Below are 56,517 nucleotides of genomic sequence, written 5' to 3' on the forward strand. Positions count from 1 at the left end.
AAGTTAAGCTCTTTAGCGCCAATGGTAGTTGGGGGCTGTCCCCCTGCGAGAGTAGGACGTTGCTAGGCACACTAAAAACACAGCTGTTTATTCAGTTGTGTTTTTTTCGTATATTCAGAAATGGAATCTATTGCTTACTTATTTGGTTGTATCTTTTAATGATTATCGTATTTGTTGAGTACATTCTTATAATTTTATTTCTTTAGGGCACCATAGTGAATAATAACAAACGAGGTGATTAATCGAATGGAAAATAAGACTTACAAACAGAAGGAAATTATCAAATTAAGAGAACTAATTAAAAATATCGATACAGCAATGTTCACAACAAATTCTGAAGATGGTTTAGTTTCACGCCCAATGAAAACACAGGAAGTTGAATTTGATGGAGATCTATGGTTTTTCACAAAAAAAGAGACAGATAAGTATCGTGAGATTCTCCAAAATTCAGATGTCAATGTAACTTATGCAGGGAAATCTTATGTATCAGTACGTGGAAAGGCTGAAATTGTAGAGGACATAAATAAAAAGAAAGAATTATGGAACGCTGCTTATGAAAAGTTAATGGAAACAAGTTATGATGATCCAAATGTTATACTATTGAAAGTAAAAGTGGAAACTGCTGAATATTGGGAAACTGGGAATATGGTCAAACAGATGATTTATTTTTATCAAAAGATAACTGGTAATAATTCTTATAATGAGAAGATGAATGAGACCATTTCATTGAATTAATTTTGAATATTCTAATTTTAAAAGCCGCTATATTTAAATAAGGCGGCTTTTTTCTGATAGAAAAGTAATTATTAAGAAGGGTATTGTTAAAATTATATATTTTTGATAAAATTAACATTGTCAGAAAGAAGGTCCGGTAGTTCAGCTGGTTAGAATGCCTGCCTGTCACGCAGGAGGTCGCGGGTTCGAGTCCCGTCCGGACCGCCATTTATCTTAAATGTTCATGCAAACACAGCTAAGAGGCTGTGTTATTTTTTTGTGTTTAGAGAAATACAGCTCGTTCACTTTGAACATTTTTGTAGGTTTAGGTAAACTATAATTAATGTGAAGCTGAGAGGACGAAGACAAATGGAAATAATGGTTGCTTCATTAGAAGAAACGAACCAATTGGCATTAAAGTTAGCTAAATTATTACAAGCACAAGATACGATTACGTTAGAAGGAGATCTTGGTGCGGGTAAAACCACGTTTACGCAATTTTTAGCAAAAGGATTAGGGATTAAACGGACTGTGAATAGCCCAACATTTACAATTTTAAAGCAATATGAGGGACGCATACCCTTTAATCATTTAGATGTCTATCGTTTAGCAGATAGTGATGAAGATCTTGGATGGGATGAAATTTTTTATGGAGATGCTGTATCTGTCGTAGAATGGGCACACTTAATAGAACAAGATCTACCTGCTGAGCGTTTGGCAATTGAGATTCAACGTGTTGATGAAAATACAAGACGATTTTTATTGAAACCAATTGGTCAGCATTATGAACAATTGTGTGAGGAGTTAATAAAATGATTTGGTTAGGTATAGATACTGCAAATTCGCCTTTGGCTGTTGCTATCGTTAAAGATGGACAAATACTTACAGCTGAAGTAACGAATATTAAAGTTAATCATTCTGCTGGTGTAATGCCAGCGATTGAACATATTTTTAAGAAGGTCAGCATTTCTCCGAAAGAGATAGATGCAATTGCTGTTAGTCAAGGACCTGGTTCATATACAGGTGTTCGTATTGGTGTTACCATTGCAAAAACTTTATCATGGACATTGCAAAAGCCTTTAGTAGGAGTCTCAAGTTTACAAGTTCTTGCAGCAAATGCTGCAATGTTCCAAGGTATTATTTGTTCTCTAATCGATGCTAGACGTCAAAATGTTTATGCTGCTGCATATGATTCCACGATGGGACTTGCTCCGATTGTGGAGGATGGTCATTACAGTATGCTTGGATTATTAGAACAGCTTAAAGAAATAGGAAAGCCGGTTCTTTTTGTAGGACATGATGTTGATAATTTTTGGGGGTTGATCCAACAAGAGTTAGGAAATAGTGCAATAAGAGCACCTTATGCTCTCGACTTACCGAGTGCAGCACAGCTTATTCATCTTGCGGAACAACAAGAGTTACCATCGATTGATGCTACACATACCTTCGTGCCAAAATATTGCCGCTTAGCAGAAGCAGAGGCAAATTGGTTGAAAGAACAGAAAGGCAAACAATAGGTGAGTGGATGATTACGTATCGACAAATGACTATTGATGATGTAGAGGCAGTACATCGTATTGAGGAGTCCGTCTTTGCTACACCTTGGACAATGGATGCCTTTTATCATGAAATGACAACAAATACACAAGCCTCATATGTCGTTGCTGTGGATGAAACAAATTCAATCGTAGGTTTTTGTGGAATGTGGATTGTTTTAGATGAAAGTCAAATTACGAATGTCGCTGTTCTACCTGCTGGTAGAGGAAAAGGCACTGGTGAAGGTTTAATGCGCGAAGCAATTCGAATTGCAAAGGAACATGGCGTCGTCTTAATGAGTTTGGAAGTCCGTGTAACTAATATTGTCGCGCAGAATTTATACCGGAAACTTGGATTTCAAGAAGGCGGTATTCGTAAAGGTTACTATACTGATAATCAAGAGGATGCTCTTGTCATGTGGGTGAATTTATAATGGAAAAAGATTTATATATATTAGGTATTGAAAGTAGTTGTGATGAAACCGCTGCTTCAATTGTAAAGAATGGTCATGAGATTGTTTCCAATGTGGTAGCATCTCAAATAGAAAGTCATAAACGTTTTGGTGGAGTTGTTCCTGAAATTGCTTCCCGCCATCATGTTGAACAAGTAACAATTGTAATTGAAGAAGCACTTCTACAAGCAAATATGAAACCTGAAGATTTGGATGCAGTTTGTGTGACAGAAGGGCCTGGGCTCGTAGGTGCATTATTAATAGGTATTAATGCTGCGAAGGCTTTTGCTTTTGCTAACAATTTACCGTTAGTTGGGGTGCATCATATAGCAGGTCATATTTATGCTAATGCATTAATCCAACCTATGGAATTCCCATTGTTAGCGTTAGTCGTATCTGGCGGTCATACAGAGCTTGTTCTTATGAAGAATGATGGTTGTTTTGAGTTAATTGGAGAAACACGTGATGATGCTGCTGGTGAAGCTTATGATAAAGTAGCGCGTGTGTTAAATATTCCATATCCAGGTGGACCTAAAATCGATCAACTAGCTCACGAGAGTGATGGAGCAGTAGATTTTCCTCGCGTTTGGTTAGACCACGATTCATATGATTTTAGTTTTAGTGGATTAAAATCTGCTGTTATTAATTATAAGCATAATGCAGATCAGCGTGGAGAAGAGATTAACCCGATGCATGTAGCAAAAGGTTTTCAAGATAGTGTTGTAGAGGTATTAACTGCAAAAACATTACGAGCAGCGCGTGAATTTAATGTTAAGCAAGTTATCGCAGCTGGTGGTGTCTCTGCAAACAAAGGTTTGCGGACAGCATTGGAAGAAGCCTTTGAAAAAGAAGGTATTCCTTTCTATGTACCACCATTAAAATTGTGCACAGATAATGCGGCAATGATCGCAGCTGCTGGTTCATCTATGTTTAAAGCAGGGAAACGAAGTGATCTTACTCTAAATGGACGTCCAGGTTTAGAATTAGTCTCATGGAATAAATAAGTTTATTAAAAGTTGAGGTTATCGCTATAAGTCGATAACCTTTTTCTTTGCAAAAATAATAAGAAAATTCTAAAATAGTCCACAGTTTGTTGATAAGTTGTGGATAAAATGTGTGTTTTCTATATATAGTAGTAAGTTTTTCACAATTATCTGTGCGTAACTTATATAAAATCTGTGGATAATGTGGAAAAGTATTTTCAAACATTGAAATATAAAGGTTTATAATGTGTATAAATTTGTGGAGAAAAAAATGATGAATATTTAGTATTGACCAATATATAGACAATATATACAGCAATTCGACAAATAATTCATGATAAAATTTTCTTGATCTTTTATTTGAGACGTTGAAGTTGATCTGTTATCTTAAAAAATAACGATAAAAGGCTACTAAATGTATTAGCACATGGACATTTAGTAGCCTTTTTAAATATTGAATTATACAAATTCCTCAAGTTGCTCATTTAGTTCTAGCCACTCTAATTCAATTTCTTCACGTTGTTCTTTAATTGTTTCTAACTCAGTTTGTAATATCATTACTTTTTCATGGTTTTGGAAAATTTCTGGATCACAAAGTTGCTCTTCTATAGTTTTAATTTGAAGATCCAAGTCACTTAGTGAGACTTCAATTTCTTCAATACGTCTTCTTATTTTGCGTTCCTTTTTCTTTGCTTCTTTATCGATTTGGTTATTCTTTTGTTTTTTTACGACAGTATCTTGAATTTGGGGAATTGCTGCTAATTTTTCGGCTGCAATTTCTTCAAGTTCTTTTTTCTTTTCAATATAGTAATCGTAGTCGCCGAGATATTCAGTTGCTCCGTCATTTGATAGTTCAACAACCTTTGTGGCAATGCGGTTGATAAAGTAACGGTCATGAGATACAAAAAGTAATGTACCAGGATAGTCAATAAGGGCATTTTCTAAAACCTCTTTACTATCCAAGTCTAAATGGTTAGTCGGTTCATCTAGTATAAGTAAATTTGACTTTTGTAGCATTAGTTTTGCTAATGAAAGTCGTGCTTTTTCGCCACCGGATAAATCGTGAACAATCTTATCTACATCTTCACCTGAGAATAGGAAACGACCAAGGACAGTACGAATATCTTTTTCATTCATTAAAGGCCATTCATCCCAAAGCTCTTTTAAAACTGTTTTATTACTTGTTAGTTTGGCTAGTTCTTGATCATAGTAACCAATTTGAACATTGGTTCCATAGTGAATATCGCCAGCAAGTGCTTGTTTATCTTTTACAATTGTCTTCAGTAAAGTGGATTTTCCAACCCCATTTGGTCCAACGAGGGCGATACGATCTTGTCTGTATAAGCGCATTTGAATATTAGTTGAAATTGCATGATTGTCATATCCAATAGATAGGTCATTAATAGATAGGACATCATTTCCACTTTGTCGATTTATATCAAAAGTAAAAGTTGCAGATTTTTCATCGCCATCAGGTGCATCCATCCACTCTGTTTTTTCAAGAACTTTGCGTCGGCTTTGAGCTAACTTTGTTGTTGAGGCACGCGCAAGGTTTTTTTGGATAAAAGTCTCAAGCTTTGCCTTTTCTCCTTGTTGTTTTTCATAGAGCTTACGATCACGTTCATAGTTCTTTGCCTTTTCACTTAGATAATCACTATAATTACCAGTGAATTTTGTGACGTGATGACGAGAGACTTCATATACAATTGAAACAACTTGATCTAAGAAATATCGGTCATGAGATACAATAAGAATAGCGCCATCATAATTTTTTAAGAAGTTTTCTAACCAGCTTAATGTTTCGATATCTAGATGGTTTGTAGGTTCATCGAGAATTAATAATTCAGGCTTACTTATTAGTAACTTAGCGAGAGCAAGTCGCGTCCTTTGCCCACCTGATAAGGAAGAAATCTTCTGATCATAGCTGTCAGGATAGAATTGCATACCGTGAAGAATAGATCTTGTATCAGCTTCGTATTGGTAACCACCTTGCTCTTTAAAATCATGTTGGAGTTGGTCGTATTCAGCCATTATTTTAGAGTAGGAATCTGCGTCTTCAAAAATTGAAGGCTCAGCCATTTTCTGCTCTAATTTTCTAAGTTTTTGTTCTTGCTTTTTTAATGGTTCGAAAATTGTCATCATTTCTTCCCAAATAGTAAGGGGAGATTCAAGGCCTGCATGTTGATCTAAGTAACCTAGTCGAATATCTTTTGGCATAATAATATCGCCGGAATCATAAGAAAGCTTTCCGGCAATTATTTTTAATAGTGTGGATTTACCTGCACCATTACGACCAACTAGTGCTACGCGATCCCGGTGCTGCACTTCGAGTTTAACGCCGCTTAAAATCTCATCGGCAATATATGATTTATATAATTGATTGACCTGTAATACGATCATATTAGACACCTCAGTTCAATTCTAGTTTAATGGAAGATACATATGTGTGCAACGAGAATAGCTTTACAGATAGCCAATCCTCATGTACTATTGAATGGATTTCGAATTGATTGTAGGAGGAAAAATTGTGAAAGCTTCAAACAAAATACCACAAGCTACTACAAAAAGACTTCCTCTTTACTATCGCTTCATCCTAAACTTTGCTGAAGCAGGACAAGTAAGAATTTCTTCTAAAGAACTAAGTGAAGCAATGAAAATTGATTCGGCAACCATTCGTCGTGATTTTTCATACTTTGGGGCTCTCGGTAAAAAAGGATACGGATATGATGTTCAATATTTACTAGATGTTTTTAGACAGGTATTAGACCAAGATGAACGAATGAATGTAGCGATAATAGGGGTAGGGAATCTCGGTAGTGCTTTGCTAAAATATAACTTTCAGAAGAGCCATAATATGAAAATTGTTGTGGCATTTGATACGAGTGGTACACCGGAAGGGAAATATATTAATGATATTCCGGTTTATCCACCAGATCTATTAGAAGAGAAATTTGCAGAATATAATGTGGAATTACCAATTTTAACTGTACCAGCTCGTTCAGCACAATTTATGACAGATAGGTTAGTAGCAATAGGGGTGAAGGGAATATTGAATTTTACTCCAGTTAGATTAAGTGTGCCGGACTATGTTAGAGTACATACTATTGACCTTACAATTGAATTGCAAACTTTAAGCTATTTTATGCGTAATGATAAGTAGTGACGTAAAATATTCACAAATAGGGTACTAGTATAAATGGTAAAAAATATAATTTTGGGTTAAAATAAAGTCATATTATGAGGAGGTGTCTGTAATGGGAATTGGTGCTGGGAGCGCTATTATCATAGGGATTGTTGCCATACTAATTTTCGGACCGAAGAAACTACCAGAGCTTGGTAAAGCAATGGGATCTACTCTCCGTGAATTTAAAAACGCTACTAAAGGTTTAGCGGATGATGACGAAACAACAAAAAAAGTGTCTGAATCTGCAAAAACTGAAGATAAATAAGTTGGGATGTTAGTTGAATGAATAATACTGAACTAACTGTTGTTGAACATATAGAAGAGTTAAGAAAGCGGCTATATATTGTTGCCGTTTTCTTTGTGGTTGCTGTTATAGGTAGTTTCTTTTTAGCAGAGCCATTAATCCATTTCTTACAATATAGCAGTGAAGCAAAGAAACTACAGCTTCATGCATTTAAAATAACAGATCCTGTTAAAATCTATTTTCAAGTAATATTTATACTGGCTACTGTTATAACATCGCCTATTATCTTATATCAATTTTGGGCTTTTATCAGTCCGGGATTATATGCCAAAGAACGTAGGGCAACATTAAGATATATTCCTTACATTGTACTATTGTTTGTTGGTGGTGTACTGTTCTCATATGAAATTCTATTTCCATATATCATCAATTTTATGGAGAAGATGTCTTCAGAATTAGATGTACAACAAACAATTGGTATCAATGAATATTTCCAATTTTTAATACAGATTACTTTACCTTTCGGGATTGTTTTTGAGTTACCTGTGGTTGTACTATTTTTAACTCGTTTAGGAATTATTACACCACAAATGTTAAGTAAGGTACGTAAGTATGCTTACTTTATCTTGTTAGTTGTAGCTGACTTAATTACACCAACTGATGTTGTATCGCTATTTATCGTAGCGATTCCGTTATGTGTCTTATATGAGATTAGTATAATAATATCTCGTATAGGGTATCGAAAATATTTGAAAGCTGAACAACAACGTCAAATGGATCTTGCAATTAGTTCCATAGAAGAAAATCCTTCTATCAAATAGATAGAAGGATTTTCTTCTTTTCTGGAGAATTATCTAGATTATTGCATTTGTTGAAGTTGTTTTATGAATTCGTTGATCGGTTCTCTATAAAATTGAACGATAGTTATAAATCCATTTAACATCATGTGAGCAATAATAGATGTGATAATTCGTTTTGTCTTATGGTAAAGGAATGCGAATATAAAGCCAGATATTGCATATATTATGATGTGTGGAAAATCTAGGTGAATTATGGCAAAGACAATTGAACTAACTAGGGCAGCAACAAAGAAATTAGTAGTTTGTACGAGTGACCCAAATATAACGCGTCGGAATACAAACTCTTCAAGAACTGGCCCAAAAAAGACAATTGCAATGATTATAATCGGTGCAACATCAGTTATTGATAAAAGACTAGCAGTATTTTCAGAACCTTGTTTAATACCTAAATTACTCTCTATAATAGCACCAATAGACTGCCCAATCATTACCATAAAGAATCCTATAATTCCCCATAGAATAGATATAGGAAGGGAAGCTTTGTTACCTTTATAGATTTTCCAAAAGTTTGAGTCACGTGAAACTAATAGTATGGAAATGATAAGAGCAATACCCATACTAATAAAGGTGTACCAACCATTTGTAGTTAAAATAAGTTCATTTTTGCTCAATTCAGGATTACGACCTTGGATAAAGTGAAATAATGGTCGTATGAAAAAGAAACCAGATAGTTGCATTAAGATATAAACCAGTAAAATATATAACGCTGTTTTTTGGGATTTCAAAATCAGAACCCTCTCTAAATTGCTTAATTTACTTCATTTTAAAATATAAACGGATAAAAACAAAATTTTTTATGCTTCATACTTGCAAAAACAATTGTAATTCATTAATATAATAATTGTGTTAGCACTCAATAAGAAGGAGTGCTAATAATATATAAAATATATTTACTCATAATTCTAGGAGGTTGTTTCAATTGTTAAAACCATTAGGCGATCGTATCATTATCGAAGTTATCGAAGCTGAAGAAAAAACTGCATTCGGTATCGTGCTACCAGACTCTGCAAAAGAGAAACCTCAAGAAGGTAAAGTTGTTGCAGTTGGTACTGGATTCTTAACAGATGGTGGTAATGTAGTGCCACTTAACGTAAAAGAAGGCGACAACATCATCTTCTCTAAATACTCAGGTACAGAAGTAAAATACGAAGGTAAAGACTTCTTAATTCTTCGTGAATCAGACGTTCTAGCAGTCGTTGAATAATAAATTAATGATCAAATAAAAAATAGATAAATTATTAGGAGGTTTTTTAAAATGGCAAAAGATATTCGTTTTAGTGAAGACGCTCGTAGCGCTATGTTAAAAGGTGTAGATAAACTAGCTAACGCAGTAAAAGTAACATTAGGACCTAAAGGACGTAACGTTGTTCTTGAAAAAAAATTCGGTTCACCATTAATTACAAATGATGGTGTAACAATTGCCAAAGAAATCGAACTTGAAGATCCATACGAAAACATGGGTGCAAAACTTGTTTCAGAAGTAGCATCTAAAACAAACGAAATCGCTGGTGACGGTACTACTACTGCAACAGTTTTAGCTCAAGCAATGATTCGTGAAGGCTTGAAAAACGTTACAGCTGGTGCTAACCCAGTCGGCATTCGTAAAGGTATCGACAAAGCAGTTGCAGCAGCAATTACTGAATTAAAAACAATTTCTAAGCCAGTAGAAAACAAAGAAGCTATTGCACAAGTAGCTGCAATTTCTTCAGCTGACGATGAAGTCGGTGAACTAATCGCAGAAGCTATGGAACGTGTTGGCAACGACGGTGTTATCACAATTGAAGAATCAAAAGGTTTCACTACAGAATTAGATGTAGTTGAAGGTATGCAATTCGACCGTGGTTACCTATCTCACTACATGGTAACTGATACAGATAAAATGGAAGCTGTTTTAGATAATCCATATATCTTAATCACTGACAAAAAAATCTCTAACATTCAAGAAATCTTACCAGTGCTTGAACAAGTTGTTCAACAAAGCAAACCATTATTAATCATTGCTGAAGATGTAGAAGGTGAAGCACTAACTACATTAATCCTAAACAAACTTCGCGGTACATTCAACGTAGTAGCTGTTAAAGCTCCTGGATTTGGTGATCGTCGTAAAGCAATGTTAGAAGATATTGCAATCTTAACTGGTGGCCAAGTAATCACTGAAGAAATTGGTTTAGACTTGAAACAAACTTCAATTGAAATGCTTGGACACGCAGGCAAAGTTGTTGTAACAAAAGATCATACAACAATCGTCGAAGGTTCAGGCAGCGCAGATACAATCGAAGCTCGCGTTGCACAAATCCGTGCACAATATGAAGAATCTACTTCAGAATTCGATAAAGAAAAATTACAAGAACGTCTTGCAAAACTAGCTGGTGGCGTAGCAGTCATCAAAGTTGGTGCTGCAACTGAAACAGAATTAAAAGAACGTAAATTACGTATTGAAGATGCTCTAAACTCAACTCGTGCAGCAGTAGAAGAAGGTATTGTTGCTGGTGGTGGTACTGCACTAGTAAGTGTTTACAACAAAGTAGCTGAAGTTGGCGCTGTTGAAACTGGTGACGTAGCAACTGGTGTAAAAATCGTTCTACGTGCTCTAGAAGAACCAGTTCGTCAAATCGCAAACAACGCTGGCCTTGAAGGTTCAATCATCGTTGATCGCTTAAAACGTGAAGAAGTAGGTACTGGTTTCAACGCTGCAAATGGCGAATGGGTAAATATGATCGATGCTGGTATTGTTGACCCAACAAAAGTAACTCGTTCTGCTCTTCAAAATGCAGCATCTGTAGCAGCTCTATTATTAACTACAGAAGCAGTAGTAGCTGACATTCCAGAACCAACTCCAGCTCCAGCAATGCCTGATATGGGCGGCATGGGCGGTATGATGTAATACCAAAGTTTAGACGATATTCAATTCAGTTTGAATTGTTCTAAATTTAAGCCTTTCGTTCCTTCTATAAAAAGTAGTATTACTTATAGATGAATCGTAAATCAAAAGCCATCTCTCACAAAAAATTGAGAGGTGGCTTTTTTACACATCAATTAGGATGGCTTTAAACAGCTAAAAGTAAACGTAAATGCTGTGAGAATTACTAAATTGAATGTATCGAATATTAATATATTTCAAAAATAATAATAAATGTGTCGATGCTTAGCATAGAAATATAAGATATAATATAGACAGTATGTTAGAATGGGGGATTAGTAGATGGATGTTCTCGACCTTCTCGATCAATTAGATCAGATTGAAATATTGTTTGAACCGATTTTTAGTGCAGATGAGCATGTCATAGTTGCTTATGAAGTAATTGGCCAATTGAACAATGATACTCACAATTTCAATATTGTTGAATTTACATATGATGAAACAGTTCCAGCTGATATTCGTGCAGAAGTGGAACAAATTTTGATAAAAAAGGCGATAGAACTCGCGACTGATGCATTGAAAGAAACGAATCTCTATATACCATGTAATCCAAATTTGTTGATGTTGGACTTCGGTGAAGCCTATTTTAAAACGCTAACCGATTTAGTAGAGGAAAGTCTTTTACCACATATTTATTTACAAATTCCAATGCAAAAATTTAAAGGGGATATCAATCAATTTAGACATCCAATATACTATATTAAGACATACGGAGTAAAAACTGTCATGGCTGATATTGGACCTGACAGTAAATTGGATCAAATTTTACTTTTAGAACCTTCAGTATTGAAAATGGAAGTGAGTGGCCTTGATTATGACGCTTGGGGAACTCAAAATCATATGTTCACCACTATTCAGTCCATTGCAGTTAAAATGGGTGCAGCATTTATGTTTGATAATATTAAAACGAGCTATGAGTTGCATTATGCTTGGAAAAACGGAGCGCGCTATTTTAAAGGTGCCTATTTAGAAAAACCATCTAATCAATTTCTTAATCGTGACATTTTAAAGACACGTTTTAGAAGCGAATGTCAGCAATTTATTTCGACTGAGAAAAAGATTTTGGCTTTAAAATACGAAGAGATAAATAATCTTCAAAAGCACATTACAACGATGGTAAAGCAGATTAGTCCTACGAGTTTGAATATTGAAAGTCTTTATGAACTGGCTGAAAAATTAGAAAATTACGCCTTTCGATTGTACATTTGTAATGATGAAGGTTTTCAAATTTCACCTAATATCGTTAGACTAAACAATGAATGGAATATAGAAGAACAGGCAATAGGAAAAAATTGGAGTTGGCGTCCTTATTTTCTTCTGAATATTATAAAATTGCAAAATCATGCAAAAGGTGATTTATCCACTATATATAGCGATATTCAAACTGGTGAGCTAACTCGTACCTATTCAATGGCTTTAAATGAGCATGAATTTTTATTTGTGGATATTACGTATAGTTATTTAATGCAACATAATATTGTAAATTAAATCATTCCTAGTGTAAAAAAGTCTCTTATCGAAGTTTTATTCGATAAGGGCTTTTTATTTGGAAAAGAATATAAACAGGGCCATAAAATATTTTCGGTATATTCTCTGTTTTAGTATTAAATTTTCCTAAATGCAGAAGATAAGTTTGATTCTTATCATTTGTTGAAGGAGGTGTAATATCCATGGAAGTATTAAAAAGAATAGCTTTAGCTTTAGTAATTATTGGGGCTATCAACTGGGGTCTAATTGGGTTTTTTAGATATGATTTAGTATCAAACCTATTTGGAGGAGAAAGCGCCTTTTTATCAAGAGTCATTTTTGGTCTTGTAGGTTTAAGCGGTCTGGTTTGTATAAGTCTTTTATTTGCTCCTTTGGATAGTGAAGAACATACAGAATCAGAACGCCAATACGGAAGAAATTCTGAATTGTCCACTGAATTTGGTGAAGAAGCAGATTTTACAGATGTCAAAGATAAAGACGACAACAAATAGTAAGAATCCTAAAGCCATGCGAATGCATGGCTTTCTGTTTTAAGAATTTAAACGATAAATAGACCAAGCTAATGTGGTAGCTATAAGAGACCATATTAAGTAGGGGATTAGCAATAGAGCGGCAAGTCCTGAATATTGAGTGGTTGAATAAATAAGTAAAATATTAGTGATGACAACTACAAGTGTATCCAGAAAAGCTAAGTCGAGTTTTTTGGCGGTAAATTGGAAAAAGCTAAAGGCTTGATTGGCTAAATAATTGATAAGCCATAATAGGATAAACGAAATGCTTGTACTTTTTAATCCCATTTTATATTGAATAATAGCTAGTGACAATGCGATTAATGCATATAAAATGCCCCAAATCATTCCTATTGTTTTACCAGAGGGTGTCCAAGAGGGCTTTTTTAACGATGCATACCATGTACGATCAACAGGAAATAGAATTCCGGAAAGACTAAACAGTAAATACACGACAATAAAGACTAAAATAGCCGATAAAATTTTACCCACCTCCAAGATATTTGACTAGCTACTAATTATTTGTATGCATTGAAATGCATTTTATTAGTAAAGATTGGATTTATCTTTTGGAGGCATCATATATTTTTCGTTCATCTGTATAAACAGATTGTTAATGCAAATTATAAAGGGGAATCAAAGGATAAATGAGAGGAGCGTTATAATATGGACAACATACGAGAGGGTTTAATACCAGCAATACTTGGAACTGCTGTAACAACTACTGGAGTGGCATTGCGAAATAATAGAAGTATAACACCTTGGATTCGAGGATCCATCATAGGCTTTGGTTTAGCACATGTTGTGCTAGGGGCCATTGATTTAGTCGAGCATCGTAACTAAGATTCAAAAGTAAAGGATAGATGGAATAGGAGAGTAACATCCTATTCTCATCTATCCTTATTTATGTGGGGTAAGCCGATTAAAAATGCTACGTCGTGTAGCAAGTTGTCCTAGAAAGTTACATTCCTTTATCCGATTAAGTAAAGTATTCCAACTTTGCGTTTGGAAAAAATTCGTTCATATAACTGTATAAGTTGCTCTTCATCTCTTCTTCTTCATCTTTTTGATAAATGTACTTTCCAATACCATACTTTCCCCATTTATAACGTCTTTTTTCTTCGTCTAGTTCAAGTTTTGTCTTAGGATAATTTTTTTCAATTACTCTTTTGGCAGGTTTGGTAAAACGATGTTGGATAAATTCAAATGTTATATCATCACGTACTTCAAGAGGTAACTCATCATTAAGACGTTCAAACATATGATAGTAACCTTCTTGCCAACCATCATGAAGGTATATAGGTGCAACGATGAAACCGAGTGGATATCCTGCTCGAGCTACTTTACCAGCAGCATCGATACGTTTAGCTAGTGGAGAGGTTCCTGGCTCAAAGTTCTTGATAACATAATCAGCATTAATACTAAAACGAAATCTTGTATTTCCATTGTGTTTGGCATCTAGAAGATGATCTACATGATGAAATTTTGTTACAAACCTCAAACGTCCAAGCTCTGTTTGTCCAAAATGTTCTATGGCTCTTTTTAATGTATGAGTTAAATGATCGATTCCTACAATATCCGATGTACAAGCAGCCTCAAATCGAGTTATTTCTGGTGCACGCTCTTCTATATAATTGTCTGCAGCAGCAAGAATTTCATCTACATTTACATAGGTACGGATATAAGGTTTACTTCCCATAGTCGTTTGCAAATAACAATAATGACAGTGTCCCATACAACCGGTAGCAAACGGGATAGCATATTCTGCAGAAGGTTTTGAAGTATCGAATTTTAATGTTTTTCGTAAGCCAACTACTAATGTTGATTTGGCATTACGATATTTTTGAAAGTCGTTTTCTCCAGGCAGATTACGGACTTGGTTGTGTGATGTGGTATATCTTATTTCTATATTTAGTTTTGTGAATTTGTCAAAAAGTTCTTTTCCTAATGGATAGTCTAATGCGTTTGGTTCAAAGTAAACCAGTTTTGGCATAAAAGGATCATTCATATTATCACCATTTTCTTTTATTTCTTCAAGGAGGATTGAATGTGCTTTATGATTAAGTGTTACCTTTTGAGTTTGAATTATGTTTTCTTTCTATTGGAAAAATAAAATTTGTTAAGGACTTTGGAAAGTATAATTATCCTCTTTATGAGGAAAGGTAAGTTAGAAAGAATATGGAAGGAGTAGAGAAAATGAGCAATGAACAATTAAAAGAAAAGGTACTCAAACTAATTTCGCATCATAAAAATGGTGTTCTCTCAACAGTTGAAAATAATAAGCCCCATTCAAGGTATATGACATTTTATAATGATCATTTCACTTTGTTTACACCAACTAAATTGAATCAAGAAAAAATAGAAGAAATCGAAAACAACAACGCAGTTTCTGTACTGCTTGGTTATGAAGGAAATGGACTAAGTGATGAGTATGTAGAAATTTCTGGAGTAGCTGAGCTAAATAAATCTCAAGATTTAAAAACAAAGTTTTGGGAAGAATCATTTAAACAATGGTTTGAAGGTCCTGATGATCCGAACTATGTATTTATTCAGATACAACCGAAAATTATACGTTTATTAAATACTCAAGGTGTTCCATCTGAAGAATTGGTTTTATAGAAGTTAAACATGTCCATATATTATAAAAGGCTCTTCTAGTCATTCTTTAGATGAAAAGAAGAGCCTTATTCTTAATTACCATTCTACTGTAGAGCTTGAAATTCGTTTGACACCACGAAGTGAGGCAATGTCCTCTATAAGTTTATGCATGGCAAGATTCTTTTGTTTAGCTTCAATAATAACGTCTATATCTTGATCATTTAGTTTAGCCATTTCTAAAAAGGGTAAGACAAAATCAAATGAAACGAAATCTGCATGAGCACGATAAAACTGATCTGACTTAGGTGAAGAAAGGTGAACTTTTGGATTTTTATTTGTTCTATGCCAAGTATCATAGATCCTTTGCAAATAATGTGACAGGGTTATATCTCCTCTATTTGCCATATAGTGATGATAATCTAAAATCATAGGTATATGTTCCTTTTCACAAGTAGTAAGCGTTTCTTCAACATTATAGGTTTTATCATCATTTTCTAATGTCATTATCATTTTTATCTCTGATGGTAATTTCTTTATATTTTGATGGAATTGTCTTAAGGCGATGGATTTATCCCCATAAGCGCCTCCGATGTGTATGTTTATATTTCCGATATTTGTTATGCCCATAGCTTCGAGCATTTTATAATGATATTCCATATCTTTTATAGCATTATAGGTTACATCATCACGTGGACTAGTAAAAATCGTAAACTGATTGGGGTGGAAGCTAGGGGATAGTTTAAAATGATGTATCAGTTGTCCAATCTCTTTCCATTGGTCTTTTAAGGGGGTAATATAATCCCACATCACTTCTGGATGAGTAGCTAAAGGAACGAGTGCACTTGAAAATCGATATAAATTGATTTCATGAGCGATATTATAATGTAAAATTCTTTTTGTATGTGCTAAATTTTGGGTTGTAATAGATATTAATTTATCCAGTCGTTGGTCTTTTGGTAGAGCAGAATAACGGGCAAAAGTTAAAGTTTTTGATGGACTTGCATCCCATAATCCCAATGCGTTCGCTACATAACCAAAACGAATTTTCATATTTTAACTCCCTATACTAATGGAAAACCCCGATTGGGTATAATAAATGTACGCCATTCGGGGTTGTTCTTTGTTATTGTAGCTTATTATTTTGGACTAATTTAACAACACAACTTGCAAGTGCTTCTTTTTCGCTTTCAGAAGCAACTCCCCACATATCGGAAAGTACTCTTTGTTGTAAGTTTTTTGGATCAACATTATTCGCTAAATACTCTCCAATTTGTACAGCTGCTTGTTGGATTACATGATTAGGCATACCAGCATCTTCAGCTTTGTCTACATTTTGACCTAAAAATGATGTCCATTGTTGCCAATTCTCTAAAATAGGCATATAAATCCCTCCTTTATGCTTGTAGTATGTGCTTCATCCCGTACTATATGTACGAAATCTTTAAAGAATTTTTTAAAAGGAAAAGTCTCTAAAAATTGCAGACCTATAATTACGGTATACAATGTGGAAAATTCAAGATACTAATTCATGATCAATTGAACTTAACATCTTTTCGATCTTCTCTTCACCGGCTTTTACCCATCGACTTTTATCTCTTATATGCCCATCCTTATCAATAGGATCTTGAAATTGACTAAGTCCGCCTGTAACAGTTAATAATGAGTTCTCGTCATAATCTAAGCCAAGATTTACAACGTGTTTGATCACAAAAGGTCTCTCAAATTGTATATATGCTGAATAATGATCTAGTTCTCCATCAATTACTCTAAAGGGCATTCGAAGATAAACGGTTTCCCCATCTTCCCGATAGAGAATGGAATCGAATTTTCCTTCATGATATTCAAAATTAGAGCAGAAACTACATCCGAATGATTCGAAAACATCTCGAATATAGCCAAACTCAGTTTTTTTACCTTCAATACGTGATTCAAATAGTATCATAGTAATCACCTCTGTTAGAATTTACTATTACTATTCTTAACAAAATAATAAAAATCATTCTAAAAATTTTATAATGTTTTATAGAAGCTTATAGCTTTTGAATAAAAATGCCATCACCCTCAAGCCATTCGGCTAAAAAAACATCTTTATAATTAGAAATATTATGAGAGGAAAGTTGCTTTTTTAACCAAACTTCATTGTATCCGCTCATCTTTTAAAAGCTTTCCATCACGAATAATTGTAACAGGGGCATGTACAGATTTTTGGGGGGAATCTTTCACAGTGGAAGTGGAAGAGGAAAAAGTAAGGCGTTAGTTTTCGACAATTATGTCGATCCTTAACGCCAAATGTCTTAAAAGAATTTTTTTCGATCTCTTTCTTCTTTCAGTATTTCAACAGCTTCCCTAAAACGCAAGGAATGGACAATTTCTCTTTCTCTAAGGTATTTTAATCCATCGTTTAAATCAGGATCATCTGATAAATCGATAATCCATTGGTACGTTGCACGTGCTTTTTCTTCTGCAGCAATATCTTCATATAAATCAGCAATTGGATCTCCTTTTGCCTGAATATATGCAGTTGTAAATGGAACGCCAGAAGCGTTATTGTAGAAAAGTGCACTATCATGCGCAACGTAATGATCTCCTAGACCTGCAGCCTTTAATTGTTCAGGTGTTGCATCTTTTGTTAACTTATAAATCATAGTAGCGATCATTTCGAGATGTGCAAATTCTTCTGTGCCAATGTCATTTAAAAGACCAATTACTTTATCTGGAATAGTATAACGCTGGTTTAAGTATCTGAGTGCAGCTGCCAGTTCTCCATCAGCTCCACCATATTGCTCGACTAAAAATTTTGCTAAACGAGGATTACACTCCCTTACCTTAACAGGATATTGTAGCTTCTTTTCGTAATACCACATCCACTATTCCTCCTATCATCACTGATTCACAATCATAGAGCTACTATACTTGCCAAGGCCAAGGAGCATCTTTCCAATTCCAAGGGTAGTTTGAAAAACTTCTACCGAAATTCATCAGTGGGCCAAAGTGTTTTTCAAATTCAACTTTCATCTCCATACTTTTTAAAGACACATCATTAAATTGCTTAATCGCTTCAAAATCATTTGGATGGGTGTCTAAGTATAAATTTAATTCTAAAGCGACAAAATCATTGGCTTGAATTTCCTCAAGCATTTGATAATACTCAGGAGGTAATTTTTTTGTAGTCATATTAATTCCCCTTTTTTTCAGGATTCGGATAAGGGCTGAAAAGGTCTGGCCAAAGTGTTCCGCAGTGTAGTGCTTGTTTTGCGGTTGGATATTGTGGTAATCCAGGCGGTTGGAATTGGATATAGAGTTGTGGAGGAGTGGAGTAGCTTTTTATACGAATAGGCTCACAGGGATCGAAAGGGCTAATATAAGGCTTCCAGTATTTGAATTGTGTAAACATATAAACCTCCTTTCTGATGTTTTGGCATCAATGTATCTATATGAATACCTGTTTCGCAATATACATTTTTGTTCCAAGTTGTTGAATAATGTAAAAGAACTCTAATACATAATCGTTTATAAAGGAGACAAAATAAATAGTAAGAAGGGATGTGGTGAAAATGGAAGGAAACAAATATGCAAAGCTGGATGATAAAAAGGTAAAAGAATTAAAAGAGTTAGAAAAGAAATTTGGTTTTACATTAGTAGCATTTGATACTGCAAATAATCAGGGGCAACGAAAGTGAATTTTTTAGATTAGAGAAGGGGCTTTCCTCTTCTCTAATATCTGCTGTGAAGTATATATCCTGCGGTGGTCAAATCAAGATTCCATCATCCCCATTGCAATGGGCGTGTCTCAACTTTCATACACGCTCTTTTCTATTGATAAAATCATATTGAAGGACGTGAGAGGCATTGTTTACAGATTACTATGCAGATTTACATATTCATATCGGTCGAACATGGAAAGGAAAACCAGTAAAAATAACGGGAAGTAAAACATTAACACTTGAAAATATACTGGATGCAGCAACTTCTAAAAAAGGCTTAGATATTGTTGGTGTGATAGATTGTCATTCGCCTGAAGTGTTAGATGAAATGGCATTTCTAATAGAAGAAAATAAGCTAGTTGAGTTAGCTGGTGGCGGTTTACGATATCAAAAAACGACGCTAATACCAGGAGTTGAAATTGAAGTCAATGATAGCAACTGTTTAGGTCCGTTACACGTACTTGCATTTTTTAGATCGTGGCAAGCAATGCGAGAGTTTTCTAAATGGATGCAAAACTATGTAACGAACATTAACTTAAGTACGCAGCGAATAGCCTGTGATGCCATTACATTGCAACATAAAGTACATGCACTAAGCGGTCTATTTATACCAGCACATGTCTTTACACCATTTAAAAGTGCTTATGGCAAAGGTGTGAAAAAGAGTCTTGCAGAAGTATTTGATATGGATCAAATAGACGCAATTGAATTGGGACTTAGTTCGGATACGGATATGGTGAAGGGAATAAGTGAGTTGGACAAATATACCTTTGTTACAAATTCCGATGCACATTCACTTGGTAAGATGGCTCGGGAATATCAAAAAATCCGATTGCAAGAAGCGACATTTGATGAATTGCAAAAGGCTTTGCACGAAATAGATGGACGGAAGATTATTGCAAACTATGGACTCAATCCGCTTTTAGGAAAGTATCATGAAACTGCTTGTGCAGACTGTGGGCATCGAACAACTGAAACACCATGTTCAAACTGTGGAGGAAAGCATCTTGTAAAAGGTGTAGCAGTAAGGATTGAGGAACTTAAAGATACTAATGAGACATCGCGCATTCGTCCGCCATATATTCACCAAGTGCCATTGGACTTTATCCCTGGTGTTGGTCCTAAAACAATTCAAAAATTATTAAGTAATTTTGGAACTGAGATGGCTGTTTTACATGTAATAACTGAATCAGAATTAAAAGAAGTGGTCCCAACAAAAATTGCTACATTAATTGAACAAGGGAAAAATGGGAAATTATCTCTATCTAGTGGAGGCGGTGGCGCTTATGGTAAGGTCAAAGCAGAATAGTCGAAAAAGAGAATGTAAGGTTTTACGTTCTCTTTTTATGAGCATAAAATGAAAAGTATATATACAATATGTCATTCGGTAAAGAGGAAATCTATTCTTTTGTTATAATGCTATAATAGATATCATTGTGTAAGGTTGGTGATATCATTTGAATCGACTTTTGAAAAATGTGATGATTCTGCTTGGAATATTATTTTTTTTAAAATTCGGGCTGTCGATTGTTCGTTGTATCATTACATTATTAATGTACAAATATACTATAATTATTGTAATAATACTTATTACTTTTTGGCTAATATATAAAAATTTCCACTTAAAAAAGATGTAACGTATCACTTGGTTACATCTTTTTCTTTTACACTGTGATATCTTGATTTATAAAGAAAATATATTTTTCTTAAAAATAAATTGAGGTGGATAGTTTGAAAAAAATAGCATCATTTTTGTCTGGATGGATATTAATTTCTTCAATTATTGTTGGTCTTACATTACCAACAACTGCTGATGCCAAAGCAGGTAAGAAATTTACAGATCGTGTCACTAAATGTGTAGATGGCGATACTGCATATTTTAAAAAAGCTGGATATTCTAGATTTCTTTATGTAGATACTCCAGAGTCAACAAATAAAATTCAACCATATGGTAAAACAGCTTCCAAGTATACTTGTACAAAACTTAAAAAAGCAAAGAAAATTCAATTACAATATGATGGACCTAAAAAGGATAAATATGGCCGTACATTAGTTTGGGTTTGGGTAGACGGAAAGCTATTGCAAGAGTCTTTAGTAAAAAAGGGTTATGTTAAAAAGTTTTATGATTACGGAACATACTCTTATGAAAAAAGATTAAGAACATTACAAGCTCAGGCAAAGAAAAAGAAAGTAGGATTGTGGAGCGGTAAAAAAGAGATAACAGCTCCTAAAAAGACTACTACAAAAACAAATTTTAAGAATTGCACTGAATTGCGTCAATATTATCCAAACGGTGTTCCTAAATCTCATCCAGCATATCAAGAAAAAATGGATAGAGATCATGATGGATACGCTTGCGAAAGATAACTTATGGTAAGAAGAGGCTAAGATTAATCAGAAGGTTAATCTTAGTTTTTTTATTCTAAATACCTATTAAAACAAACTATTCCCTACAATTGTTCACATCAATAGTACCTTGTGATTATCGACAAATTATTGCAAAATAAGATGTATGGGTTATTTGACGAATTTTGTCTAAATATCCTATTATTTTTGGCTTAAAAGTATATTTGAAATTACAATAACTATTGGAAAATCGAAATACCTGAGTCAAGGTGCTTGTAGATAATCAGTTTTTATAAGTAGAAGTAGGAGGGTACCTTCATGCCTAAACCGGTGAAAACAAATCACAGATACATAAGTGGTTTAGACGGTCTGAGGGCTATATCGGTAATTGCAGTGATTTTATATCACCTACATGTTAGTGGAATTGTGGGTGGCTATTTAGGCGTTACCATTTTCTTTGTGTTATCAGGCTATTTAATCACAGATTTACTGTTGAATGAATATGAAAAGTACGGAAAAATCGATTTAAAAAGCTTCTGGATACGGAGGTTTAGAAGATTAATCCCTGCATTATTCATCATGTTAATACTAATTGGTTTTTGGATTACGTTATTCCAACGCTCTTTTTTAGTGGGATTGCGTTCCGAAATATTAGCAGCTGCATTTTATATTAGTAATTGGTTTTATGTTGTTCAGGAGCATTCATATTTTACAAAATTTTCTCCGCCATCACCCTTACAACATATGTGGTCATTAGCGGTAGAGGAACAGTTTTATATTATATGGCCACTTATTTTAATAGTTTCTTTATCCTTTATACGCAAAAAGGAGAAATTTGCTTTATGGATAATTGGTGGAGCTATTATATCGGCGATAATGATGGCAATTATGTATACTCCAGGAGAAGATCCTAGTCGTGTATATTACGGTACAGATACAAGAGCATTTTCACTATTAATAGGCGCAGCATTAGCATTTGTATGGCCAAGTGGAAAACTGAAAGAAAAAGTTACAGATGAAGCAAAGAAATTATTAAACTGGGCTGGGACAGGAAGTTTCTTAATTCTTCTTTTAATGTTTATATTCATGCATGAAGAAGGACCATTTTTATATTATGGGGGCATGTTATTTGCTTCTATCGTAACAGCTATTTTAATCGCAACCATTGTACACCCAGCAAGTCAGGTTGGAGATATATTGAGCTTTAAGCCGCTTTTATGGGTAGGGGTTCGATCTTATGGTATATATATATGGCATTTCCCACTAGTTGTTTTGATGGGTGCAGGTGTGGATGGGGTAGATGTTCCTTTGTGGAGAACGCTTTTCATCATTGGTTTGACGCTTCTTTTAGCTGAGCTTTCTTGGCGATTTGTTGAAGATCCAGTTCGAAAAGGAGAATGGAAGATTTGGTTACATAAATTTCAAACCCATGAATGGTCTTGGAACTGGAAAGAATGGGCATTACCCTATAGAATAGGCTCTGCCTTTGTAGGGTGTATTATTATCGTCTTTGCGATGGGAATGGTATTTACCCCCGCTCAAAAGCAAACAAATAGTGAAGCATTAGAGCAACATTTGAAAGACGAACAAAAAAAGTTAAGCGAAGAAAAAGATATAAAAGAAAAGACACTACCATCTTCAACAGCATTAGATAAGGAAAAAGTAACTAAAAATGTGGAAACTGCGCATGAAAAAAAGTCGATTGCAACAGCTGTAGCAGCTAAAAAAGAAACAACAGGTAAAGATATTAAGGCGATGACCGTCTCCCCATCCATAAGTGTGACGGCTATTGGAGATTCTGTTATGTTAAGTGCTGCATCCTCATTAAAGAAGCAAATTCCACAGATTGTCGTGGATGCAAAAGTTGGACGACAAGTATATGAAACGGTTAAAGTTGTTAATAATTTAAAGCGAAAAGGTAAGTTAGGCAAAGTAGTTTTGCTCGGATTAGGATCTAATGGAGATTTCAGCAAAACTCAACTAGAAGATTTATTGAAAGAAATTGGTAATGATCGCCATATCTATCTTGTGAATACACGAGTTCCACGTAACTGGCAAAACAGTGTCAATCGCAAAATCAATCGTGCAGTAAAAAGCCATAAAAACGTGAAGCTAATTGATTGGTATAGTATGACAAATAGACAGTATGATTTGTTTTATGACGATCAGATACATCCAAACCAAAAAGGTGCGAAGTATTATACAGCTTTAATCAGCAATAAAATCGCAACAGGAGAAAGATAATTCTTTCTAAAAAGGCTACGATATTAGTGGAATCCACATTATCGTAGCCTAAATTTTTGAAGGATTATCAAGAGTTTAGAAACACGGCTTACTCCACATGTTCATACAAGTTGACACTTTCAATATAATTAACAAACCTTCGTAAATCTCGTTCTTCCTCTTTACTAATCTCGCCAGCTTCGTACATCCTATGAATTTCAGCTCGTTCGGTTTCCGTAATCACTGTCCGTAATTCATTTTTTAACTCTTCATGTTTATTTGAAATTGTTGTAACTTCTTTATTTATTAGAGAAATGGCTCTTTCATATTCGAATGCAATCATATAATAAATTTCAGGATTTGGTGCCAATTTTGCCTGTTCTCTTAGAAATTCTAAAGCATGCTCGTATGCATTTTTCCTGATTACTTGTTTCATCCGAACATAAGAGACGAACTTTTCTTTATTCAACAGGTATTTTTTCCGCGCCATACGCCATTCTCGAATAATCCGGTATAATACAAACGAAAAACCTTTTTGCATATTGTGTTGGATAATGCGTTTTCTTTCTGAAAAAGTGGATTGAATGGCCGTATACATATCTTGATCTAAATGGTGTCCCTTGTATAGTTCTTCAATATATTGTTCCTCAACTACCAACGCTTGTAAACGAATTTTTGTAATCTCACTTTGGTATTTAGGCTTTCCGGTTTTGGCAGCACTAGTATCAATTTGTACTTGACGAAACATTTGCTGATATTCTCCAATCAGTTGGTAAGCTATATTACGATTATCATCATTCATTTCACGATGAATTCGATTAATAGATACAAGTAAAAGTTGCTTTTTTGCTTCATTGAAATTGTGCTGTTTTTCGATAACATCCCCAACTTCGCTTGAATCAATAAGGATAGGAAGGAAAATTGTTGCAACGATTAACGTAAATAAGATTACAGCCGAAGCTAGAAATAAAATCAATGAGCGCTCGGGGAAAAATGAGCCACTTTCCGTGATGAATGGCAATGATAATACACCAGCCATAGTAACAGCTCCCCGAACTCCTACGAAGCTACTAAGTAAGCTTTTTTTCAAAGTTGGCTGATCATCATTTCCTTTTTTAAATGAGTAAATAGCATTGAAATGAGACCAAAGGAAACGTATCCCTAGAATGACAATACCAATTGCAAGTGCGTATCCTATTAACTTCCAGTTATTGATACTTGTATTTTCAATCGATTCTTCCATGGAGGAAGGAATATTCAAACCAAGTAAAAGGAATACAATACCATTTAGGATGAATAAGACAATCGACCATGTATTTTCAGTTAGTAATTGTTCTTCTGCTAGTAATATCTCCGTCTTATCTTTAACTAAAGCTTGAGCAATACCAGCAACGACAACTGCAATAACACCTGAAGCATGGAAGACATCTTCTGCAACAAGATAGACGATAAATGGTGTTAACAATTGCAAAAGCGTATGGAAAATAACATCTCGAATACCAGCACGGCGTAATGAAAAACGGATTTGCGTTAGTATAGTACCGACAACTAAACCTAAAATTCCGCCAATTAAAAATGTGTAAGAGAAATTTAATAACGCTTCTTTAATAGAGAAATAGCCAGTGACGACAGCGACAACTGCATATTTAAATGCTACTAGTCCTGAGGCATCATTGATCAATGATTCCCCACGTACAACATTTAAAATTTTCTCAGGTATTTGAATGCGCTTTGCAATACCATTTACAGCAACGGGGTCTGTAGGAGAAAGTATGGCTGCTAGTGCAAATGCAGCAGCTAAAGGTATAGAAGGTATTAACCAATGTATAAAGTAACCACCGGCTAAAGTTGTAATTAGTACTAGAATAATGGCATTGCCCAAAATAGGCATCTTCATATTCCATAATTCTTCACGGGGAAAATTACGACCATCATTATATAAAAGTGGTGCGACAAACAGCAAAAGGAACCATTCTGTTTCAAGTTCTAATGTAATATTACTAAATAAAAGTGCTAATATAACTCCTATAGCAATTTGAATAAGAGCTGTAGGAATAAAAGGTAAGTAGTGCCCTATTATATTTGAAATAAGCAAACAACCTATTAGCAATAGAATAATCATCAATAAATCCATCTCATCATCCTCGCTATGTAAGTGGAACTTTTCCACTCCTTAATTAAAAATAATAAGATATTAAAATAATTTCTACAAACAATATCCATTTTTCTAAAAATCGTCATAAATCACTTAAACTGTTGTGACCAAAATCATGGCATCCATTGATATGAAAGATTATACTAAGATTTGTCAAGAATCGAATAATCTCGTGAATATAAAGGAGTTGGACAACTTGAAAACAGTTGTTGTAGTTGGCGGAGGCATTACTGGGCTTTGCACTATGCATTATTTACAAAAACAGAAAAGAGAAAAAAATTTAGATATAAATCTTGTGCTAATAGAGAAAAATGAATATCTAGGAGGCAAAATACATTCGGAGCATAACCATGGATTCATCATGGAAACAGGTGCTGATTCAATCGTTGCCCGCCATAAAAGTGTATTGCCTCTTGTCCAAGAAATTGGATTAGAAACTGACCTCGTTTATAATGGCACGGGTATATCATATATATATACGAATAATACATTACATGCTATCCCTGCTGATAGCGTATTTGGGATCCCTACAAGCATCGAATCATTAAATAGCAGTACACTAGTTTCACCAGAGGGAAAAAAAGAAGCATTAAAAGACTTAGATTTACCGAATGACCGTTTCACAAAGGATAGCTCGATTGGTGAATTTCTTGAATACTTTTTAGGAAAAGAGTTAGTCGAAAAGCAAATTGCTCCTGTTTTATCGGGTGTATATTCAGGTGATTTGTATAAGTTAACAATGGCATCTACATTACCATATTTACTAGATTATAAAGAACAATATGGCAGTATTATCAAAGGGTTTGGCGCAAACCGTGAGCAATTCCAAAAGTCATCAGACAAAAAGTTTATCTCTTTTAAAAATGGACTTTCACAATTGATTGATCGCTTAGAAGAAACGTTAACAGATGTAGAAATTATAAAAGGTCTAGCAACGACGAATATTACAAAAAGTGATGACCGATATATATGTTCGTTTGATAAACATGAAAATATTATCGCCGACTATATTGTATTAGCAACCCCACATGCAGTAACGAGTAAGATATTAAAAGACAAAAGAATTGATGAAGAACTAAATACCATTCATAATGCTTCTATTATTACCATTTATGTAGGATTTAATATTCCTGATGAAAAGCTACCAGCTGATGGTACGGGCTATATAGTATCAAAAAATAGTGATGTAAAATGCAATGCTTGTACTTGGACAAGTCGCAAGTGGAACCATACATCTAAATCGGGTAATTTACTTGTCCGTCTATTTTATAAAAGCTCAAATCCTATATTCAATAAGCTCAAACATTTAAACGAAGAAGAGTTAACTGCAATAGCATTGGAAGATATTAAGAAATCATTAAAATTAGATAGCGAACCAGCTGTTGTAAATGTGACAAAATGGAATGATTTAATGCCTGTCTATGGTATGGGACATGCAGAAACGGTAAAATCATTGACTACCCAATTAGAAGAAAAATATCCACATGTTATTTTAGCAGGATGCTCATATTATGGAGTAGGCATTGGAAATTGCATTAAAAACGGACAAGACACAGCAGAAAAAATTATCCAATCAATTTAATAATTCTAAGTTTCTATGACCAAGAGCTAATCTCTCTCTTGGTCTTTTTTTATTGTAATATTGGAACTCACTATGTAACATGGAAAGATAAGAAAAAAGAAAGAGGTTTATAAAATGATGAGAAAGTTGAGTTTAGTGCTCGGTATTTTATTACTCTTTACGGGATTAGTATTGACCTTTCAAAAACCAATAATGGTATTGTTGGTAGATAACATGTCTAAGGAAACAATCCAAAAGACCAATATTGAAAAAGCAAAGACAACACCACAGGCAACTTTCGATTTTGCAAAGGTGGAAAATATTCGTTTACAAGATGTACTTGATGCCCAAACGAAAAAGAAAGATGTACATGCAATTGGAGCAATTAGTGTACCGGATGTTCATATGCAATTACCAATCGTCTATGGAATTTCAAATATTAATTTAACGGTTGGTGCAGGAACGATGAAACAAGATCAAGTTATGGGACAAGGAAATTACTCTTTAGCTGGGCATAATATGAATAATGGTAAAACCTTATTTAGCCCATTAACAAAAGCACAAGAAGGTATGAAAGTTTATATTACAGATTTCAGAAATATATACGAATATCAAATTTCTGATATGTTTATCGTCAAGCCAACACAAGTAGAAGTGATTCAAGATCAAGGAGATGAAAAGCTAATCACACTTGTCACCTGTAACTATAATGGTGAAAAACGTATGATTATTCGCGGAAAACTCATTAAGAAAGAAACATATACTGATGATACGAGCTATTTTAAGTTAAAATAAATTTTTATAGCTTACTAAAAGTCTTTCCTTTTACAACCGTAAAATGAGTTGCAATTATAAAAAATACAAATGTAACTCATTTTTTCATATGTCCTTGACGAAAAGTATATTAAGGAGTATGATTCTTTTAATTATTCTAAAAATTAAATATTATTTCTTATCAAGAGAAGCTGAGGGACTGGCCCTATGAAGCTTCAGCAACCAGCCAATTGGTCAGGTGCTAATTCCAGTGGAGTAATCCTGTAGATAAGAAGGAGCAATCAATATGCATTCTAAAACCTTCTTATTTTTTGTTAAGAAGGTTTTTTATTTTAAATTTGATGAAATTCCCACATCGATTTTTCTCACAAGCTCAATGTGGAAAATAATACCGAGTGGTAGGACTACGGTGGAAAAGAAAGGAAGGACAGTATGGGACTTTTAGAAAAACTTCAATCGCAAGTTTTAACTGCAGATGGTGCAATGGGAACATTATTATATTCGTATGGAATCGACTATTGTTATGAGGAATTAAATGTTAAAAAGCCAGAAGTTATTGAGAATATCCATCAACAATATATCGATGCAGGTGCAGACATTATTCAAACGAATACTTATACAGCAAACGCTATTAAATTAGAACGATATGGTCTTGAAAATTCTGTGAAAGCCATAAATGAGAGTGCCATTCAGATTGCAAAAAAAGTTGCTTCAAAAGGGGAACAGTTTGTTTTAGGGACAATCGGTGGTATTCGGGGTATTCGAAAAAGTGATGCGACTTTAGACGAAATCATTCGGTCGTTGGATGAACAGGCAGGAATTCTACTAGCTGGTAATCCGGATGGACTTTTGCTTGAAACTTATTATGATTTTGATGAATTAAAGGCAGCAGTAAAGCATTTGCGCAGAATCACTGATGTTCCAATAATTTCGCAAGTATCGATGCATGAACCAGGTATTTTGCAAAATGGTTTACGATTAAATGATGCTCTTCACCAATTAGAAGCAATCGGCGCTGATATCGTAGGCGTTAACTGTCGCTTAGGTCCACACCATACTATCCAAGCCTTTGAAGATGTAGAACTCCCATCAAAAGCCTTTCTTTCGGCTTATCCTAACGCAAGCCTTTTAGATGTTGAAGATGGCAAAATAGTTTATGAATCTGAGGCAGAATACTTTGGCAGATCCGCAGTATTGCTAAGAGATCAGGGAGTAAGGTTGATTGGTGGATGTTGCGGAACAACACCAAAACATATAGAAGCGGTCAAACACCGTTTGGCAGATCTACCACCAATTCAGCATAAAGTAGTTAAGCATAAAGAAGTCATATTGATTAAAGAAGCTACAAAAGAAAGTTATAAGCCACTTCATGAGAAGGCGAAAAAGGAACGTTCTATTATAGTGGAACTTGATACACCAAGGCATTTGGAAATCGAAAAGTTTATAGAAGGTTCCAAGGCTTTATATGAAGCTGGAGCTGATGCTGTGACCATGGCAGATAATTCACTTGCCTCACCGCGAATTAGTAATATGGCGATGGGATCAATATTAAAGCTAAATAATAATATTCGCCCTCTTGCCCATATAACCTGTCGTGATCGGAATTTAATCGGTTTGCAATCACATTTAATGGGGTTAAATGCGTTGGGCATTCATGATATTTTAGCGGTTACAGGCGACCCATCCAAAGTAGGGGATTTTCCAGGCGCAACAAGTGTATATGATGTCTCTAGTATTGAACTTCTCCAACTTATAAAAAAATTGAATGAAGGTATTTCATTTTCTGGAAAGCCACTCCGGAAAAAAGCGAATTTTTCAGTAGCTGCAGCATTCAATCCTAATGTACGTGTAGTAGAGCGTGCAGTTGGTCGGTTAGAGAAAAAAATCGAAGCGGGTGCAGATTATTTCATCACACAACCTGTCTATAGTAAAGAAAAAATTATTGAAGTGTATGAAGCAACAAAACATTTAGAAACGCCTATATTCATTGGTATCATGCCACTTACAAGTGTAAGAAATTCGGAATTTCTGCATCATGAAGTGCCGGGTATTAAGCTTTCTGAAGAAGTATTAGAACGTATGAGAGCGACAGGTGAAGATAAGGAAGCCGCGAGATTTGAAGGAATTGCTATTGCAAAAGAGCTGATTGATACAGCGGCCGAATTGTTTAATGGAATCTATTTAATCACACCATTTATGCGTTATGATATGTCAATTGAGTTAATGAACTATATACGCGAATTAGATTTCAAGAGAGAGGATGAAAGCAACTATGTCAAAGCATCTCATTGAAGAACGACTTGAAAATCACATTTTAGTTTTAGATGGTGCCATGGGAACGATGTTGCAAAATGCAAATTTAACAGCGGAAGATTTTGGTGGAGAGGAATATGAAGGGTGTAACGAATATTTGAATATTACTCGACCAGATGTTGTTGAATCGATACATCGTGCTTATCTTGAAGCAGGTTCAGATGTTATTAGTACAAATACATTTGGCGGGACACCAGTTGTTTTAAATGAATATTCTTTAGGAAATAGAGCAGAGGAAATCAATAAAAGAGCAGTAGAAATTGCAAAAAAAGCGGCGGCCGAATTTTCAACTCCCGATTGGCCGCGCTTTGTAGCGGGCTCTATGGGCCCAACTACCAAAACACTTTCAGTAACGGGTGGTATTACTTTCGATGAGTTACAACATGATTTCTATGTACAAGCGAAAGGACTAATTGAAGGCGGAGCGGATGTTCTTCTACTTGAAACAAGTCAAGATATGTTAAATGTCAAAGCGGGCACTTTAGGGATTAAGCAAGCTTTTGAAGAGCTACATAAAAAGATTCCTGTGATGATATCAGGGACAATTGAACCTATGGGTACAACACTAGCTGGTCAAGGAATCGAAGCATTTTATATTTCAATTGAACATATTAATCCTTTATCAGTTGGATTAAACTGTGCAACAGGTCCTGAATTTATGACAGATCATTTGCGCTCTTTGTCTGAAATTGCAACAAGTTATGTTAGCTGTTATCCAAATGCTGGTCTCCCTGATGAAGAAGGACATTATCATGAAACCCCAGAATCCTTATCAAAAAAACTTGCAGGCTTTGCAGATAAAGGATGGTTAAATCTAGTCGGTGGTTGCTGTGGAACAACGCCAGATCATATTCGAGCAATACGAGAGGTTGTCAAAGACCAAAAACCACGCAAGAAGCCTGATCATGAGCATGGTCATGTAGTATCTGGTATTGATTCATTGGTTTATGACGATTCTATGCGTCCACTATTTGTTGGTGAACGGACAAATGTTATCGGTTCTCGTAAATTTAAGCGACTTATTGTAGAGGAAAAGTATGAAGAAGCATCAGAAATTGCTCGTGCTCAAGTGAAGAATGGCGCGCATGTTCTAGATATATGTTTAGCAAATCCAGATCGTGATGAATTGGAAGATATGAAGAACTTTATGCAAGAAGTTGTGAAAAAAGTTAAGGTACCTATTGTAATTGATTCAACTGATGAAAAGGTAATTGAAGAAGCACTAAAATACTCACAAGGAAAAGCAATTATCAATTCTATTAACTTAGAAGACGGGGAAGAACGTTTTGAAGCAGTATTACCAATCGTCAAAAAATATGGTGCTTCAATTGTTGTTGGCACAATTGATGAGAAAGGTATGGCGGTTGATCGACATCGTAAGTTAGAGATAGCTGAACGTTCTTATGATTTACTCGTTAACCAATGGGGAATAGCACCAGAAGATATTATTTTTGATCCACTTGTTTTTCCAGTTGGAACAGGTGATGAGCAGTATATAGGATCAGCTGTTGAGACAATTGAAGGGATTCGGTTAATTAAAGAAAAACTACCAAGAGCTCTAACAATTCTTGGTGTTAGTAATGTTTCATTTGGGTTACCGCCAGTTGGACGTGAAGTATTAAATGCTGTGTACCTTTATAACTGTACACAAGCAGGTCTTGACTATGCCATTGTTAATACAGAAAAGATTGAGCGTTATGCTTCTATCCCTGATAATGAAAAACAATTAGCAAATGATTTACTATTTAAAACAACAGATCAAACATTAGCGAAGTTTACAGATTTCTATCGTGATAAAAAGAAGGAAAAAACAGAAGCAGATATTCCTAAAACAGTTCCAGAACGTTTAGCTTATTATATAGTTGAAGGTACAAAAGAGGGGTTAATACCGGATTTACAAGCTGCTTTGAAACAATATGATACACCGTTAGATATTATTAATGGACCTCTTATGGATGGGATGGCTACTGTAGGTAAACTTTTCAACGATAACCAGCTTATTGTTGCGGAAGTACTGCAATCTGCAGGGGTTATGAAAGCGGCGGTATCATTCCTTGAAGACTTCATGGAGAAAAAAGAAGATGATACAGGGAAAGGCAAAGTAATCCTTGCAACTGTAAAAGGGGATGTACATGATATTGGGAAAAACCTAGTAGATATTATTTTAAGTAATAATGGCTTTAAAGTAATAGATTTAGGAATCAAGGTGACTCCTCAAGCGTTAATAGAGGCTATTCGTACCGAAAAACCCGATATAGTTGGCTTATCAGGCTTACTTGTAAAATCAGCTCAACAAATGGTTGTTACTGCACAAGATTTTAAAGAGGCACAGATTGAAACACCAATTATGGTTGGTGGGGCTGCATTATCTCGAAAGTTTACAGATACCAAGATTGCGAAGGAATACGGTGGTCCTGTGTTATATGCTAAAGATGCGATGCAAGGACTTGAAATAGCCAACCGATTGCAAAGTGATGATAAAGAAAATCTTTTACATGAAATATATGCAGCTCAAGAAAAAAGAATGGCACAAGAAGCAAAAAGAGGAGAGAGAACGGCCGTTGCTGTTGCTCCAAAACCTGTTAAAACAGTACGAAATGATGTACCTGTATTTGTACCTCAAGATTTAACAAGACATATATTAAGAGATTATTCCGTTGCGCATCTTCAACCATATGTGAATATGAGAACCTTAATCGGACATCATCTTGGATTAAAAGGTTTCAATGAAACGATGCTCGAAAAGGGTGATGAGCGAGCTATTGAACTATATGAATTAGTAACAGGATTTTTAAAATCAGGGATTTTAAGCCCATCTGGTATGTATCAATTCTTCCCAGCACAATCAGATGGAGATGACGTAATTATTTATGATCCTAATGATACTAAAAAAGAGATTGAACGTTTTACATTCCCACGTCAACAAAAGAAGCCATTCTTATGTTTGGCTGATTTCTTAAAATCGGTAGATAGTGGAGAAATGGATTATGTTGGATTTATGCAAGTAACAGCAGGACATGGTGTTCGTGAGGCGGCTACTCGTTTAAAGGATCAAGGAAAATTCTTAGAAAGTCATGCATTACAAGCCACAGCTTTAGAACTTGCGGAAGGATTTGCTGAACGGATACATCAAGAAATGCGTGACTTCTGGGGATTCCCTGATGGTACTGATTTTACAATGCGTGATCGCTTTGCAGCAAAATACCAAGGACAACGTTTCTCATTTGGCTATCCAGCTTGTCCTAATCTCGAAGATCAAGAAAAACTATTTAAATTGATCAAGCCAGAAGATATAGGTGTTACATTAACCGACGGTTACATGATGTCTCCAGAAGCATCTGTTAGTGCCATGGTTTTTGCACACCCAGATGCACGGTATTTTAATGTAGAATAAAATAGTCAAAAGCCCATCTTTAGCTGCGGACTAGATGGGCTTTTACATTTGATTATTTCCATATTTTTCGCATACTGGCTGTTGGAATTTGCAGCTCATCACGGTACTTACTAATAGTTCTTCTAGCTATTTGTATAGCGTATTCAGAATTTAAATACTCCGAGATTTTTTGATCGGAGTATGGTTTATATTTGTTTTCTCTTTGAATAATTTGTTTTAATAATGCTTTTACTTTTTCTTGAGAAATTTGACCGCCATCATTTTTAGAGATTTTAGAAGTGAACAATGATTTCATCTCAAATGTTCCGATAGGCGTTTGGATAAACTTATTTGATGTTGTACGACTTACGGTAGATTCATGCATATCAATTTCCTCTGCAACTTCTTTTAAAGTTAATGGTGCTAGATGGGCAATGCCATTTTTAAAGAAATCTAATTGTTTATTGATTAGTACATGCATTATTTTGATAATTGTATTTCGGCGCTGTTCAATACTGTTTACGAGCCACTGGTAATTCCTATGATGATTAAGGATATATTGTTTATCTTCACTATTTATAGTTGGTACATTTAAGTAATGCTTATTTAGATGGATTTGAGGAAGATAATAATCGTTTAAGTAGAATGTCAATTCATTTTCCTGAAATTCTACAATAATATCAGGTTGCACATATTCAATGCTATCAGAAATAGAAAAATTGCAAGGTCTTGGATTGAGTGTTTGGATTTGTTTGTTTAATTGTTGTATGACTTCTACGGAACATTTCATATTTTTAGCAATCATTTGCCACTTGTTTTCAGCAAGTAATGGCAAATGATTTTGAATTAATTCTTGTAAAATAAGATGGTTCGGATATCTATATTGACATTGCATTATTAGACATTCTTTTAAATTTCTTGCTCCAATTCCAATCGGTCCAATCTGTTGAAGAAGTTCAATCCCCTTTGTAATGAATTCTGCAGAATAAATTGCATTGCTATCTTCTATTATTAGGTAACCAAAATCATTCAAATTATTGATAATATACTTTAGTAATTTTTGTGTATCTCTATCTTTAAAATTTAAATTGACCATTTTCAACAAATAATCTCTTAGATTTTCTTCAATTGGTTTTGAAATATCGGATGTTGCCTGTTTTGCATATTTAGATGGTCTAAAAGGTGGAAGTTTCTCAATTTGTGGTGACGTTGGTTTTTCTTGAAGGTCAATCAATGGATTTTCTAATTCTTGCTGGCGTATAAATTGTTCTAAATCGTATGTTGAGTATTGGAGTAATTCTATAGATTGTCTTAGCTGAGTTGTCATATACAATTTAAGTTCTTGGCGTTGTTGAAGAAAAAGATTCAAAAAAATCCCTCCATAAAACTAAATGGCTAGAATAATCCCCAAAATTCTTAAAAAATCTACTCTGGGTATTAATTATTATACTCTATGTATCTATTCTAAATGATAAGGATAGGTGAAGAAAAATATTATTCAAAATATTTTTCCAATATTATCATTAAGTACATAATAATTAATTGCTTTTAGCACCGAGAACATGATAAATGTCATGTCTACCTCATGACATCTATATCTATTGTAAAACGATGAGTGAAAGTATGATGAGTCCAACAGGAAAAAAGGTTGGAGGGATCTCTTTGACAGATCGTGAAAAAACAAAACAGCTAAAAATGGCAGTTACACCTTTCGCAACTTCTGATACAAAAAAAAGTATCATACAAATAATAAATACAATTATTCCCTTACTCGCAATATTAACTGCTGCGTATTGGATTATTCCTTACACAATGTTAGGGGCAATTGGACTTAGTATCATCGCAGCAGGATTCGTAGTTCGTACATTTATCATTTTCCATGATTGCACACATGGTTCGTTCTTTAAGAATAAAAAAGCAAATGATTTCATGGGATTTATAACAGGAGTTCTTACGTTATTTTCATATGAAAAGTGGAAAAAAGAGCATATGATTCATCATGCTTCAAGTTCTAACTTGGATAAACGGGGAATCGGTGATATTTGGGTAATGACAGTTGATGAATATTTAGAAGCTTCTAAATGGAAAAGATTCTGTTACAGAGCTTACCGTAATCCACTTGTTATGTTTGGATTAGGACCTTTATATTTAGTGTTAATCGATAGCCGATTTAATCACAAAAACGCAAAGAAAAAGGAACGTTTAAATACTTATTTATCAAATATCTGCATCGCCGCAATTATTACTGGCATCATTTTACTGACAAATGTTCAATCGTTTTTAATCATTCATGGTACAACAATGTTTGTTGCTGGATCGCTTGGTATTTGGTTATTCTTTATCCAACATACATTTGAAGATTCTTATTTTGAAAATCAAAATGATTGGGACTATGTAAAGGCGGCAATAGAAGGAAGTTCTTATTACAAACTACCACTTGTTTTACAATGGATTACAGGTAATATTGGCTTCCATCATGTACATCATTTAGCACCACGTGTACCAAACTATAAATTACAAGAAGCTCATACAAAAACACCACCATTGCAACATGCAACGACCATCACTATTAAGACAAGTATGGAATCATTACGTTACAAATTGTATGATTCACCTAACAAACATTTTGTAACGTTTAAAGAAGTGAAAAAACGTGTCGTTTCTCATGATTACAAGTTAAGATCGCTAAAAATATCATAAAGAGCTGAGAGTCATTCCTAAATAGGGGTGGCTTTTATTTTAGAAAAATGAAAATCGAAAAAAGTCGAGGATAATCGATTATTTGCTATAATTAACGTAAAGAGAATCGGAAGTCATTTCAAAGGAAGTGGATAAGATGATTAATATAGTAATTGCTGAAGATCAAGGAATGCTGCTAGGAGCTTTGAAGTCATTGATTAATATGGAAGATGATATGGAAGTTGTTGGAGTAGGGCATAATGGTGTAGATGCATTAAAACTGGTTGATAAGTATCAGCCAGACATTGTCATTATGGATATTGAAATGCCTGAAAAAACAGGGTTAGATGCTGCAGAGGATTTGAAAGAAAAAGACGTCAAAGTCATTATTTTAACGACATTTGCTAGACCAGGTTATTTTGAACGAGCAAGAAAAGCGGGAGTTAGAGGCTACCTGCTAAAAGATAGTCCGATAGAGGAATTAGTAAATGCTATTCGAGTAATTATGGATGGTCGCAGAATTTATGCTCCAGAATTGATCGACATCGTTTATGAAGAAGAAACAGAAAATCCCCTCACTGATCGTGAAAGCGAAGTATTGGGACTTGTGGCAAAAGGAAAAACAACAAAAGAGATTGCAAGTGAACTATTTTTATCTCCTGGGACTGTTCGAAATTATATATCGACAATTTTAGATAAGCTAGAAGTAAGCAATCGAATCGAAGCTATAGCGAGATTTAAAGAAAAAGGCTGGAATAAATAAAAAGTAAAAATCCCGATTACATCCTTCTGGAGGTAATCGGGATTTTTAATACCTGTTCTTATTAAGGAAAATTTGCTTAACCCTTTAGCTTCATCTTCGTTTTGTTAAACGCCCAACTATAAAACCTGCTGCCGCTACGCCGAGTAAGGTATTTGTTTTTTTATTAAAAACTTGTTTGATCACAAGTTCAATATTTTGTGGACGTTCAGCTAATCGTCGCATGAAGTAGCCATACCAATCTTGTCCAAATGGAACGTATGTGCAGAAATTATAACCTTCTTTTACAAGTTGAAGTTGCATATCTTGGCGGAAACCGTATAACATTTGGAATTCGTATTTTTCGTTTGGTATATTATGGTCAGCGATAAATTTCTTTATATGATTAATAATATTGTGATCATGTGTTGCAATTGAAGTGAATTTACCATGTAATAAATGATATTCTAAAAGGTCTATGTAATTGCGGTCGATATCTTCTTTTTCTTGATAAGCAACGTCACTTGATTCTTTATAGGCCCCTTTAACAATGCGTAAACGAAAGTCTTTAAATTTTTTAATATCGTCTTTAGCACGAAGAAAATATGCTTGAATAACGGTCCCAATATTTTGATGATCTTTTGATAATTTTTCAAGTAAATTAAAAGAAGGTTGTAGACGTTCATAATTTTCCATATCGAAGTTCACGAAAATATTATATTGGTCTGCTAATGCAACGATCTCTTTTAAATTTCTATAGCAAAAGTCATAGTCAATATCTAAACCAAGTTGAGAAGGCTTTAAAGAAATATGCGCGTCTACATTGTTTTGGTGAATAGCTTCAATAACAGCTAAAATTTGTTCTTTTGCTGCTGTTGCTTCAGATTGGTCATGAACAAATTCCCCTAAGTTGTCCACTGTACAAGAGATACCATGTGAGTTTAACTCTTTAATACTGTCCATTACTTCTGCAATGTTAGTCCCAGCAACTACGCTAGCAGCACCTAATTTCAATCCATACTTCTTAGCATTGTTATTTAAAAATTGGTTTTCGGATAACGCGATAAAGAAATCTTTAAGTGACATATGCTATTCCCCTTTATGATGAAAGTATATTTTAATAGATTATATCACAGAATTTTGAAAAAATATTCCATAAAAAGATATCCTTGTAGTTGAGGATAAATATGTATATACTGCTATATTATTTTTGATAAAAGGCTTAAATGAAGAAATGTGTGGCAGTTAAGTTAGAACAAATAAGGCTCCATACGTTCTAAGGCTCATTTGTGTCGAAATTTGTTGGTTTTTATGACAAATAAGTTGCATTCATCCTATAAAATCTGTAACTTAGTACATAGGTACAAAATTAATATTATGACGCCAAAAAACGTTTTCCCTTCATGGAAGAGGGAAAACGTTTTTTTGCATATTTAGAATATAGCAAGCATTTGCTATCAATGATTATTTAATGGTCTAATAGATTCTCCATGCTTAAAATTTTTCTTTTAACATTTGCATACGATCATTAAACAATGTTGGATAGGATAAAAACCCCAATATAATGCTAGAAACTGCAGCAGAAGTTAGTAACATAAATAAGACCATTAATTGAAATTGAACAGCTTGAACAGGGTCAGCACCAGCTATTATTTGACCGCTCATCATGCCGGGTAGTTGCACTAACCCAATTGTTTTTTGACTTTCGATGGTTGGAATCATACTTGCTTTGAAAGATGAATCTATTTTGTAAGTATCCTATAATATGGATAATTATTATCTAAATATATAACGGAGGAACAATTTTGGAGATTATCTATTGGACTTCATTCAACCAAAAAGAGTGGGACATTTTCCTAGCAGCTACGGAAAATGGATTATGTTATGTAGGAACATCAAAAGAATCGATTGAGGCATGGCGTAAAAAGTATTATAAAACATTCGAATTAGTAGAAAACAGTGGAAAATTGATCAAATACCAAAAGCAATATGAAGAATATTTTTCAGGGAAAAGAACTATCTTTGATATGCCATTAGATTTACAAGGAACACCATTTCAAAAAGAAGTATGGAAAGGATTACTTCAGATTCCATACGGTAAGACAACTTGCTATTCAGACATTGCTAACCGTATTAAACGTCCAAAAGCGGTAAGAGCTGTTGGCGGAGCAATAGGCGCAAATCCAATCTTAATAGCGATTCCTTGTCATCGGATAATTGGGAAGAACGGAAAACTGACAGGTTTTAGCGCGGGTATTCCGTTAAAAAAGGCATTGCTTCAGATAGAAAATGTACCGTATAAAGAATAATGATTTTGTGAAAGGTAAAATAAAAGATCTTGATATTACAGCTGTCATGACATACTAGCATTTTTAAAGACATATTTAAAAATAAATAGTGTATACTATGATGTATTAAGATGGTGGAAGAAGGGAATAGCATGATGACAAAATATCCTGACGATAGCCTAGCGCTACATACAGATTTATATCAAATCAATATGGCAGAATCTTATTGGGCAGACGGAATACATAATCGCAAAGCCGTATTCGAGCTCTATTTTCGAAAATTACCATTTGGGAATGGTTACGCTATTTTTGCCGGTTTAGAAAGAATGTTGGAGTACTTACGTAATTTTCGAATGAGCGAATCTGACTTAGAGTATTTACAAAAAGTTGTTGGATATGATGAGGATTTTATTGAATACTTAAAAAATCTACGCTTTACAGGTGATGTCTACTCTATGATTGAAGGGGAACTTGTCTTTGGAAATGAACCGATTGTTCGAATTGAAGCGCCCCTAGGAGAAGCACAGCTAATCGAAACAGCATTACTTAATATTGTGAACTACCAAACTCTAATAGCAACAAAAGCAAGCCGGATTAAACAAATTGTTAAAGATAATGTTGTGATGGAATTTGGTACACGCCGTGCACAAGAAATGGATGCAGCAATTTGGGGAACAAGAGCAGCAATTATTGGTGGCTTTGATTCTACAAGTAATGTAAGAGCGGGTAAACTATTCAATATACCTGTTGCAGGTACACATGCTCATTCCTTAGTACAAGCGTATAAAAGTGATTATGAAGCCTTTCATGCTTATGCAAGACGACATAAAGACTGTGTATTCCTTGTCGACACTTTTGACACATTAAAATCTGGTGTACCTACAGCGATTAAAGTCGCAAAAGAACTAGGAGATAAGATTAACTTTATCGGAATTCGTTTAGATAGTGGCGATATCGCATTCTTGTCAAAGGCTGCTCGTAAAATGTTAGATGATGCAGGGTTTACGAAAGCTAAAATTGTTGTATCAAATGATTTAGACGAGTATACGATTCTAAACTTGCTTGCTCAAGGTGCGAAAGTAGATCAATGGGGTATTGGTACAAAGCTAATAACTGCATATGACCAACCTGCATTAGGAGCAGTTTATAAACTTGTTTCACTGGAGGATAAAAATGGCAGGATGAAAGATCGTATTAAAATCTCTGCCAATGCTGAAAAAGTGACAACACCAGGATTGAAAAAATTATACCGTATTATTGATCTTGAAAATGGTAAGGCAGAAGGCGATTATATTACCATGATGGATGAGAATCCTGAATCACAAGAACGTATTAAAATGTTCCATCCAGTCCATACATTTATCTCAAAATTTGTCACAAACTTTGAAGCAAAAGATCTTCATAAAAAGGTAGTTGAAAAAGGTAAAATCGTATATGATAGCCCTTCAGTACAAGATATGAGAGCCTATGCTTCTGAAAATCTAGAATTGCTATGGGACGAATACAAACGTTCATTGAACCCTGAAGAGTATCCTGTAGATTTAAGCCAAAAATGCTGGGATAACAGAATGAGAAATATCCAAGACGTGAAAGATATGGTTCGAGATATTGATGCTAGTTTAGGGGGGAATATTTAATGGCTATGTCTTTGCAACAAAAAATTATAGAGGAATTACATGTACTTCCTCAAATCGATGCGAAAGAAGAAATTCGTAAATCTGTCGACTTTTTAAAGGAATATGCTACAAAGAATACCTTTTTAAAGGGCTTTGTACTTGCATTGTCAGGTGGTCAAGATTCTACTTTGACTGGTAAATTAGCACAACTTGCAGTAAATGAGTTAAATGAAGAAGCTGGAGAAAACAAGTACTCTTTTTGGGCAGTTCGCTTACCGTATGGAGTCCAAGCAGATGAACAAGATTGTCAAGATGCTATCCAATTTATCCAACCAACCAAAGTCTATACAGTTAATATTAAACCTGCAGTAGATGTAAGCGTCCAATCATTAAAAGAAGCAGGAATAGAACTTACTGATTTCTTAAAAGGTAACGAAAAAGCGCGTGAACGTATGAAAGTTCAATTTGCTATTGCAGCTCACCATAATGCAGTTGTACTAGGTACAGATCATGCAGCAGAAGCAATTACGGGATTCTTTACAAAATTTGGTGACGGTGCAGCTGATTTAACACCCATCTTCCGTTTAAACAAACGTCAAGGTAAAGCATTGCTTGCCGAACTTAATTGTCCAAAACATTTATACGAAAAAACACCAACTGCAGATTTAGAAGAAAACCGCCCGTCATTGCCGGATGAAGTAGCACTTGGTGTTACTTATGATCAAATAGATGACTATTTAGAAGGTAAAGAGATTCCAGAAGACGCAAAAAAACAAATTGAAGGGCATTTCTTACGTTCAGAACACAAACGCCACTTACCAATTTCTATTTTCGATGACTTTTGGAAAAAATAAATATTTTTTAAAATTGAAAGTTTAGCAAAATAAAGGACTGTCCTGTAAGTTTTTTAGTTACTTATAGGACAGCCTTTTTCTTTTGTAAGAAATGGAAAATGTAATAAGTCAAAATATAGACATATAATTTTTGAACTTTCTTCACAACCTAAAGGTAAAGTATTAGGTAGTTGAAGGGAGAGAATATGATGAAAAAGAATTTAGGTGTAACAGTAATTTTGGCAGCAGTATTGCTAGGAGCATGTGGTCAAGACGATGCTAAGACAAAGGATGCAAATAATACTAATACCACAGAGAAAACAGAACAATCAACAAATGTAGCATCTCTCAACAAAGTCAATTCAAAATTACAAGAGCCAAAAGAAGATACTGTTTGTGAATTTTGCAATATGAAAGTGTACGATGTAGATCATGAAATGGGCGCATTTTCAGCACAAGCAATTAAAAAAGATGGCTCAACAATCTTCTTTGACGATGCAGGTTGTATGTTAAATCAAGAACGAAAAGATAAAGTTAAATATGATAAATATGTTCGCGATTATAATTCTAAAGAATGGTTGAAATTAGATGATGCTATCATTGTAAAAGCAGACATAAAAACACCGATGAATTATGGCTATGCGTTCTTTAAAGATCAAGAAAGTGCAGATGCATTTATAAAAGAAAATGCAGGAGCAAAAGTTGTTGAAGTATCAGATATTGATGATGTAGCACATGAACGATATATAAAGAAAATGCAAAAGATGAAAAATAATGACTCTAGTGACAAGATGGATATGAACATGAATAATGATGATTCTGAAGGTCATGGAAAATAATAATCCTTTATAAGGGCTGGAGTATACTCCGCCCTTTTGTCGTAGAATGGAGGTGTGCTTATGAATCGTGTTTTATTACTTTTCATTTTCTTTATCGCATTTACGTTTGCTGTACCACAAGCACATGCAAAAACGAAAACATTGCAACAACTAATTGATGAGACACCTGAAAATGGAACATTACAGCTATCAAACGTTATCTATAAGGAAAATGTAGTGATACATAGGAATATCACAATTAAGGGATCTGAGCATACGGTATTGGAAAGCTTGAACCAAAAGCCTGCTATAGAAATAGAAAACGCAGAACATGTCTCTATAAACAATGTTGCACTGCAAAACTCTTATCTAGGGATATCGGGCAAGAAATCGCAACATCTTCGTTTTGAAAATCTTCATTTCAAAAATGTGAGGAGTGGTATCCAGCTCTATAACACTAATGACGTAACACTCAAGCATTTGAAAATCACCGGTATACCAGGACATTTTTCAAAAAAAGGAAATGGAATTGCCCTCTATAACAGTGCAAATGTAAAGGTGCATGGGAATACTATTCAACATGTACAAGATGGTGTGTATATAGAATCGGTCAATCAGATTTCTCTTATGAATAACAAAATTTATAATGGACGCTACGGTATCCACTTTATGTATACAAAAAATGCGCAAACAACAGGGAATACATTTAAAAAAAATGTAACGGGCATTATGTTAATGATGTCTGAAAATGTAAAGCTAGACGATAATCAGTTATATGACCAAAATGGACTAAATGCTTCAGGAATGACATTATTCCAGTCCAAACTTATAAAAATATTTGCGAATGAATTCCAAAATAATCGAACAGCAATTTCGGCTCAAAATTTAACAAATTCGACGATAAAAAAGAATGTATTTTTAATGAATCAATCAGCAATAGAACTTATTCGTTCAAATGAAGAAAATCAAGTGAAGCGAAATAATTTTATCGGGAATATTGTTAATCTCCGCTCAGACGGAACAGGCAGTCAGATTGTCCAAAATTACTATGATGATTATGCGGGGATTGATGTTAATAGCGATGGTATTGGTGACCGCAATTATGTAGCACTTCAAAGCTTTGGACAATGGATGGTTAGACAACCCGCTTATCAATATTTTATCGAATCACCAAGTGTAGTGTTACTTAATGAGATAGACCGCCAAACAAATGTCATTGAGAAAGAACAACTAGTTGATCAAGAACCTTTAATGCAAAGCACTATGTCTATAAAAAGGAAAAATACAATGATTGTTTGGAAATTGGTGTTAGGAATTGGACTTGTGTTCACAATACTATGGTTTTGGAGAAAGGAAATTCGAGGATGAAGAAGAGATGGTTGATAGGTATTTTCGCTTTAGTACTATGTTTACAAGCTTGTGGAAACAAAGAATATAAACCTAGAGAAATTGTTAGTGAAACTGACATCTGTAAAATATGCAATATGAGTATTGTTCATAAAGAATATGCAGGGGAAATTGCTTTGAAAAATGGAGATTACGAAATATTTGATGATTTAGGTTGTTTAGTCGAATATATGAAAGATATGGACGAAGATGATTTAGGAAAGGCATTTATCAAGGATGAAAGCGGAAAAAAATGGCTCGATGTTAAAACAGCTTCTTATGTGTATGACAAAGATATTTGGACGCCCATGTCATATGGAGTAATTGCCTTTCAAACAAAAGATGAAGCGGAAAAATATATTGCAAAAGAAGGTAAAGGAGAATTATTGAGTTATAGCGATTTAGATACATTTAAATGGGGTGTGCATCATTGAATAATCACCTATTTATACGTTTAGAGTGGAGACAAATGTTGCGAAGTCGATGGATGCAATTAGTAGCAGTACTTTTTGTTTTTGTATTTGCGGCCATCTCGCTAATTCAACAAATTGCATTACCTGATTTCAATGGTTTTACAAGACAAACAGCTAGTTTTTTAAATTTACTTCTATTCTTGTTGCCGTTATTTATCTTAACGATTGGTAGTATGGGGGTCGCAAGTGATTTAGAATCTGGATGGTTTTCTTTGTTAAAGACATATCCAATGACAATTACACAATATATATTTGGCAAATATATCGCATTAATCCTATCATTTATGCTTATTTTATGTTTAGCTTTTGCGGTTGTGTTAGGAATGAGTGGAATATCTGGTCAAGTACATCTGCCACTTCTTTTTGTAGGATTATCTATTATGACAGTACTACTATTTTCGTCTATCGCAATCCTTTGCGGTAGTTTTGCAAAAAATCGTTTACATGCATTAGCTTTATCATTAGTAGTATGGGCAGTATCATTATTGCTACTATCGTATGCTTTAATGGCCATTGGAACAGTTGTAGCTGGACATGTCTTACAGAAGTTAACGATTATCATACTTCACATCAACCCTGCTGAATGGGTTCGTTTTGGTTATTTCCTATTTTCTGATCAAACATCTGTATTAGGACCATCCTTTTATAGTTTTACTGAATTTTATAGTTCTACCGTAGGCTATGTATTATATGCAGTTGTCACAATCTTATGGATTGTAATACCGCTAGTATTTGTAAAATGGGTGCTAATGAAAAGAGGGCGTCAAGCATGATTGTAGAAGGAAAAAATCTTGTAAAAAAGTATTCGGAATCTCAAGGAATAGACGATGTTTCATTTACCTTACAAGAGGGGAGAATTATCGCCTTGGCGGGTGGTAATGGAGCTGGTAAAAGTACACTGATCCGCCTATTAATCGGACAAGAGAAGCCAGATTCCGGTGAGTTGAAATGGGTTACACATCCGTCAATTCGATATATGCCAGATGATGTAAACTTCCCGCCAACTCTTACAGCATTAGAAATTTTACAGTTACTTGCAGGATTAAAGAAAATACCATCAAGTGAAATTGATAGAGTACTAAAAAGAGTAGGACTATGGGAATTTCGCAAACAAAGAGTTCGCCAATTTTCGAAGGGAATGCGCCAACGGATTAACTTGGCACAAGCGTTATTAGGAGATGAGCAATTATTAATCTTAGATGAACCAACAAATGGTTTAGATATACGATGGATTGCTGAATTGAAAACGATCTTACAAGAACAAAAAGACTGTGGTAAAACGATTCTATTTTCTACACATTTACTTTCTTTTGCGGAAGAATTAGCAGATGATGTACTTTTGCTACATGAAGGGCATGTTTTAAAACATGGAAATATTAAATCTGTTTTACAAGATTCAAAAACATTGCATTTAGAAGAACTTTTTATGCATGAAATCATTCAAAAATAGAAATAAATGTAATAATGTATGAAAACACGACTAAATAGTAAGTCGTGTTTTTTGTAAGGATTAAAAACAATCATGCTATAATAATGCTAATTGAGAAAAAGAACCAATAAAAAGGATAATTGACAGGAGGCCAATTAATGGAGACACAAGAAAAGTTACAATCCATTATCAATAATATAGAAAAAGTAATGATTGGCAAAAAGCATATCGCAGAACTTAGTGTTGTGGCATTGTTGGCAGAAGGACATGTTTTACTGGAAGATGTACCAGGTGTAGGGAAGACTATGATGGTTCGTGCACTTGCTAAATCCGTAAGTGCTAATTTTAAACGAATACAATTTACACCCGATTTGCTGCCATCGGATGTAATTGGTGTTTCCATTTATAATCCAAAAGATATGGAGTTTCATTTTCGTCCTGGTCCAATAATGGGGAATATCGTATTGGCCGATGAGATTAATCGTACATCACCTAAAACACAATCTGCCCTATTAGAAGGAATGGAAGAAGCTGCAGTTACAATTGATGGGGAAACCATTCAAATTGCAAAGCCTTTCTTTGTAATGGCTACTCAAAACCCTATTGAGTATGAAGGAACATATCCACTGCCTGAAGCACAATTAGACCGTTTCTTATTAAAATTGAAAATGGGTTACCCAAGTCATGATGATGAAATTGAAGTATTACGAAGAGCAGAAGGAACACGTCCGATTGAAACGTTGACTTCGGTAGTTACGCTAGATGAATTGAAGGTTCTACAACAAGAAGTGAAAAGAGTCCATGTTGATGAATTAGTGAAAGGCTATATTGTGGAACTAGCTAGAGCAACTCGTGAACATCAATATGTATATCTCGGTGCGAGTCCTCGTGGTTCCATCGCTTTGATGAAGGCATCCCAAGCGTATGCCTTGTTGAAAGGACGCCAATTTGTAACACCAGATGACGTTCAATTTTTAGCACCTTTTGTTTTTGCTCATCGTCTCATTTTAAAACCAGAAGCACGCTATGACGGTATTACACCTGAAGAAATTATTGGTCGCGTTATTATTAATACATCTGTACCGATTAAAAGGGCTTCAAGATGATGAAAAGATATAAAGTAAAGTGGCTATCGCAAGCGATTATACGTTTTATATTGGTTGTATTTTTGTTAGCTATTTCTCTATCTTTTGCATTGATGCAAGGTGGGTTTGTCAGCTGGTTTATATTCTTTATGTTTTTACCTTTTGCCATTTACTCAATCATGCTGTTTTTTGTGCCAGTTAAAAATTTTTCAGTTGAAAGGACAATGATTTCTGGACGTTTAGAACAAGGTGATTCTCTTCGGATGAAGATTACGTTGACGAGAAATTCGCGATTTCCATTACTCTATACGATAATTCAGGAAAGCGTGCCAAATGAGCTATTTGTTGAAGAGGTAGACCAAACTCGACATTTTTTAATAATGGGCTGGAAAGAGCAATTCTCTTGGCAATATGAAATTCCAAATATGCCACGTGGTCATTACCAATTAGAAGGAATTGAACTGACCATTGCAGATTTTTTTGGTTGGGTAAAAAAGAAAGTTTTAATACCAGCAAATCGTTCAATTGTTGTTTATCCAAGTATTACGAATATAGTTTATACGCCGTTACAAATCTCCAGAAATAGTGGTGCAGGTACAGAGCATAGCGCGATAGTACGTGATACAACTATGGTTTCAGGTATTCGCGAATATCAACCTGGAGATCGTATGACGTGGATTCATTGGAAGACATTTGCCAAAACACAAAGCTTACAAACGAAAGAATTTGAAGACCAACAATCATTAAATGTTTGTCTAGTATTAGATGAGTCACCTTCTGATTTATTTGAGGAACAAGTAGAGTTTTGTGCGTCTGTGTTAACAGCTGTTACGAATCAGCATTTTACGATGTCGTTTTTATCTGCAGGAGCGAAACCAGCTTTTTTCAATCAAATTCAGACCGTGGAACAATTACAACAAGCACTCTATTATCTTGCAGCTGTAAAACCAAATTTAGTTGAACAAGTTGGGCCTAAATATGTGCAAAATCGTAATTTAATTAGCGCAACAATGCTTTATTTTGTTACAGGATCTCTCACACTTGAATGGATAAATATCTTGAAAAAAAACTTCAAACAATCCCAAGCTGTAATTTGTTTTATCATTCGAAATCCAGAACAAGTTATTTCAGAGCAAGAGGAAAAGATGGAGATCATAGCAAAGGAAAATGGAATATTTGTCTTACCAATCACACGTGAACAATTTTCAGATGCCTTTACGGAGGTGTTAAAATGAGCAATTCATCAATAGTGAAATGGACGAGCTTGATGGGCCTTTATCTTATTATATTTTGGATGTTGGTAGAATGGCTCATGCCTATTGTACAGTTGACGAGCACTGGACATCTTGGATTATTTCTTGTTTTTATAGTGCTTTGCTTAGGAAGTAACATCGTTAACTTAAATGGTGTACTATCTTTTGCGATTAAGTTTTTATATATCATTTGGTTCCTTATGTATGTATACTTGGGGACAAAATTTTTCTCTGTAGACAGTATGATGAAAATTGCTGGTGATTTTGGGATAAGCGTGAAAGCGTTAATAGCAGGTGATTGGAATGATGTAACGGATTCATTTCGTAGTATTTTATTTTTTGTTTTATTATGGATGACAATCTATCTAATCCATCATTGGTTAACAGTCAAGCATACTGTTGTATATTTCTTTTTAACAACAATCATTTTCTTATGCTTAATAGATTCACTGACTAAGTATAATGCCGACTCTGCCATAATCCGCGTCATGGTATTAGGAACATTACTAATGGGCGTATTGTTTGTAAACCGTCTATTTAATGGTAGTCAGGTTAAATTACAGGCAAAACACTATACCATGTTATTGATACCACTTGTTCTTATGATTATTGGTAGCTCTGTATTTGCTTTCTTAATGCCTAAAAAACAAGCTATAGTGAATACACCAGATTCTATCGCAAAACTAATGGATTGGAAGAATGGTCAAAATGCTGGTATCGGGAAAATAGGATATGTTGAGGATGATAGTAAACTAGGTGGTCCTTTTGAAGAAGATAGTCGTCCTGTTTTTGAAGTAGCAGCAAAAGTAAATCAATATTGGCGTATCGAAACGAAAAATATTTATACCGGAAAAGGGTGGGTACGAAAACCAGGAGATGTCTATGTACATACCTTTGAATACGGTGAAGATATCCCAATGTCATTAAAACCTGGTAAGGAAAAAAACACAGATGTTGCGACAATCACTTTAAAGAAAGACTATAAGTTTATCATGCAACCATATGGGTTAAAATCGATTGATCAACCAAATGACGAAAAGTCATTTTATATTGAGATTGATGGTGAAAAAATACGACCTTCTATTAATGAGCAAAAGGTACTTTTACCAAAGTATTCAATGTCCTATTCCACACCTGAATATAGTTTGAAAGCGTTAGAAAAAACGAAAATGTCGGATTTAAGAAAACTTCCAAAAGAATACGATCAGTATCTGCAACTTCCAGTTACTTTACCTGAACGTGTAAATAATTTGGCGAAAGAAATAACAAAAGGTGAAAAGAACGTTTATGATAAGGCAAATGCCATTGTTTCTTATTTTCAATATAACGGTTATCAATATTCACGAACAGATGTAGCAGTACCGAAAGAGGGCCAAGATTATGTAGATCAATTCCTCTTTGATACGAAATCTGGATATTGTGACAATTTCTCTACTTCAATGGTTGTGATGCTTCGTACATTGGGCATTCCAGCACGTTGGGTAAAGGGATTTTCAGAAGGAGATGAAGTGTCTTCTGATAACGGTACTCACCGTTTTGTTGTCACAAACAACAATGCACATTCTTGGGTAGAGGCATATATACTTGGAGTGGGTTGGATGTCTTTCGAGCCAACAATTGGTTTCGATGGATTTGATAATGTTCTAAACGATGTGAAAGATGAAGAAAATGAAGGAACCATCAATCCAAAGCAAAAGGAAAATGAAAAAGCAAAAGAAGAAAAGCAAAAAAAAGCTGAGCAAAAGAAAAAGGCAAAGCAAGAGAAAGAACAAGCGAAAAAAGAAGAAAAGAAAAAACAGCAGCAACTAGAAGACAAGCAAAGTCAAAATGAAACAAAAACGACAAGCAAACAGTGGAACAAAGTTATTACCATTTTTGCAGTAATCGTTTTAATACTAACAGCTCTCGGCTATTTAACACGAAAAAAATGGATGCCAAAGTGGCTATTGTTGAAATATCGATTTAAAGGAAAAAATAATATAACCATAGATCGTCTGTATAATGATTTACTTCATCAGCTTTCTTTAAATGGATTATCAAAAGAAGAAGGACAAACTCTTAGTGAATTTGCCAAACTTGTTGATAAAAAACTTGGTACCGACCATATGAGCAATCTGACGAACATTTATGAAGAATATCTTTATAGTAATGGGGCCTCAACAATGGATAAGGATAAAATTATAGAATGTTGGGAATATTTAATCAATCGTATAACAGGTTGATTTTGGCTCTTATAAACTGTAAGATTAAGAAAAATTATAAATAATTGAACTGCCCTCGTATATGTTCGAAAATATGGTTCGAATGTTTCTACCAAGCTACCGTAAATGGTTTGACTATGAAGGTGAATATAGCTATGTTTAGACATAGTTTATTTGCCTTTTGTAGAGACTGAACGCGTAGGAAGAATGTTACTTTCAACGCGTTCTTTTCATATTAGTAACTTATATAAGAGAAGTTTCATTTATAAAATATAGAAGAGGTGGAACTGTTGTCAGTTAGTACAATTTTAAAAGATCAAGAAAAAATTATCGTTCTTGATTTTGGTAGTCAATACAACCAACTTATTACTCGTCGAATTCGTGAGTTCGGTGTTTATAGTGAATTACATCCTCACACAATCACAGCTGAAGAACTAAAGGCGATGAATGCTACTGGTGTCATTTTCTCTGGTGGTCCCAACTCAGTATACGATGAAAATGCATTCCATATTGATGAAAAAATCTTCGACATGGGCTTACCAATTCTAGGTATTTGCTACGGTATGCAATTAATGACGCATTCTTTAGGTGGTAAAGTGGAATCAGCTGACCATCGTGAATACGGTAAAGCAGAAATTAAAGTATTAGAAGATAATGCGTTATTTGGTGAACTTCCAAAAGAACAAGTTGTTTGGATGAGTCATGGTGATTTAGTTACTAAAACACCAGAAGGTTTCACTACTATCGCTACAAGTGCATCATGCCCAATTGCAGCAATGGCAAATGCTGAACGTAAATTCTATGCTGTACAATTCCATCCAGAAGTACGTCACTCTGTATATGGTAATGATATTTTACATCAATTTGTATTTGATGTTTGTGGTGCTAAAGGTGATTGGTCAATGGATAGCTTCATCGACATGCAAATTGAAAAAATTCGCGAACAAGTTGGAGACAAAAAAGTTCTTTGCGCACTTTCAGGTGGCGTTGACTCTTCAGTTGTTGCAGTGTTAATCCATAAAGCAATCGGTGACCAACTAACATGTATGTTCGTTGACCACAACTTATTGCGTAAAGGCGAAGCAGAAAGCGTTATGCAAACATTCGAAGGTAAATTCGGTATTAACATGATTAAAATTGATGCTCGTAAACGTTTTATGGACAAGCTTGCAGGCGTAAGTGATCCTGAGAAAAAACGTAAAATTATCGGTAACGAATTTATCTATGTTTTCGATGACGAAGCTTCAAAACTTAAAGGTATGGACTTCCTTGCTCAAGGTACTCTATATACTGATATTATCGAAAGTGGTACAACAACTGCACAAACAATCAAATCTCACCATAACGTAGGTGGACTTCCTGAAGATATGCAGTTCGAACTAATCGAACCACTTAAAACATTATTCAAAGACGAAGTACGTGCATTAGGTACTGAACTAGGTATTCCTGACGAAATCGTATGGCGCCAACCATTCCCAGGACCAGGTCTTGCAATCCGCGTTCTAGGCGAAGTAACAGAAGAAAAACTAGAAATCGTTCGCGAATCTGATGCAATCTTACGCGAAGAAATTGCTAAAGCTGGTCTAGATCGTGACATTTGGCAATACTTCACTGTACTTCCTGATATCAAATCAGTAGGTGTAATGGGCGATCAACGTACTTACGATTACGCAATCGGTATCCGTGCAGTAACGTCTATCGACGGCATGACTTCAGACTGGGCACGTATCCCTTGGGACGTACTAGAAAAAATCTCAGTACGTATCGTCAACGAAGTAAACCACATTAACCGCGTACTGTATGACGTGACTTCTAAGCCACCAGCTACTATCGAGTGGGAATAGACACATTGCGACGAGGATGCGAAGCACCCCGAGAAATACAAGTGTAGATTGAGGGAATTGCTCACACCCGTAACAATTGAAATTATAAATATGTTCTCCCTTATTTTCTACTTTTGAAAATAAGGGAGTTTTTTTATGTAAAAAAATTATTGAACTAATAGATGACCTCCAGAGACATAAGCTTCAGATAATTTGATTTAATGCTTTTCATTACATATATTTAAATTGTTAGTTATTTATGGAATTCGTTATGTATTAAATAGAGGGTGATTAATATAATTGATAATTTCAACCGAGTGTTCCGGTTTAAAGACATAGAAATATGGGATATTGAGATTGATAGAATTACATACAGAATGTTTATTTTTGATGAAAATCGTCCTTCAAGACAAGACGATTTTGATTTAGGTGATTATGAAGATAATGATTTTTGGGAGGATGTCTTAAGGAAAAACTTAGTAACTGCAAAAGTTTATTCCAATACCCCAGTAAAGGAAAATCACATTTATGATTTAGATCAATTTTCAAAAAGCGTAACAAATCATCTTGCTTTAGCACATTGTAATGTCGTCATATCGTTTTATGTGGAATCAATAGAACTTACTTTAAATAGTGTTCTAGTTGAAAAGAAAAATATTACAGAAGATGAATTACCGTTGAATCGCTTATGGCATTTAACTCAAGACTAACCGACAAAAAATAATATAAAACGGATAGAGCATAAAAACCTCCAAAAAGAACAAATTATTGTTAGGAGGTGATACGCCATGGGCAATAAAAACAACAAGAGGACCATGAACGTAAGAACTCATAATCCTTTCGATCTTTATAAAAGTACAGATAAAGATGATACCAATAGCAATAACAATAATCCTAAAGACAATTTACATGAAGAGTTTGCTGCTGAATGGGATTCAAAAGCTAAAAACAAAAACAACAAAACAAACCACGATAAAACTCAACAATCAAACAGAAAGAAAAAGAAATCCTAATTGGATAAGCAGATGTTACGATAAGAAGTTCTTTAGGTATATACAATCTAATTGAATTTATGATTATGATATGAGATTTTTCACACAAAAAAGCTCACTTATCTTATTAAGGTAAGTGGGCTATTATTCACTAATCTTTAATGATTACACCAAGCGTAGCAGCAATAGAAGCTGCTTGATCAAACCGAATTGACATCCCCTTTGCTAAGTTGGGTGTAAGTCTTATGTCTATAAAATCTGAATTTGAAAAATCTAAACCATTTAATTTACTTTCTGTAAAATCAGCGAGTTGTAAATTACATTTGAGAAAATCAACTTTATTAAAACTAACGCTTTGGAAAAATACCTCTTTTAATTGACTATCCTCAAAACAAACCTGTTTTAACTTACTATCGGAGAATACAGCATAATTCATAAAACAGTCTTGCCAATATATATCTTTCAATGTACTGCCAATAAATTGCGAGCCGATTAATTTACATGCTTGGAATTTACATCTATAAAATATGGATTTGGAAAAGTTGAAGTTAGAAAGGTCACATTTCTTGAATATGATATCTAAAAATTCCATTTGTGAATAATCAATTAATAAGAATCGGCAATTTTCAAATTGAACTTCTTGTAATTGTTTTCTACCAAAACGGCAATCAATTTCACAATCGATTAGATGTGTGTTTTCTTCAATTTCTTCAATCAATAAATTTTCGGCTTGAATGATTTGAGTATAGTTGGTAGAAGGAGCTACTATTTTGTTTATTAGAATCACCTCATTAAAAATTAGTTAGTAAGTGTAAGTATAATGTCGCATATTTTCGAGCAAAGATAAATTGTTTTCATTTATCATCGACGACTTATTTTAATTTCAATGTTTATTCACGAACTATTTACGATAATGTATAGGAAATGTTCGGAAAAAGTATTGAATTAGTGATAGAACCATGTTATATTATCAAAGTAAATTAAATAACGTCGTCGTATAATGTCGGGAATATGGCCCGAAAGTTTCTACCGAGTTACCGTAAATGACTTGACTACGATTTTAATAAAGAAGATAAAATAATAATTTCTTCTTTTAAATCTTTACATGATTCATAGAATGTGAAGAATCGTAGGCAGTCAACTCATTATTAAGTTGATTGTCTTTTTTATTCTCATGACGTATAAGACGGCATACGGAGGATTGATCATGAAAAAGTATTTCCAATTTGAAGAACTTGGTACAAATTATCGCCGAGAGATAATTGGGGGAGTTACAACATTCTTAGCAATGGCGTATATTTTAGCGCTAAATCCACTAATCTTAACATTAGCAGATGTAAAAGACTTACCAGATGCAATGCGCATGGATTACGGATCTGTATTTGTTGCAACAGCTTTGGCTGCAGCAGTTGGTTCGTTCATCATGGGCTTTATTGCAAAATATCCTATCGGTTTAGCACCGGGTATGGGACTTAATGCTTTCTTCGCATATACAGTTATTTTAACTTACCATATTCCATGGCAAACAGGTTTAACAGGTGTATTCTTCTCAGGTGTAATCTTTATCATTCTTTCATTGACAGGTATTCGAGAAACGATTATTAATGCTATTCCTGTTCAGCTAAAATATGCTGTATCTGCAGGTATTGGATTATTTATAACATTTGTTGGTTTAAAAAATTCAGGGATTGTTGTTGCTAGCGAAAGTACATTTGTTACTTTAGGTGATTTCACTGATGGAAATGTATTATTAGCAATTGCAGGTATTTTCATCACAGTTATCTTGTTATCACGTAAAGTAAAAGCTGGTATTTTCTACGGTATGATTATTACAGCTGTAATTGGTATGATTTTTGGTTTAGTAGAAGTACCAAAAGCAATTGTTTCATCAATTCCAAGTGTATCTCCAACTTTTGGGGTTGCATTAGATCCGATTATTCATGATCCATCTTCTTTATTTAATGTGAAATTCTTAGTTGTTGTCTTAACGTTCCTATTTGTAGACTTTTTTGATACAGCAGGTACTTTAATGGCAGTTGCAAACCAAGCTGGGTTAGTAAAAGACAACAAATTACCTCGTGCAGGTAAAGCTTTACTAGCAGATGCTTTAGGTACAACAGTTGGTTCTATCTTCGGTACTTCAACAACTACTGCATATGTAGAATCTACAGCTGGTGTTGGTGCAGGTGCACGTTCTGGTTTCGCAGCAGTTGTAGTAGGAGTGATGTTCTTACTAGCATTATTCTTCTCGCCATTATTAAGTGTAGTTACCATGGCTGTAACAACCCCAGCGTTAGTTATTGTCGGTGTAATGATGGCATCGTCTTTACGATTAATTGAATGGGATAAATTCGAAATTGCAGTTCCGGCATTTATGACAATGTTTATGATGCCTATGGGTTACAGTATTGCTTCGGGTATTGCAGTTGGTTTTATCTTCTATCCAATTACAATGTTACTTGCGGGACGTAAAAAAGAAGTACATCCATTAATGTATGTTTTATTCTTCGTCTTCTTAGCTTACTTTATCTGGGTAAGATAATAATAATAGAAAATAAAAGTGAAAAGGCAGCATTCCGACAAGGGAATGCTGCCTTTTGCTTTATGTACTGGATTTCATAGCTTGATAAATTGATATATAGTATGGGTGGAATAGAGAGGCTATCTATATATAATTGAGCATTTAAAATTGTTTATTGTAGTTTATCTAGATTAAGTTAAAAATAAAATTTGATTTTAAGTTGACAATCGATTAATAGGAGAGTATAGTTAACAACGTTGACTCGTAAGTAAATAAAACGACAAAATATGACTTAAAACTTTTAAAAAAAGTTCTTGACTTTTAGAAAAAGACATGTTAAGATATATAAGTCGTTAAGATGACGACGAGATATGAACCTTGAAAACTGAACAAGCAAGATGTTAATCAATAAACTTTGTTTTTAACAAAGACAAAATAGATATCA

At 34.5% G+C, this 56,517-nt stretch carries 53 protein-coding genes, 1 tRNA gene, 1 pseudogene and 3 riboswitches; of the genes and pseudogenes, 40 read left to right on the forward strand and 15 right to left on the reverse strand.

The window, feature by feature from the left end; all coding sequences use genetic code 11:
* Positions 1 to 246: 246 nt before the first annotated feature.
* From Q0977_RS12680 to tsaD, 6 genes are all read left to right on the forward strand, one after another.
* Positions 247 to 735, forward strand: coding sequence for a pyridoxamine 5'-phosphate oxidase family protein (locus Q0977_RS12680; RefSeq protein WP_119415853.1), 489 nt, complete (start codon positions 247 to 249; stop codon positions 733 to 735).
* A gap of 130 nt (positions 736 to 865) precedes the next feature.
* Positions 866 to 942 (forward strand) — tRNA-Asp (locus Q0977_RS12685).
* A gap of 141 nt (positions 943 to 1,083) precedes the next feature.
* The gene (tsaE, locus tag Q0977_RS12690) at positions 1,084 to 1,530 is read left to right on the forward strand and encodes a tRNA (adenosine(37)-N6)-threonylcarbamoyltransferase complex ATPase subunit type 1 TsaE (RefSeq protein WP_119415852.1); all 447 of its coding nucleotides are present in this window, start codon (positions 1,084 to 1,086) and stop codon (positions 1,528 to 1,530) included.
* Positions 1,527 to 2,231: a tRNA (adenosine(37)-N6)-threonylcarbamoyltransferase complex dimerization subunit type 1 TsaB gene (gene tsaB / locus Q0977_RS12695; RefSeq protein WP_119415851.1), complete on the forward strand. Its 705-nt coding sequence runs from the start codon at positions 1,527 to 1,529 to the stop codon at positions 2,229 to 2,231. The genes tsaE and tsaB overlap by 4 nt, the downstream gene beginning before the upstream one ends.
* Before the next feature lie 8 nt (positions 2,232 to 2,239).
* Positions 2,240 to 2,683, forward strand: a complete 444-nt coding sequence (gene rimI / locus Q0977_RS12700) for a ribosomal protein S18-alanine N-acetyltransferase (RefSeq protein WP_119415858.1) — start codon at positions 2,240 to 2,242, stop codon at positions 2,681 to 2,683.
* Positions 2,683 to 3,705: a tRNA (adenosine(37)-N6)-threonylcarbamoyltransferase complex transferase subunit TsaD gene (gene tsaD, locus Q0977_RS12705; protein WP_119415850.1), complete on the forward strand. Its 1,023-nt coding sequence runs from the start codon at positions 2,683 to 2,685 to the stop codon at positions 3,703 to 3,705. The genes rimI and tsaD overlap by 1 nt, the downstream gene beginning before the upstream one ends.
* A 438-nt stretch (positions 3,706 to 4,143) precedes the next feature.
* On the opposite strand, the gene Q0977_RS12710 is transcribed toward tsaD, so the two are convergent.
* On the reverse strand, positions 4,144 to 6,084 hold the full coding sequence (locus Q0977_RS12710) for an ABC-F family ATP-binding cassette domain-containing protein (protein ID WP_119415849.1): 1,941 nt from the start codon (positions 6,082 to 6,084) through the stop codon (positions 4,144 to 4,146).
* Between the two features lie 127 nt (positions 6,085 to 6,211).
* On the opposite strand from Q0977_RS12710, the gene Q0977_RS12715 reads away from it, so the two are divergent.
* The 3 genes from Q0977_RS12715 to tatC all read left to right on the forward strand — a co-directional run bounded on the left by Q0977_RS12715 (position 6,212) and on the right by tatC (position 7,933).
* Complete coding sequence (locus Q0977_RS12715) at positions 6,212 to 6,844, forward strand: redox-sensing transcriptional repressor Rex (RefSeq protein WP_124218136.1); 633 nt, start codon at positions 6,212 to 6,214, stop codon at positions 6,842 to 6,844.
* 94 nt (positions 6,845 to 6,938) lie between these two features.
* Positions 6,939 to 7,133 (forward strand): twin-arginine translocase TatA/TatE family subunit, encoded by a 195-nt coding sequence (gene tatA, locus Q0977_RS12720; protein ID WP_119415847.1) that lies wholly within the window; start codon positions 6,939 to 6,941, stop codon positions 7,131 to 7,133.
* A 17-nt stretch (positions 7,134 to 7,150) separates the two neighbouring features.
* Positions 7,151 to 7,933, forward strand: coding sequence for a twin-arginine translocase subunit TatC (gene tatC, locus Q0977_RS12725; RefSeq protein ID WP_119415846.1), 783 nt, complete (start codon positions 7,151 to 7,153; stop codon positions 7,931 to 7,933).
* A 38-nt stretch (positions 7,934 to 7,971) separates the two neighbouring features.
* On the opposite strand, the gene Q0977_RS12730 is transcribed toward tatC, so the two are convergent.
* Positions 7,972 to 8,697 (reverse strand): CPBP family intramembrane glutamic endopeptidase, encoded by a 726-nt coding sequence (locus tag Q0977_RS12730; RefSeq protein WP_241155083.1) that lies wholly within the window; start codon positions 8,695 to 8,697, stop codon positions 7,972 to 7,974.
* 194 nt (positions 8,698 to 8,891) lie between these two features.
* Here Q0977_RS12730 and groES point away from each other — a divergent pair, with 194 nt between their 5' ends.
* From groES to Q0977_RS12750, 4 genes are all read left to right on the forward strand, one after another.
* Entirely contained in the window at positions 8,892 to 9,176 is a 285-nt protein-coding gene (gene groES, locus Q0977_RS12735) for a co-chaperone GroES (RefSeq protein ID WP_119415845.1), read from the forward strand.
* Between the two features lie 51 nt (positions 9,177 to 9,227).
* Positions 9,228 to 10,856 carry a chaperonin GroEL gene (groL, locus tag Q0977_RS12740; protein WP_119415844.1) on the forward strand — a complete coding sequence of 543 codons (1,629 nt, stop codon included), beginning with the start codon at positions 9,228 to 9,230 and terminating at the stop codon, positions 10,854 to 10,856.
* A 318-nt stretch (positions 10,857 to 11,174) separates the two neighbouring features.
* Complete coding sequence (locus tag Q0977_RS12745) at positions 11,175 to 12,380, forward strand: EAL-associated domain-containing protein (RefSeq protein WP_119415843.1); 1,206 nt, start codon at positions 11,175 to 11,177, stop codon at positions 12,378 to 12,380.
* Between the two features lie 182 nt (positions 12,381 to 12,562).
* Complete coding sequence (locus Q0977_RS12750; RefSeq protein ID WP_124218137.1) at positions 12,563 to 12,871, forward strand: DUF378 domain-containing protein; 309 nt, start codon at positions 12,563 to 12,565, stop codon at positions 12,869 to 12,871.
* Positions 12,872 to 12,910: 39 nt separating this feature from the next.
* On the opposite strand, the gene Q0977_RS12755 is transcribed toward Q0977_RS12750, so the two are convergent.
* Entirely contained in the window at positions 12,911 to 13,381 is a 471-nt protein-coding gene (locus tag Q0977_RS12755; RefSeq protein WP_119415856.1) for a TspO/MBR family protein, read from the reverse strand.
* Positions 13,382 to 13,555: 174 nt separating this feature from the next.
* On the opposite strand from Q0977_RS12755, the gene Q0977_RS12760 reads away from it, so the two are divergent.
* A complete protein-coding gene (locus Q0977_RS12760) occupies positions 13,556 to 13,732 on the forward strand; it encodes an asparagine synthase (protein ID WP_119415841.1) in 177 nt (58 codons plus the stop codon).
* A 136-nt stretch (positions 13,733 to 13,868) separates the two neighbouring features.
* Here Q0977_RS12760 and splB read toward each other — a convergent pair whose 3' ends face one another.
* Entirely contained in the window at positions 13,869 to 14,897 is a 1,029-nt protein-coding gene (splB, locus tag Q0977_RS12765) for a spore photoproduct lyase (protein ID WP_299514580.1), read from the reverse strand.
* A 188-nt stretch (positions 14,898 to 15,085) separates the two neighbouring features.
* On the opposite strand from splB, the gene Q0977_RS12770 reads away from it, so the two are divergent.
* On the forward strand, positions 15,086 to 15,508 hold the full coding sequence (locus Q0977_RS12770; protein WP_119415839.1) for a pyridoxamine 5'-phosphate oxidase family protein: 423 nt from the start codon (positions 15,086 to 15,088) through the stop codon (positions 15,506 to 15,508).
* Between the two features lie 75 nt (positions 15,509 to 15,583).
* Here Q0977_RS12770 and uvsE read toward each other — a convergent pair whose 3' ends face one another.
* The 6 genes from uvsE to Q0977_RS12800 form a co-directional block, all read right to left on the reverse strand.
* Positions 15,584 to 16,537, reverse strand: a complete 954-nt coding sequence (gene uvsE, locus Q0977_RS12775; protein ID WP_119415838.1) for a UV DNA damage repair endonuclease UvsE — start codon at positions 16,535 to 16,537, stop codon at positions 15,584 to 15,586.
* A gap of 73 nt (positions 16,538 to 16,610) precedes the next feature.
* Positions 16,611 to 16,868 carry a DUF3243 domain-containing protein gene (locus tag Q0977_RS12780; RefSeq protein ID WP_119415837.1) on the reverse strand — a complete coding sequence of 86 codons (258 nt, stop codon included), beginning with the start codon at positions 16,866 to 16,868 and terminating at the stop codon, positions 16,611 to 16,613.
* Positions 16,869 to 17,000: 132 nt separating this feature from the next.
* Complete coding sequence (locus Q0977_RS12785) at positions 17,001 to 17,429, reverse strand: YugN family protein (RefSeq protein ID WP_119415836.1); 429 nt, start codon at positions 17,427 to 17,429, stop codon at positions 17,001 to 17,003.
* Between the two features lie 352 nt (positions 17,430 to 17,781).
* On the reverse strand, positions 17,782 to 18,351 hold the full coding sequence (locus Q0977_RS12790; RefSeq protein ID WP_119415835.1) for a manganese catalase family protein: 570 nt from the start codon (positions 18,349 to 18,351) through the stop codon (positions 17,782 to 17,784).
* 43 nt (positions 18,352 to 18,394) lie between these two features.
* Entirely contained in the window at positions 18,395 to 18,661 is a 267-nt protein-coding gene (locus Q0977_RS12795) for a spore coat protein CotJB (RefSeq protein ID WP_119415834.1), read from the reverse strand.
* 1 nt (position 18,662) lies between these two features.
* Positions 18,663 to 18,881 carry a spore coat associated protein CotJA gene (locus tag Q0977_RS12800; protein WP_119415833.1) on the reverse strand — a complete coding sequence of 73 codons (219 nt, stop codon included), beginning with the start codon at positions 18,879 to 18,881 and terminating at the stop codon, positions 18,663 to 18,665.
* Between the two features lie 160 nt (positions 18,882 to 19,041).
* Here Q0977_RS12800 and Q0977_RS12805 point away from each other — a divergent pair, with 160 nt between their 5' ends.
* The 4 genes from Q0977_RS12805 to Q0977_RS12820 all read left to right on the forward strand — a co-directional run bounded on the left by Q0977_RS12805 (position 19,042) and on the right by Q0977_RS12820 (position 23,781).
* Complete coding sequence (locus Q0977_RS12805; protein WP_255416309.1) at positions 19,042 to 19,167, forward strand: hypothetical protein; 126 nt, start codon at positions 19,042 to 19,044, stop codon at positions 19,165 to 19,167.
* A gap of 169 nt (positions 19,168 to 19,336) precedes the next feature.
* Positions 19,337 to 20,500: an endonuclease Q family protein gene (locus Q0977_RS12810; protein WP_119415832.1), complete on the forward strand. Its 1,164-nt coding sequence runs from the start codon at positions 19,337 to 19,339 to the stop codon at positions 20,498 to 20,500.
* Between the two features lie 422 nt (positions 20,501 to 20,922).
* A complete protein-coding gene (locus Q0977_RS12815) occupies positions 20,923 to 21,558 on the forward strand; it encodes a thermonuclease family protein (protein ID WP_147414480.1) in 636 nt (211 codons plus the stop codon).
* A gap of 297 nt (positions 21,559 to 21,855) precedes the next feature.
* A complete protein-coding gene (locus tag Q0977_RS12820; RefSeq protein ID WP_119415830.1) occupies positions 21,856 to 23,781 on the forward strand; it encodes an acyltransferase family protein in 1,926 nt (641 codons plus the stop codon).
* Between the two features lie 88 nt (positions 23,782 to 23,869).
* Here the strand turns inward: Q0977_RS12820 and Q0977_RS12825 are convergent, their stop codons facing one another.
* Complete coding sequence (locus Q0977_RS12825; protein WP_299514597.1) at positions 23,870 to 25,894, reverse strand: Na+/H+ antiporter; 2,025 nt, start codon at positions 25,892 to 25,894, stop codon at positions 23,870 to 23,872.
* A gap of 217 nt (positions 25,895 to 26,111) precedes the next feature.
* On the opposite strand from Q0977_RS12825, the gene Q0977_RS12830 reads away from it, so the two are divergent.
* From Q0977_RS12830 to metH, 4 genes are all read left to right on the forward strand, one after another.
* Positions 26,112 to 27,497, forward strand: a complete 1,386-nt coding sequence (locus Q0977_RS12830) for a protoporphyrinogen oxidase (RefSeq protein WP_119415828.1) — start codon at positions 26,112 to 26,114, stop codon at positions 27,495 to 27,497.
* A gap of 114 nt (positions 27,498 to 27,611) precedes the next feature.
* Positions 27,612 to 28,271: a class A sortase gene (locus Q0977_RS12835; RefSeq protein WP_119415827.1), complete on the forward strand. Its 660-nt coding sequence runs from the start codon at positions 27,612 to 27,614 to the stop codon at positions 28,269 to 28,271.
* 154 nt (positions 28,272 to 28,425) lie between these two features.
* Positions 28,426 to 28,524, forward strand: a riboswitch (SAM riboswitch).
* Between the two features lie 158 nt (positions 28,525 to 28,682).
* The gene (locus tag Q0977_RS12840) at positions 28,683 to 30,542 is read left to right on the forward strand and encodes a bifunctional homocysteine S-methyltransferase/methylenetetrahydrofolate reductase (protein WP_124218143.1); all 1,860 of its coding nucleotides are present in this window, start codon (positions 28,683 to 28,685) and stop codon (positions 30,540 to 30,542) included.
* A complete protein-coding gene (gene metH / locus Q0977_RS12845) occupies positions 30,523 to 33,957 on the forward strand; it encodes a methionine synthase (protein ID WP_299514612.1) in 3,435 nt (1,144 codons plus the stop codon). The genes Q0977_RS12840 and metH overlap by 20 nt, the downstream gene beginning before the upstream one ends.
* A gap of 52 nt (positions 33,958 to 34,009) precedes the next feature.
* On the opposite strand, the gene rpoN is transcribed toward metH, so the two are convergent.
* Entirely contained in the window at positions 34,010 to 35,305 is a 1,296-nt protein-coding gene (rpoN, locus tag Q0977_RS12850) for an RNA polymerase factor sigma-54 (RefSeq protein WP_299514615.1), read from the reverse strand.
* A gap of 326 nt (positions 35,306 to 35,631) precedes the next feature.
* Between rpoN and Q0977_RS12855 the strand changes: the two genes are divergently transcribed.
* Both Q0977_RS12855 and Q0977_RS12860 read left to right on the forward strand, forming a co-directional pair.
* Entirely contained in the window at positions 35,632 to 36,636 is a 1,005-nt protein-coding gene (locus Q0977_RS12855) for a fatty acid desaturase (protein ID WP_299514667.1), read from the forward strand.
* A 136-nt stretch (positions 36,637 to 36,772) separates the two neighbouring features.
* Complete coding sequence (locus Q0977_RS12860; protein ID WP_124218145.1) at positions 36,773 to 37,378, forward strand: response regulator transcription factor; 606 nt, start codon at positions 36,773 to 36,775, stop codon at positions 37,376 to 37,378.
* A 90-nt stretch (positions 37,379 to 37,468) separates the two neighbouring features.
* On the opposite strand, the gene Q0977_RS12865 is transcribed toward Q0977_RS12860, so the two are convergent.
* On the reverse strand, positions 37,469 to 38,440 hold the full coding sequence (locus Q0977_RS12865) for a proline dehydrogenase family protein (RefSeq protein ID WP_124218146.1): 972 nt from the start codon (positions 38,438 to 38,440) through the stop codon (positions 37,469 to 37,471).
* Positions 38,441 to 38,848: 408 nt separating this feature from the next.
* Positions 38,849 to 39,094: pseudogene (locus Q0977_RS12870) on the reverse strand (ABC transporter permease); the annotation flags it as partial.
* A gap of 65 nt (positions 39,095 to 39,159) precedes the next feature.
* On the opposite strand from Q0977_RS12870, the gene Q0977_RS12875 reads away from it, so the two are divergent.
* The 14 genes from Q0977_RS12875 (at position 39,160) to Q0977_RS12940 (ending at position 53,572) form a co-directional block, all read left to right on the forward strand.
* A complete protein-coding gene (locus Q0977_RS12875; RefSeq protein ID WP_299514623.1) occupies positions 39,160 to 39,663 on the forward strand; it encodes a methylated-DNA--[protein]-cysteine S-methyltransferase in 504 nt (167 codons plus the stop codon).
* 131 nt (positions 39,664 to 39,794) lie between these two features.
* A complete protein-coding gene (locus Q0977_RS12880) occupies positions 39,795 to 41,279 on the forward strand; it encodes a nicotinate phosphoribosyltransferase (RefSeq protein ID WP_124218147.1) in 1,485 nt (494 codons plus the stop codon).
* Positions 41,280 to 41,284: 5 nt separating this feature from the next.
* Positions 41,285 to 42,112, forward strand: coding sequence for an ammonia-dependent NAD(+) synthetase (gene nadE / locus Q0977_RS12885; protein WP_299514670.1), 828 nt, complete (start codon positions 41,285 to 41,287; stop codon positions 42,110 to 42,112).
* 188 nt (positions 42,113 to 42,300) lie between these two features.
* The gene (locus Q0977_RS12890; RefSeq protein WP_124218148.1) at positions 42,301 to 42,930 is read left to right on the forward strand and encodes a nitrous oxide reductase accessory protein NosL; all 630 of its coding nucleotides are present in this window, start codon (positions 42,301 to 42,303) and stop codon (positions 42,928 to 42,930) included.
* 60 nt (positions 42,931 to 42,990) lie between these two features.
* Positions 42,991 to 44,277: a NosD domain-containing protein gene (locus tag Q0977_RS12895; protein WP_299514633.1), complete on the forward strand. Its 1,287-nt coding sequence runs from the start codon at positions 42,991 to 42,993 to the stop codon at positions 44,275 to 44,277.
* The gene (locus Q0977_RS12900; RefSeq protein ID WP_299514636.1) at positions 44,274 to 44,729 is read left to right on the forward strand and encodes a nitrous oxide reductase accessory protein NosL; all 456 of its coding nucleotides are present in this window, start codon (positions 44,274 to 44,276) and stop codon (positions 44,727 to 44,729) included. Before Q0977_RS12895 ends, Q0977_RS12900 begins: the two co-directional genes overlap by 4 nt.
* Positions 44,726 to 45,541, forward strand: a complete 816-nt coding sequence (locus tag Q0977_RS12905; RefSeq protein ID WP_299514639.1) for an ABC transporter permease — start codon at positions 44,726 to 44,728, stop codon at positions 45,539 to 45,541. The genes Q0977_RS12900 and Q0977_RS12905 overlap by 4 nt, the downstream gene beginning before the upstream one ends.
* Complete coding sequence (locus Q0977_RS12910; RefSeq protein ID WP_119415813.1) at positions 45,538 to 46,218, forward strand: ABC transporter ATP-binding protein; 681 nt, start codon at positions 45,538 to 45,540, stop codon at positions 46,216 to 46,218. Before Q0977_RS12905 ends, Q0977_RS12910 begins: the two co-directional genes overlap by 4 nt.
* A gap of 137 nt (positions 46,219 to 46,355) precedes the next feature.
* On the forward strand, positions 46,356 to 47,303 hold the full coding sequence (locus tag Q0977_RS12915; protein WP_119415812.1) for a MoxR family ATPase: 948 nt from the start codon (positions 46,356 to 46,358) through the stop codon (positions 47,301 to 47,303).
* Positions 47,300 to 48,517: a DUF58 domain-containing protein gene (locus Q0977_RS12920; RefSeq protein ID WP_124218153.1), complete on the forward strand. Its 1,218-nt coding sequence runs from the start codon at positions 47,300 to 47,302 to the stop codon at positions 48,515 to 48,517. The genes Q0977_RS12915 and Q0977_RS12920 overlap by 4 nt, the downstream gene beginning before the upstream one ends.
* Positions 48,514 to 50,757 (forward strand): transglutaminase family protein, encoded by a 2,244-nt coding sequence (locus Q0977_RS12925; protein ID WP_299514645.1) that lies wholly within the window; start codon positions 48,514 to 48,516, stop codon positions 50,755 to 50,757. Before Q0977_RS12920 ends, Q0977_RS12925 begins: the two co-directional genes overlap by 4 nt.
* A 35-nt stretch (positions 50,758 to 50,792) precedes the next feature.
* Positions 50,793 to 50,894: riboswitch (purine riboswitch) on the forward strand.
* 132 nt (positions 50,895 to 51,026) lie between these two features.
* Complete coding sequence (gene guaA, locus Q0977_RS12930; protein ID WP_299514648.1) at positions 51,027 to 52,580, forward strand: glutamine-hydrolyzing GMP synthase; 1,554 nt, start codon at positions 51,027 to 51,029, stop codon at positions 52,578 to 52,580.
* A gap of 356 nt (positions 52,581 to 52,936) precedes the next feature.
* Positions 52,937 to 53,269, forward strand: coding sequence for a hypothetical protein (locus Q0977_RS12935; protein WP_119415808.1), 333 nt, complete (start codon positions 52,937 to 52,939; stop codon positions 53,267 to 53,269).
* A gap of 78 nt (positions 53,270 to 53,347) precedes the next feature.
* Positions 53,348 to 53,572: a hypothetical protein gene (locus Q0977_RS12940; protein WP_119415807.1), complete on the forward strand. Its 225-nt coding sequence runs from the start codon at positions 53,348 to 53,350 to the stop codon at positions 53,570 to 53,572.
* Between the two features lie 130 nt (positions 53,573 to 53,702).
* Here the strand turns inward: Q0977_RS12940 and Q0977_RS12945 are convergent, their stop codons facing one another.
* Positions 53,703 to 54,269, reverse strand: a complete 567-nt coding sequence (locus tag Q0977_RS12945; protein ID WP_299514653.1) for a pentapeptide repeat-containing protein — start codon at positions 54,267 to 54,269, stop codon at positions 53,703 to 53,705.
* Between the two features lie 255 nt (positions 54,270 to 54,524).
* Positions 54,525 to 54,626: riboswitch (purine riboswitch) on the forward strand.
* A 132-nt stretch (positions 54,627 to 54,758) separates the two neighbouring features.
* Here Q0977_RS12945 and Q0977_RS12950 point away from each other — a divergent pair.
* A complete protein-coding gene (locus tag Q0977_RS12950; protein WP_119415805.1) occupies positions 54,759 to 56,093 on the forward strand; it encodes an NCS2 family permease in 1,335 nt (444 codons plus the stop codon).
* Positions 56,094 to 56,517: the final 424 nt, after the last annotated feature.

Source organism: uncultured Rummeliibacillus sp. (assembly GCF_934216135.1).
Classification (GTDB): domain Bacteria; phylum Bacillota; class Bacilli; order Bacillales_A; family Planococcaceae; genus Rummeliibacillus.

Coding starts and splice junctions, on each gene's coding strand:
- Q0977_RS12890 (WP_124218148.1), top strand. CDS start 42,301: ATGAAAAAGAATTTAGGTGTAACAGTAATTTTGGCAGCAGTATTGCTA.
- uvsE (WP_119415838.1), bottom strand. CDS start 16,537: ATGAAAATTCGTTTTGGTTATGTAGCGAACGCATTGGGATTATGGGAT.
- Q0977_RS12880 (WP_124218147.1), top strand. CDS start 39,795: ATGATGACAAAATATCCTGACGATAGCCTAGCGCTACATACAGATTTA.
- Q0977_RS12745 (WP_119415843.1), top strand. CDS start 11,175: ATGGATGTTCTCGACCTTCTCGATCAATTAGATCAGATTGAAATATTG.
- Q0977_RS12785 (WP_119415836.1), bottom strand. CDS start 17,429: ATGATACTATTTGAATCACGTATTGAAGGTAAAAAAACTGAGTTTGGC.
- Q0977_RS12865 (WP_124218146.1), bottom strand. CDS start 38,440: ATGTCACTTAAAGATTTCTTTATCGCGTTATCCGAAAACCAATTTTTA.
- tsaD (WP_119415850.1), top strand. CDS start 2,683: ATGGAAAAAGATTTATATATATTAGGTATTGAAAGTAGTTGTGATGAA.
- Q0977_RS12800 (WP_119415833.1), bottom strand. CDS start 18,881: ATGTTTACACAATTCAAATACTGGAAGCCTTATATTAGCCCTTTCGAT.
- Q0977_RS12915 (WP_119415812.1), top strand. CDS start 46,356: ATGGAGACACAAGAAAAGTTACAATCCATTATCAATAATATAGAAAAA.
- Q0977_RS12940 (WP_119415807.1), top strand. CDS start 53,348: ATGGGCAATAAAAACAACAAGAGGACCATGAACGTAAGAACTCATAAT.
- Q0977_RS12820 (WP_119415830.1), top strand. CDS start 21,856: ATGCCTAAACCGGTGAAAACAAATCACAGATACATAAGTGGTTTAGAC.
- Q0977_RS12950 (WP_119415805.1), top strand. CDS start 54,759: ATGAAAAAGTATTTCCAATTTGAAGAACTTGGTACAAATTATCGCCGA.
- Q0977_RS12835 (WP_119415827.1), top strand. CDS start 27,612: ATGATGAGAAAGTTGAGTTTAGTGCTCGGTATTTTATTACTCTTTACG.
- Q0977_RS12895 (WP_299514633.1), top strand. CDS start 42,991: ATGAATCGTGTTTTATTACTTTTCATTTTCTTTATCGCATTTACGTTT.
- Q0977_RS12780 (WP_119415837.1), bottom strand. CDS start 16,868: ATGCCTATTTTAGAGAATTGGCAACAATGGACATCATTTTTAGGTCAA.
- Q0977_RS12805 (WP_255416309.1), top strand. CDS start 19,042: ATGGAAGGAAACAAATATGCAAAGCTGGATGATAAAAAGGTAAAAGAA.
- Q0977_RS12900 (WP_299514636.1), top strand. CDS start 44,274: ATGAAGAAGAGATGGTTGATAGGTATTTTCGCTTTAGTACTATGTTTA.
- Q0977_RS12680 (WP_119415853.1), top strand. CDS start 247: ATGGAAAATAAGACTTACAAACAGAAGGAAATTATCAAATTAAGAGAA.
- tsaE (WP_119415852.1), top strand. CDS start 1,084: ATGGAAATAATGGTTGCTTCATTAGAAGAAACGAACCAATTGGCATTA.
- rimI (WP_119415858.1), top strand. CDS start 2,240: ATGATTACGTATCGACAAATGACTATTGATGATGTAGAGGCAGTACAT.
- Q0977_RS12825 (WP_299514597.1), bottom strand. CDS start 25,894: ATGGATTTATTGATGATTATTCTATTGCTAATAGGTTGTTTGCTTATT.
- Q0977_RS12860 (WP_124218145.1), top strand. CDS start 36,773: ATGATTAATATAGTAATTGCTGAAGATCAAGGAATGCTGCTAGGAGCT.
- Q0977_RS12935 (WP_119415808.1), top strand. CDS start 52,937: ATGTTTATTTTTGATGAAAATCGTCCTTCAAGACAAGACGATTTTGAT.
- metH (WP_299514612.1), top strand. CDS start 30,523: ATGTCAAAGCATCTCATTGAAGAACGACTTGAAAATCACATTTTAGTT.
- Q0977_RS12920 (WP_124218153.1), top strand. CDS start 47,300: ATGATGAAAAGATATAAAGTAAAGTGGCTATCGCAAGCGATTATACGT.
- tatA (WP_119415847.1), top strand. CDS start 6,939: ATGGGAATTGGTGCTGGGAGCGCTATTATCATAGGGATTGTTGCCATA.
- Q0977_RS12910 (WP_119415813.1), top strand. CDS start 45,538: ATGATTGTAGAAGGAAAAAATCTTGTAAAAAAGTATTCGGAATCTCAA.
- Q0977_RS12710 (WP_119415849.1), bottom strand. CDS start 6,084: ATGATCGTATTACAGGTCAATCAATTATATAAATCATATATTGCCGAT.
- Q0977_RS12770 (WP_119415839.1), top strand. CDS start 15,086: ATGAGCAATGAACAATTAAAAGAAAAGGTACTCAAACTAATTTCGCAT.
- Q0977_RS12795 (WP_119415834.1), bottom strand. CDS start 18,661: ATGACTACAAAAAAATTACCTCCTGAGTATTATCAAATGCTTGAGGAA.
- Q0977_RS12840 (WP_124218143.1), top strand. CDS start 28,683: ATGGGACTTTTAGAAAAACTTCAATCGCAAGTTTTAACTGCAGATGGT.
- splB (WP_299514580.1), bottom strand. CDS start 14,897: ATGAATGATCCTTTTATGCCAAAACTGGTTTACTTTGAACCAAACGCA.
- tsaB (WP_119415851.1), top strand. CDS start 1,527: ATGATTTGGTTAGGTATAGATACTGCAAATTCGCCTTTGGCTGTTGCT.
- Q0977_RS12790 (WP_119415835.1), bottom strand. CDS start 18,351: ATGTGGTATTACGAAAAGAAGCTACAATATCCTGTTAAGGTAAGGGAG.
- Q0977_RS12760 (WP_119415841.1), top strand. CDS start 13,556: ATGGACAACATACGAGAGGGTTTAATACCAGCAATACTTGGAACTGCT.
- groL (WP_119415844.1), top strand. CDS start 9,228: ATGGCAAAAGATATTCGTTTTAGTGAAGACGCTCGTAGCGCTATGTTA.
- tatC (WP_119415846.1), top strand. CDS start 7,151: ATGAATAATACTGAACTAACTGTTGTTGAACATATAGAAGAGTTAAGA.
- Q0977_RS12855 (WP_299514667.1), top strand. CDS start 35,632: ATGGCAGTTACACCTTTCGCAACTTCTGATACAAAAAAAAGTATCATA.
- Q0977_RS12925 (WP_299514645.1), top strand. CDS start 48,514: ATGAGCAATTCATCAATAGTGAAATGGACGAGCTTGATGGGCCTTTAT.
- nadE (WP_299514670.1), top strand. CDS start 41,285: ATGTCTTTGCAACAAAAAATTATAGAGGAATTACATGTACTTCCTCAA.
- Q0977_RS12750 (WP_124218137.1), top strand. CDS start 12,563: ATGGAAGTATTAAAAAGAATAGCTTTAGCTTTAGTAATTATTGGGGCT.